Here is a 57,671-nt window from a genome sequence, read left to right as displayed (position 1 = left end):
TAGAATTTATTTTCTACGGTATTAGGAATGTATCTTCCGTCATATAACGTCATATCTCTGTGAATGATCGTTGCATCTCTTCTTTCTGTATCTCCTTCTGCTGTGTAAGCATCATACAAGCCTTGTGTAGGGGTTGCAAATCCCCAGCCCCAGCCTCCGGAACCACGAACTCCCTGTACTTTACTGTACTGCTGGATGGCTCTTCCGGCATCACTTCCTGACCCCTGGATTTCAAAGATAGATTCTGCATTATTCTCTCCTGAAACTTTATAAATATCAATAAAATTAGGAGTCAATGAATATCCGGTCACCAAATCGCACTGTTCTGCTGCCAGCTGCCATTTCTTCTGGTAAAGATATACTTTAGCCAATAATGCGTGAGCTGCCCCTATTGAAGCTCTTCCAACATCAGTAGCTCCATATGCAGACTTATTAGGAAGCGCTTCTACAGCATCTTTTAAGTCTTTTTCAATAAATGCATAGATCTCTTCTTTGCTTACTCTTGTAAGCTGCATTTTTTTATCTTCTTCATTTCCAAGAACCGGAACACGGTCTACTAAAGGAACTCCTCCAAAAGATTTTACCAGGGTAAAGTACATAAAAGCTCTCAGGAACTTAGCTTCTCCCATTAATCTTTTACGTAATTCAGGATTAGCCTTATCCAGTTTTGGAATATACTGTAAGGCTTGGTTACATCTGTTTATTCCCTGATAATTAGAAGCAAAAAGCTCTTTAAAAGAAGGGGTGGTTGCGGTAATATTGATGGCATCCAGAAGATTTTTATCTGATCCTGTATCTCCTTCCGATGATCCTTTATCAGCATCATCAGAGATAATGGACGTTACTCCTATCCAGGCAAACGTACTCATATTCCAATCTAAGAATTTGGCATAGATAGAATTTACAAAATAAGTGGCCCCATTGTCATTATTAAATTTTTCAAGATCATCAATTGTCATTGACTCTGATGGTTTCACATCGATAAATTCATCGCTACAGCTTTGTACAGCAGCTACTGAACCCAATAACATTAAAGAGACTAATATGATTTTATTTCTTTTCATTTTTTCTAAAAGTTTATGTTTACACCAAATACAAAAGATCTTAACGTAGGGTATGCATTCAATTCTACCCCTGCCATTTTATAAGGATCTCCTTCTGTTTTCGCATCCGTAGGGTTATATCCTGACAATTCTGTGGAATATCCCGTATATTTCTGCCATACTACCGGGTTGATAGCACTTACATAAAACTTCACAGATCTTACATAGTCTACAATATCTTTTACGGTATATCCGATTGATATATTATTAATTCTGAAATAATCTCCGTCTTCTAAGAAATAGGTAGAAGCAATAGGATTATCTGTATAAGGTTTAGGATTGTATGAATTAGAGTTAGATGGGCTCCAGTAATCCTGTGCTACTGAAGATTCAATATTAATACTGTTTCCTCGCTGTGCTTTCTTACCGTTATATACTTTAAATCCAAACGCTCCATATCCATTGGCTGCAAAATCCCAGTTTTTATAGCTTAAGGATACGTTGATCCCCAGTGTAGATTTCGGAATATAAGAATCGAAATATTTTCTGTCTCCGGCATCAGCACTTCCTGTAACACCATTTCCGTTAAGGTCTTTGTATTTCATATTTCCACTCGCATCTACTCCATCATACTCCCATAAATAGAAGCTTCCCAATGCATGTCCTACTGTAGAACCGTTGAATAGTTTTACCCATTGTCCATTCCCCAGATCTCCACCACTCAACTGAGCAATATTCTTTTGCGTATCCACTCTGGTAAGCTCATTTTGATTGAAGGAGTAATTGGCTCCTAAAGAGTATGACCAGTCATCTCCTACTTTATCAGCCCAGTTCAGTGAGAATTCCATCCCTCTGTTTCTTACAGCCCCTACGTGAGAGTAATAGGTTTCTGACTGACCGGAAGTCGTGTAATTGGTAATTCCTAAAATAAGGTTATTGGTTTCTCTGTTATAAGCATCAATGCTACCCGTTAATCTTTTGTTGAATAATCCAAAATCCAATCCGGCAGAAGATTCTTCGGTAACCTCCCATCCTAAAACAGGGTCAAAACCTTTGTTTACCGTGATACCATTACTTACAGGATTTGCATTTCCATATCCATAGTTATAAGACGTACCTGAGTTTAGCGGAAGATAGTTCAGAGGAACTCTCTGGTTACCTAATTTACCCCAGCCTCCTCTTAGTTTTAAAAGATCAAAGAAGCTGTCTTTCATGAAATCTTCTTCAGAAATGATCCAACCTGCTCCGAATGACGGGAAAGTTCCCCATTTTTGTCCGGCTGCAAACTGTGAAGATCCGTCACGTCTTACCGTAGCACTCAATAAATAACGATTCATAAGTTTATACTGTGCTCTGGCAAAATAGGAAACGGTAGTATTTCTATCGTATTTTACAGCATTAAGGGTCTGAACATTATTTACATAGTTCGTATCCTTAATGTTCCAGTAATTCTGATCATTTAAAAGCAGGTTCTTTCTTTTTACAATCAGCTGATCGATACCGTTTCTTACGGTTGTTTCCGTACCAATGGTTGCTTCAAGATCATGAACCCCGAATTTTTTATTATAAGTTAAATAGTTCGTTAAAGACCAGTTGTAGTAATCTTCTCTTGTATTCTCCAGGGTATTGTAAGGATTGGTATTGGAGAACCCTGCTGCTGTTCTTGTAGGGTCTTCGGCAAGCCATATCGCCACTTCATCTCTGAAATTATAGGCTTTATAATTAGAATATTCGCCATTAAACTGAGAGGTAAACTTCAGTCCCTTAAGGATATCAATATCCAATTTCAATCCTCCCTGTAATAATGTATTTTTGTTTTGTTCATTATTCAGCAATAGCTGGCTTACCGGGTTGGTGACATCATTAAATTTATTCCCTGTATAATCTACAAGACCTGTGGAAGTGTTTACGTAAGGCATTCCAAACTGTCCTGACGGATAGTAAACAGGAACCATTGGAGATTGTTTATAGGCTGTTGTAAAAGCATTAAACGGTTTCGGAGTCGTTTTTGTAAAAGCTACACTGAAATTTTGCTGTAACGTAATCCCTTTAGCAATTTTAAACTCGTTATTGGATCTGATGGTGGCACGGTTATAATCTGTACCTCTCAGAATAGACTGTTCGTCATAATTACTTAAACTGAAGAAATATTTTACGGCTTCTGAGGAACCTGAAACAGAAAGATTATGCTGATTATAAACTCCTGTCCTTGTAATTTCTTTAAACCAATCTGTATTTACCGGTTGGTCTGTAGAAAATCTGTTGATTCCCAACGCTGCGTTATTATAGGTGGCAAACTCTGAAGAATTAGCCATTTTCACAGTTTTCAATGGAGTTCTTATTCCTATTAACCCATCATAAGAAACACTTAGTTTTCCTTTTCCGGTTTTTGTGGTAATAATGATTACCCCATTAGCGGCTCTGTTACCATAGATGGCTAAGGCTGCTGCATCTTTCAGGATATCATAGGTAAGGATATCATTAGAGTTAATATTATTGATATTCTCTAAAAACATTCCATCAACTACATAAAGCGGTGATCTTCCTCCGGTTACCGTTCCCAGACCTCTGATCAATACAGAAGGTGTAGATCCCGGCATATCGGAAGCTGTAATCTGTACCCCCGCAGCTTTACCCTGAATAGCTTGGGAGGCATTTAAAACTTTAGTCTTTGTTACTTCTTCGGCACTGATGGAACTGATGGATGTTGTATTATCTACCTTTTTACGGCTACCATATCCAATCATTACGACCTCATCAATTTTCTGGACTTTAGCAGAATCCTTTGTAACCTGCGCATCCACGTTCATACCAAAGTACAGAACTGCGATAAGGCATGAATACTTTAAATTACCTTGTTTCATATAGTTTCAATTTTATTCGTACAATCAAATTTTGTGAATGTCCCTATTTGACAGCAATTCAATTTCTCAAAAAAAGACATTAGCCAAAAATATAAAAAAAAACGAACAATGTTAATTTATCTTAAAAATTGAAAAAAAATTACATAATTTTACACAAAAACAGATAAACGGTTTAATTTTATGAATTTAAGATCAGAATATTTGTCAATACATCATCATATTATTAATTGCAAAAACATGGTTTTTAAGATATAATTCACCAAATGCAGTCCTGAATTTAATATTTTGTTAATATGATAATAGTATCTACCTTTGGTGCAGTTTTTGAAAAACCAACAAAAAGGATCAATGAAAAAATATATTGTTGCTGCCGCTCTCATTATTGGAACCGGAGCAGTTATTAGCACTACCGTACAATCCTGTACAACGCTGGCGACCTCTGATATGGGACTTTCTATTATCAAAAGAATGCTTCTCAACGGAATAGACAAAGGAATGGGTGTTTATGCCAATAAAGAAGCTTTCCTACAGAATAATATGGTGGATAAAGCTCTTCCTAAGGAGCTGAGGGACATCAATTCTATGCTTGAAAAGGTAGCACCGTCATTGGTGGCTAAAGAAAGAGATTTCATTGCCCAGGCTGCCGCTTATACGGTAAACACCTCCAAACCGATCTTACAGGGTGCTGTCAATAGTTTGAATGCACAGGATGTAACCAGAATCATTCAGGGAACAACCGCTACACAAATCCTGAAGGAAAAAACATCTCAGCAGCTTATTGCTGCTATTGCTCCAAAAGTAGATGAAAAACTGAACGAATACGGAATCGTTAAAACCATCAATACGGCTCTATCGGGCAGTAACTTTCTGGGGAATCTTTTAGGAGGTAACAACAACACAGTTAATGCAGGGGGACTGAGCCAGCTTGCTTCTGAGCAGCTTGTCAATGGAATATTCAACATTATCGAAGACTACGAGAACCAGAACTCCAAAGCCCTGCTGGGACCATTTGGGAAATAAGGGAAATTTCGTTATATTTATATTATATTAATACTTGCAGATGGATATATTACAAGGAAATCAACACGCAAATCCTGAGGATTTTTACAAATCTTTAAAGGAAAAACTGGAGGATCATCATGATTTTCCGGAGGATTATTTATTTAAATTTATTATCCCTACAGACCAGGCAAAGCTTACCGAAATATACAAGGTTTTTGATGGTATTAAATTTACTCTGGGAAACCGTGAAAGTAAAAATGGAAAATACACAGCCTGTAATATCAGTGCATTTGTTTTGGATGCAAATCAGGTGGTGACTATTTATCAGGAAGTAGCCAAAATAGAAGGGGTTATCCTGCTATAAAAAACTTTAGTCACAAAATACATTTGTGGTTATAAACCCGGCTGGCCTATGAATAGGCCAGCCGGGTTTTTTATACGCCATTCACAGCTACTTTTCAGTAAGCAAATTATCCCGGAATATTTTACTCTATCTGACAAAACTTCATCCATACGGATCTCAATACATCATCTTAAAAATAAAGCCTAGGATCCTTACAGAATACTGAACGGAGCATTTAAAATTGCCTATTACTTATTATTTGAAGAGCACCCCTTGAACGTCAGGGAACATAAAAAAAGAGGCTGTTTCATATGGAAACAGCCTCTTTTTATTGGGTCTTTATTTATTATTTTTCAATAAAAAATTTCACGTTGTCAATAGGTCTCCCCAGCATGGCTACAGAACCTTTCACAAGAATAGGTCTCTGTATCAGAGATGGGTTTTCAGATAAAATTTTGATCCATTCTTCTTCAGAAAGGTTTTTATCTGCATAATTTTCGATATAAAGTTTTTCTGTTTTACGGATAATATGAAAAACACTTTGATTAAGTTTTTTCAATACTGTTTTTATTTCCAGAACACTCAGCGGATCTTCAACAATATTGATAATTTCAAAAGCTACCCCATTTTCATCAAGATACTCTAATACAGCATTTGATTTCGAACAGTTCCCGTTATGTAAAACCTTAACTAACATCTTCTATTTTATTTAAAATTAAACTTGCTTTCTTACAAATTTAGTAAGAATCTGACGGATCTTCTCTTAATGGTCTGGTAAATATTTGTTAAAACAGCCCGTGTAATTCAGCTTCAATTTTCTCAAGAATAAGTCCAAAATCTTCCGGTTTCTCTACAAAATCAAGGTCATCAACTTCAATGATCAGCAGTTTCCCTTCTGTATAATTGGAGATCCATTTTTCATACTTCTGATTAAGCTTTGAAAGATATTCTATGCTGATGGATGCTTCATATTCACGTCCTCTTTTATAGATTTTCTTGACAAGATTGGGTACATCAGATTTTAAATAAATTAACAGGTCCGGTGCAGATACAAAACTCTTCATTAAATCAAAAACCGACGAATAGTTATTGAAATCCCTATCAGAAAGAAGTTTCATATCATTCAGGTTTTCCGCAAAAATGTGAGCATCTTCATAGATGGTACGGTCCTGAATAATATTCTTTCCACTTTCTCTGATCTCCTTTACCTGGCGGAATCTGCTTCCCAGGAAGTATACCTGAAGGGCAAAACTCCATTTGCTCATATCCGAATAAAAATCTTCCAGATAAGGGTTATGATCTACGTCTTCAAATTGTGCATCCCATCCGTAATGCTTGGAAAGCATTGTAGTGAGGGTTGTTTTTCCTGCTCCAATGTTTCCTGTAACTGCAATATGCATATTTTTTCCTTTTGTATTTGCTGATTAATTGGTAAGTCTTTCTACCCCTTCAGTCTGAATCTCCCGGACATCTTCTACCAATTGCTCTAAAGTATGGTCCGATTTCCCTTCCGGCTGGGTCTCATCTGGCTTTTTTTCAGAATTCTCTGTTGGTTTCCCTGTAGATTCCTGAATAATTTCCGGCTGAGATTCCGGTTGTTTTTCCTGTTTGGGTTTCTTTACTTTTTCAAGGCTGTAAAGATAAAGTTTGTTCCCATTGATTTCAAAATAAGAGAGGATGTTTTTATCCACAATTTGTGCTTCCGGATCTTCAAAAACAGTCGTCATCCCTTTTTCGGGACTATATTTTAAAATAGAATTATTGGTGATCACCAAAATAGTATCATTCTCTCTCCTGAATCTTTTTCCGTTCACCAGGGGAGCTTCAAAAATTTTCTCAAATTTTGGCGTATAAATTCTAATGTGATTCCTGGTTAAAATATAGATTTTATTTTCATAGACCAGCATATCTGTAAGATCCTCAAAACTGATATCAAAAGGATAAGAATTGATAGTCGTATCATTTCTGAAATTATATTGTATCAGCCGTTTTGTGCTGTCATCCAGAAGCCATAGCTGCTGTAAATCTTCAGCGTAGGCCATTCTTATAAATCCGAATTTCTGCTTAAAATCTATCCGCTGGATCTCATTCATATTCTGATCGACAAATTTCATTTCCTGAGCATTTTCTGAAAACAGAGGAACATTCAGTGGATTTTGAACGTTTTGTACTTTATAGGGAACGGTAAGCATCATTTTTCCAAGTTGCTTCCCTAATGAATCATATTTGGTAAAGCTGAAATCCTTGCTTTTGTAGATGTACAGGTTTCCGTAATCATCAGCAAGCATATCTTTAGCTTCCTTCAGTTTCAGGGTATCCAAAGGAAGAACTTTCTGCGCTGCGGATGAGCAGAAAACGAAAATCAATAATAAATATACTGGCTTCAAATTTTATGGCATTAAAGATAATCTTCCTTGTCGGAATATCGGCAATTTACATACTTTTTCTGTAACCTGAAATTAAGTTTTCAATGGTCATTTATTTTATGGCAACCTCATAGATTTTAGGCCAGTTTTTCCCTGTCACCAGCATATTTTCACCTTTAAAAGCAATCCCATTTAAAACATTTTCTTCATTACCCTGATTATTTTCTTTGGTGATTTGGGTGAAATCAAACTTTCCGACAACTTCTCCGGTTTCCGGATTTATTTTCAGAATAACAGGTTTAAACCAGACATTGGCATAGATAAAACCATGATGATATTCCAGTTCATTTAATTTGTCATACGTCTCCGTATTTCCTGCTACGGAAACTGTTTTCACCACTTTGGAAGGATTATCGGTATCTAAAAAGTAAAGATTCTTTGAACCATCGGTAGCAATAAGGTTTTTCCCATCATAAGTTAATCCCCAGCCTTCTCCGATCACATTGGGTAAAGGAAATTCTGAGAGTTTCTCTAATGTATTTTTATGGTAAACAAAACCAATTTTATTCTGATAGGTCAACTGATAAATTTTATCACCCACAATTGCACAGCCTTCAGAGAAAATATCGGCGGGTTGCTTTTTCACCATTGCCGGTGTTGTGGAGCCCAGTGTATATTTTATCAGCTGGGAAGCTCCCTTTAATCCGTCACTTTCATAAATAGTATTACCTTCTGCAAGAAATCCTTCCACAAAGAAAGTAGGATCATGCGGATAGTCTGCGAGTATTGTATATGAAAGATTTTGTTCGGGATTTTTGGCAAAAACATTAATGGTTGCATCCTGGTTCAGGGTTTCTCCATTTTTAGTCTTAATCACAAAAACCACTTCATTATCTCCTAATCCGAAAAACTGAGGGTCTACTACAAGGTTGGCTGTTTCTTTATCTCCAAAGCTGATGCTGATGCTTTCTGCATGATCTGTCACTTCCTTTGGAAGATCCAGCTTATCGCCAAAATGATACCCTTTTGCCTCCTTTGCATTATTATAATCAGCCAGGGAATCAAGCATTTTTTCATTATTATTACAAGATACCAGCAAAAGAACTGCTGCCAGGCCGGTTAATATATTTCGTCTTATCATTTTTCAAAAATACTAAATTTTAGTCCTTACATAAAAATAGCGCTCCATGGGAACGCTATTTTTTATACTTTATCTGTGAAATTATTTCACCTGAACTTCATAAATTTTTGGCCAGTTTTTACCGGTTACCAGCATATTATCTCCTTTAAAAGCAATTCCGTTCAATACGTCATCACTTCCTTTGGTATTCTGTTTTGCAATATCTGTAAAATCAAATGTTCCTACCACTTCTCCGGTAGCCGGGTTGATCTTTAGAATGATTGGTTTTTGCCATACATTGGCATAGATAAATCCATTGTGATATTCCAGCTCATTAAGCTGATCATATGCCTGAGAGCTTCCCGCTACAGCAATATACTTAATCAATTTTGAAGGATTAGCCGGATCAAGGAAATATAAAAGCTTGCTTCCGTCTGATGCGATCAGGTTTTTCCCATCATAGGTTAATCCCCATCCTTCCCCGAACAAATTAGGGTACGCAAATTCTGAAAGCAGTTTTAAAGAACTCTTATCATAGATATATCCTTTTTTGCTCTGCCATGTCAGCTGATATACTTTATCTCCCACAATAGTACTTCCTTCAGAGAAATCTTCCGGAGCCTGTTTTGTAGAAGCAAGCGGTGTAGTGGTTCCCAGGGTATATTTTAGAATCTGTGAAGATCCGTTCTGCCCGTCACTTTCATAAATTGTATTTCCTTCGATCTGAAAGCCCTGAACAAAATTCTTGGGATCGTGAGGGTATTCCGCGATAATCTGGTAGGAAATATTTTTTTCAGGAGTTTTTGCAAATACATTGATGGTAGCATCCTGGTTGAGTACTTCTCCTCCTTTTGTTTTAATATTGAAAGTAACCGCATTATCTCCCAATGTGAAAAATTTCGGGTCCACAACAAGATTTGTGGTTTCTTTATCTCCAAAGCTTATAGTAACACTTTCTGCATTCTCCGTCACCTCTTTTGGAAGTTCAAGTTTATCACCGAAATGATATCCCTTTGCTTCCATTGAATTATTATAGTTGCTTAGTGTATTAAGGATCTCCTTATCCTTATTACAAGATGCCAATAATAAAATCGCTGCGAAACCTGCTATTATATTTTTTTTCATTGATATTCTAAATATTTCTCCAAAAATAGCAAATTTTATTCCGTATTGCCAACATTATCCACAGGTTCGCCAAATTGTAATATATAACCGTTATTGTCATAGATTGCAAATTCTCTCATTCCCCAACCAAAAGTTTCTATTTCGTAGCAGATTTCTGCATTTACATTAAGTTCTTCCCAAAGTTCATCCACATTATTTACATTAAAATAAAATGAGCCTGTAAAGCCTATTCCATGGTTTTTCTCATGCTTATTCGGTTGGGAAATCATAATATACACCTCATCTTTACGAAGAGAAGCCCATTGCCATTCATCATTTCTGCCCATTAATGTAAAACCCAGAATATTCATATAAAACCCGATGGTATCATCCATATTTTCTGTCCAAAGGATCGGACGCAGTGCTGTAAATTCTGTCATGATTCCTGTAATTCAAAATTTGTCTTATTGATTTTCATATTAATAGACAGCCATGTTTCACCATCTATATTCACTTCACTTTGGGTTTCCGGATCAATCCCGAAACCTACTTTCCTGTAACATTCAATAGCTCCATTATTCCAGTCATATACATTAAGTTCAGCGGTTTCTTTATCAAAATGGCTAAACCCGTATTCCAGCAGTTTTTGTACTACTTTTTTGCCATAGCCTTTTCCTCTGTTATTTTCATCCCAAATTAAAATTCTTCCCAACAGAAAAGTATTTTCTTTTATGCAGATCTGTGCATGACCAATGGTATGATGATCCCCATCCATTATTTTAAATAAGGTTCTGTTTTCATCCAAAAGATCAGCTTCCAACTGTTTTTCAGTTAAAGGAAAATGGTAGGCAGGACCGGCAAACTGAAGAAGCATTCTTTCATCTTTTACTTTTGAAATTAATTCTGAAGCATCTTCAATGGTAAATGGAAACAAGTCAATCATCGTTTTAATTTTCTAAAAATCCTTTTAAACTTTCTCCAATAATCACATTCCAGCCTTCCGTAAAACTTTCTCTTGAAAAACCTTCTCCCAAATCTTTGAAATTGTCAATACCATCATGAACCAATGTAACCACAGTTCCGTTCTGTTCAGAAAACAATTCCCATGTTACCACGGTTTTCAGTGGCGAAAAATCAGGATACGCCCAGGTGTATTTCAATATTTGAGAAGGAATAATCTCTAAGATCTCACACTGATGGTGATATTTTCTAGCTTCACCGGGTTCGTAAAAATTAAAAACCTTTCCTGCTTCCGGCTCAAAATCTGAGATATTGAAATACCAGGATTTCATTTCGTCTTGATCGGTCAATGCACGCCAGACCTTTTCTGCCGGAGCATTTATTTTGTATTGGACAACGATGGGTGTACTCATATTAGATAAGGTTAAAGTTAAGATTTATGTCAGCTTCAAAGGTTATACAATGATTAGTGTGAAAATCCGGTAATCTTTGCTTCATCAAAATCCAGCTGCATTTCAATAGCTCTCATCACATGGTCATCAAATATTTTTTCCTTCTTCATCCTGTGAAGTTCATTTCTCTGCGCCTGGATCACCTGGCGCAATACATCTTTATTTTCGTTGATTGCCGTCACATAATCACCTGTAGAAGCCATACACTGAGCTTTATCAGCCATCAGCATCATTTCATTTTCAAGCTTATGTTTTTGGTGTCTTACCAAACTGTTTCTCTCCGCAAGATCAGAAAAATCATTATCCAGGGTATGCAGTGCGGTTTCCTTTAGTTTTCGCATCAAAATCACTTCCTGCTTTTCTTCAGGCAATTCACTTCCTGCATCTTTTATATTCAGCAGTTTCAGAATAGGTGATAATAATAATCCCTGTCCCACCAACGTAATTAATATAATAACGAAAGTTACGAATAAAATAATATTCCGGTGTGGGAATGCCTCTCCATTGGGAAGAAAGGCCGGAATAGAAAGTGCTGCAGCCAATGAAACCACCCCTCTCATGGCGGCAAAACTGATGATAAAAGGTTCCCGCCAGTCCGGCTTAGGAGCTTTTAATCTCAATTCTTTTGAACAAAGCCTTGGGAAATACATCAGGGCATAGCTGTAAAGTATTCTTGTTCCGATAATCGCTCCACCAATGACAACGCTATAGAAAATTCCTTCTGAAAAAGTATAATCTGTCAACCCTTCCACAACAATCGGCAGCTCAAGGCCAATCAGGATGAAGATGATCGTATTCATTAAAAATATCAGGACACTCCAGACATTTCCGGACTGGATCCGGGAGGTATGGCTCAGGTAGCAATGTGAATTATAGGACATTAACAGTCCTCCGGCAACCACCGAAAGGACTCCTGAAAAATGGAAATGCTCCGCTCCTACATACATAATGTAAGGAACAATCAGAGTAATAACGGTATCTATATTAGAATTGGTAGGTATGATCCTCAGTAAGGCTCCAAACAGAAAACCTATAGCAACTCCCATAGCAATCCCACCGATGGCCATGGTAAAGAAATCCTGCACGGCATCTCTCCAGATAAACTGTCCTGAAATAACTGCTGCTAAGGCAAATTTAAATACAATTAAACTGGAGGCATCATTGATAAGGCTCTCCCCTTCCAGGATACTGGTTATCTTTTTGGGGATTTTCATGTGCTTCAATACGGAAGTAGCCGCCACTGCATCAGGTGGTGAATTTACTCCTCCCAACAGGAATCCCATAGCGACTGTAAGCCCCGGGATAATGGAGGATGAAAGATAAGCAACCACTATGGATGTTAAAAATACAAGCCCGAAAGCCATAGAAAAGATCTGTTTCCTCCATTTATGAAAATCCTGCCATGAGGTAAACCATGCAGCTTCAAATAAAATAGGAGGCAGAAATATAAGAAAAACAAGATCGGGCTCTATTTCGATACGCGGCATTCCCGGAACAAGGCTTATTAGAAGCCCTGCAATCACAAGAAAAATCGGATAAGCCACTTTCAGCTTTTGCCCAATCATTACTAATATCATTACAGATAACAGTACTGCAATAGATATAATAACATAACTGTGAATCATTTTGATTTAGTTTTTTTAAGTGTTATTTTTTTATTCAGTGGAAAGTTTTCTACCCATCTATCGGAGTTCTTTACTCCATAAAAAGTGGAAAAACCTTTTACTCTTTTAAACATCTACCTGAATATAATTAATCCGGAGATTCGCTAGAGTACAATATTATTCTTCGGAAGAATTGCGGGTGGAAGGTCAGATTCATCCAGCATATCTCTCATATCAATTTCAATGGTACGGCTGATCTGAGTAATGGGTACATCATTCGGACTTCCTTCAAAAGGGTTTACAGAGGCTTCCCCTACACTGTCCAAAGTATGGAAACACCAAGTCACCAATAATGAAAATGGAATATTAAACCAGACTGTCCATCCTTCCAGTGTTGTTCCTTCTCCCAATTTATCAAACTCTTTCAGCAATCCGAAAGGAACAAAAACAATGAACAACAGCAAAAGATAGGTGGTAATGGATGAAAAATTCCGTGGATAAGGAAAGTTTTTAATTCTTTCTGCTTTTCCCTGGCTATCTGTAAACTTCACCAGCTGTTGGTTGATCTGCGTCCATTGAAAGTCATTGAGTTCTCCTTTTTCATAAGCTTCAGAAAGTTCTCTGCTTTGGCTGGCCATCAATTGTGTTGCCCTATTCTTTTTGCTTAGAATGTATTGAAGTTCCGTTTCCGAAAGATAGTTTTTCAGTTCATCCTCCAGTTTGGAAAGTTTTTCAGGGACATCATATTTCCTTGAATATTCATCAAACTGTACGGTATTCATATTTTCCCAGGCTCTCGGTTCACGAAGCTGAAACCTTAAAGCGGTAAGCCAGGCATAATGACGAAGAAACATCTCTTTTACTTTATGAGGATCTTTTGAAGAGAGTGCATCTCTTAGAATATATCCAAAACTGCGGCTGTCATTAATGATAGCTCCATAAATCTGTCTGGCTTCCCAAAGCCTGCTATAACTTGCATTATTTTTGAATCCTACAATAAAAGCAACTGCCGTTCCCATGATGGCAATAGGTTGCCATGGAACATACAGAAATTTCCATCCCAAAAAATACAATAAGGTGGGAATGGCTGATAATAGGGTTAAAACGTAAATACTGCGCCTTGTCCAAATAATGAACTCAAGTGTTCCAAATCTTTTTCCTGAATGCATATATGTTTTTTTTGTGTTAATTAATCTACTTACAATAATGACTTTTTTTCATCGGGCATTCAGCATCATCGGGTCATTGCTAATTTTTCGTAAACGGGATATTATTATAAAAACCGATCTGAATCTGTCCACGGTTTCTGTTTTCCTGAAGCTGGTTCATATACCCTGCTTCTATCCTCATATTCTTATTGATGACATATCCTAAGGCTCCGTAGACTCTGTTTCTATCGAAGACAGGACTGTTGAAGTGGAGGAATATTTCATTATATACAGAGGCATAAAGGGTTTTCGGCAGCATTTCTTTTTGAGTAATCGGTATCGTTACTCCCAGCATATAACGAAATCTCATTCTAAAATCTTCTTCCAGAAAACGTTCTTCCAAACGGTAACGGTGCTGAAGATTAAAACGTCCAAACTTCTGTTTCGTAATGAACTGCTGAAAAATCCTGTGTTCTATATTTTCTTTTTTCTCTCCGTTTACGTAAGGCTGGCTTAGGATAAAACCATATCCCAATAAAACATTATTGTTATTCTCAGTAAGGTCATATCCAATTCCCGTACGGATTAAAAGCTGCTCCAGATCTCCTATTCCATCAAAGTTTCTGTATTGGATCTCATTATGGAAGTTCAGTTTTTTGCTGATCTTATTATTTCCGAAATACATATACCAGGCTCCAAGGTCACTTTTCTGTGCAAATGTAAATACCGATCCTAATCCTAATATAGTGAATGCCAACTTCGTAAAAACCTTTCTCATATTTATTAATTACTATTATCTATCGTTTTAACAAAATTAATAATTTAAATCAATAATAGCAAACAATATTTACATCCGATTTATATTAAACCCCTTTAAATCTGACACTTTCAAATAAGCGGTAGCTTTAGCCCGGAATTCGTTCTACCAGGACTTCATCATTATTTTCACTGAAATAAGTACAGGTCATGGCGTTCAGGTCCATTTTCCAGCCTTCCACTCCATACTCTGCACAGTCATTACAAAACGTCATATAATCAGTTCCTCCCTGCTGATGAAGTTGTAATCTCCTTTTAAAATTTTCAAGGTTTATATTTTCTGAAACGGTGATGTTCTGATATTGGCTTCCGGTTTGTATCGACTGGTGGTCTGTATCGAAATATTCGGTATTCCCATCGGATACGTAAGTGATATAATGGGAAACGCCTAACCTTTTTATGGCTTGGATATAGGGAGGAAAATCGGCACCGCTCTTTACCTTTTGATGCTCTGTTTTAATGTCTTCAAGTCTGAATTTCATCTATTTAATTTTTAACGAACAGATCGTAAGTCTCTGTCTGTTCAAATTTAAAAATTTTTGGAATGCCAATTATTATCCAATAAAAAACCGGCAGTATGACTGCCGGTATATTGTTGTATTCAAATACAGAATATCATGTTTATGGATGCTGCTGCATTTTAGCAGGATCGTCATAGTTGACCATCCAGTTGATCCCGAACTGATCACTAAACATTCCAAAATAAGCGCCCCAGAAAGTATCAGCCATTGCCATTGTTACCTGACCGCCTGTAGAAAGACCGGCGAATAGCTTATCAGCTTCTTCTTTAGATTCAGCATTGATAGAAATGGAAAAATTGTTTCCTGCTTTAAAGTTTGAAGCCCAGTCTCCACCGGTATCACTTCCCATCAATACAGTTTCTTTAGAAATAGGAAGGGTCACATGCATGATTTTATCTCTATCTTCCTCAGAGGTTTCTTTTCCCTCCATCGGAGGCATTTCTCCAAAAGTTCCGATATAAGGATATTCTCCTCCGAAAACTGATTTATAGAAATCAAATGCTTCTCTGCAGTTCCCATTGAATGTTAAATAAACGTTTACTGTTGCCATGATTGTTTTTTTATAAGTTAAGTTTTAATGAGTTTTTGATTCAGGCTTTTATATTTTCAGTCACAAAAACTACCTGTGCTGATCTATCAGGATCATATTTCCATCGGGATCTTTAAGGTAGATATGTTCCGGACCTGAAGTGGTTTCATCCGCTGGTCTTTCAATCTCTATTCCGTTTTCTTTTAAATGTTTCTGTATGGTTCGTACATCATCAAAAGAATCGAGATTCTGGGCATTTTGGTCCCATCCCGGATTGAAGGTAAGCATATTACCGTCAAACATAGCCTGAAAAAGGCCTATCAGTGTAGATCCGTTTTTCAGAATCAGGTAATTCTGTTCTGTACCTCCCGCCATTGTTGTAAAACCCAGTTTTTCATAAAAATCTTTAGACTTTTGAAGGTCTTTTACACTTAAGCTGATTGAGAACGCTCCTAATTTCATATTTTTTTTGTTTTTAAAGCTAATTGGCTCCCTGCCATTACCAGTATCCAGACCAGTATTCCTAAAACCCAGAACCAGATTGGAGTAGGTAAAGATGCCATCATATAAATGGTGATCAGTAAAAAAATGATTCCGCAGATTATTGCTGCAGTATGTTTTCCGTTGTTAGAAATTTTTGTGGTTGTAAATCCTGAAACAAAGGCAGCTAAAGCATATGCCATAATAATAAAGAACAGAGCCATGAAGGGTGCTTCCCCTACATATTCCTTTAAAGCTTCCATATCATTGGGATCTGTACCTACAGGAGGTGGATATAGCTGATGTCCTATATTCTCAACAATGGCAATGCCGATAGAGCCCACGATAAGTCCTACGACAACAGCCAGTATTTGTCTCAGGATACTCATTGATTTTTCAGATTGGTTTTAAAATCAAGGCTCCCATCATAGCTTTTCCAATCCCCCACAAATTCAATATACTGCCCTTCTACCTTTTCTGTTTTCTTATTCCATTTGAAAGTATAAATAAATTTACCTTTAAACACCCCCGAATGTTTTCCTTTATTTTCTTCTACCCATTCATATTCCCCGAATACCGTTCCTTTTCTCTTGGCATCTTTGTATTTTGTTATGGTAATTTTCCCTTCAAATTTCGCATAGCTGGTATCTACAAGAGAATACCCGGATACAAAATATTCCTGATCATTCTTTTTATTCTGTTCAGAAATATTAATTTTCAGTTTCAGCTCTTTTGCTTTACTTCCTATAACTCCAATGTAAGGTTTACTGTTGTTTAACCAGACATTCGAAATATCAGGCATCTGCCCCAATACAAAATTGGCAGCAAAAATGAAGATTAATAAAAGTTTTTTCATAGCGTATTTTTAAACACCAAACTGTGCTAAGTGGTGATTCAAATGTTTTGCAAACATATTATTCCACTCCTGCGCATTGAGTTTTCCAAAAGAAAAAGATTCTTTACCGTCAAAAGCAGCAGCTCCCAACTGTTGTGTTTTTTGAATAAAACCGATTAATCTGGTTTTTTCCTCTTCGAAGTTTTTTCTTCCTGTAATCAAAAATTGAGGAGCGGTTGGGGAGTCTCTTGGGTAAGCTTTCTCTCCAACAATCTTAGGTTTTAAAAAAGTTTTCAGAATAAATTTTGCAATAGCGCCCGGTTTTTTATGTTTTTCGGGCTCATACACCATCTCATAAGTTACGCTACAGTGAGCCAGCATCTGGTCAACTGTCATTTTCCCCCATAATCCGTGGGTATCTTCAACAAGCTTATGAATTCTATCAATATAGTTCTGAGCATCTTTTGCGTCAAACACGTTTTCCATATTTTCTCTAATTAACTAAAGACAAATATATCAGTTTTTTTGTTTGATTTTTATGATGGAAGAATTTTTTGTTGTGAGATACAGGGTACAGGTTTCAAGTTGCGAGGAGTGGATACAACGTGCGTGTTGATGAGTATGAAAATTGGAGGGTCGGGAAATTTTACGGTATATATATGTGAATACAGGCTAAGCCTTATCTCTAATTCCATTATACTGTGTACATATCCTCTATTGATGAAGTTTTGGCTAAAGCCAATGGAATTTTTTATATAAACCAAAACGGGCTAAAGCCCGTTCCTATTGAATTTTTATATCCGTTGTACCAACGACAGCAGGTTGATTATCATTAATACATTATACATTGTACATCACCCTTTCCCTCACAGATCGCTTTTACTTTTTGCCCCTATTATTCATTTTCTTCCTCAGCAATACTTTCTCCTGCTATTTCCTGAGGTGCTGCTTTTTTAAAAATAAACCAAAGTTTAATCTTTAAAGCAATCCATCCTATAACCGCATATACCACTACAAGAATGCTCAAATGTTCCAGATAGGGGAAAGTAAGTTCTACTGATCCTTTTTGAATCAATAAGATTTTAAATGCCTGTAAGAAGGGGGTTAGCGGAATGATATTAGCAATCATCTGTACAAAGGCAGGCATTGCACTTAAAGGCCATGTAAATCCACTAATGATAAAGGCAGGTGAAGCAATGACCATCAGAATCTGTGTCGCTTTTAAAGCATTAGGAATCAATATACTTATAAATACGCCCAAAAATGATGCAGAACCCACAAATACCGCAGTAAGGAGGATAAAATTGAGTATTCCCTCCGGCATAGGAACTCTAAAAATCATATGCATAAAGTAATAGATTCCCACAATAAGAATGGATGACACCCATATTGGAATCACTTTGATAAGCATTGTTGGGAATGCCCATTTTTTCATTCTGAGATATTCTTTTACAAAAGACCCTCTTTCAAATTCTGCAGCAAAACTTACCGCCATTGCCAGCAGTATGACCTGTTGCAGTACCACCGCCAGCATAGCCGGCCACATGAAGATAAGATAGTTCCCGGTAGTATTGAAGAGTGTAATATAATTTGCTTTGAAAGGCTCATATTGCGTGGCGGCCTTTGCCGCAGGCATTCCCGCTTTCTGTAATGCCTTGATGGATGCTCCCGCAGAGAAAGTTCCTATGGTCAGCTGAAGAGCCTTGGAGGCAAAATTAGCGGTAAGCACGTTTCCCGTATTGATATAAACATTCAGTTCCGGGTATTTTTTCTGAAGCATATCGCCTTCAAATCTTGACGGAATAATGACTACCGCTGCTGCTTCATGTCTGATTACCTCATCTTTAATACTCAGCGGTTCCTGAAGGTATTTGATAATTTTAATGCTCTTATTATCATCCAGCATTTCCGTCAATTGGTTAGACAAAGGAGTATTATCCCTATCCACCACCAGAACGGGAGTATTTTCAACTTTTCCGCTTTTGTAAACAAACCCCAGCAAGGTTGCATAAAAGACAGGTGCCAAAAAGAACACTGTCCTTAAGGTAGAATTGCCGATAAAAAGTTTGAACTCACGTTTTAAAAGACGGAAAAATTCTTTCATCTATTTATATTTTAAATGACCAGATGGTAACGCTCCAGGAGATTTATCCATCATGCTCCGTTTCATATTATTTATTTCAGGATAACATTTGCATTGACCAAGATACTTTTAGCCTTATTCATATCTTTAGGTTTTACTTTGATCTCGTAAATGGCGTCCTGCAGCTGGTAGTCAGGATAAGCGGTGGTAATATCGGCATACTTTGTCAGCTGTTTGATGTATACAATACTCCCCTGCAGTTTTTCTTTGTTATAAACTACCTGCATATTAACATCCTGCCCTTTTTTATATTTTGAAATGGCACTTTCCGGAATCGTAAACCTGAAAAAAGTACTTTCCGGAATATATCCGTTGAATAATGCAAAACCGGCTGTCGCCAATTCTCCTGTATTCAGGCTTATGGTTTCAATCTCCATATTATTGGTCGCGATGATGTATCTTTCCGAATAGGCTACATTAGCTTCCTGCAATGCTCCTTTAGCCTGGGAAGCCTGCCCTGCGGCCATTTCTACTTTTTCAAAACGGGTTCCTCTTGTCACATCGTCCAGTTCTGCTACCACGGCATCATACTGGGCTTTTGCTCCCTGAAGTTTTGCATATACTTCATCATGAGCCTGTGGAGACATCAGACTGTCACGGAACATATTATTGGCTCTTCGGTAAGACTTTTGAGCAAAATCATACTGCTCTTTAAGTCCTTTGTATTTTGCCTGAAGCTGTCTCAGCTGGTCTGCTGTAGCTCCATTTTTGGCCATCTGCTCCTGGGCTGTTGCGGCGCTTACCGCTCCCTGAGCCTGAGCTATTTTTGCAGAAACTTCCGGAACATCAAGCTGCGCAAGGGTATCTCCCTTTTTCACAGTCTGTCCTTCGGAAACATATATTTTTACAATTCTTCCGGTCACTTTCGGAGCAAAAGAGATGACATCCTTTTTAGTTTTTCCTTCCGGATCTTTTATTTCATTTTTTTTACCGCAGCTTCCTAACAGAAAGAGGGCAACAAAAAGTACAGCTATATTTTTATGCATCATTTTAATTTTTACGGGATTAAATAAAATTTGGTAATATCCAGCTCCTGGGTAGACCTCATCAGCTCTATCCCCGCTCTTCTCTGGTTGAAAATTGCATTCTGATATTCAAGCTCCACAGATTCCAGATCATTTTCAGCTTCAATAAGTTGTGAAGATTTACTCATCCCATAGCGGAATTCTTTTTCAGCCTGTACCAAAGCATTTTTTGCCAATTCTTTTTCTTTCGCCTTCAAAGTAATCTGTGCGGTAGCAATATCATAGTTGGTTTGGTTATTGGCAAGGTTGAGCGTTAATTTTTTCAGTGCATCTTCTTTTTGATTCTGCAGTACTTCTTTTCCCACTTTAGCTGTTTCTTCAGCATGCTTTCCTTCTTTCCCATCAAAAATTTCCCATTTAAAGCCTACTCCAGCCGTAATTAAAGGAAATACATTGATATTATTCGGGCTCCAGTCCAGTTTTCGTCCTTCATATCCTAATAATGGGACAGCAGGCACTACATTTTCAGAAGATTTAATCCGGTTTCCATACAGTCCGATATAATAAGCAGAAGCCATTAGCTGTACTTTAGGAATCATCCAGGTTCTTTCAGATTTTATCTTATAGTCTGCCGCCGTAATTCCATGTTCCAAAGCACGAATTTCTGCTCTTTGGTCTATCCCCTTTTCCGGAGAAAGCAAATCTACGGGAGTCAGGACGGGTTCAATCATTCTTAGTCTTTCTCTATTGATTCCTGTGAAAATATAAAGCTGAGTAAGAAGTAATTCCTTTTTTCCTTCATACTCTACCATTTTTGCATTCAGAGTGGCCTGGGCAAGTTCTATTTTCTTATGATCATAAGGAGTGATCAGTCCGTATCCTAACGCTTTATCTGCTGTTTTTTTATTGATATCAAGCCTTTTTTTGCTTTCATCCAGTACTTTTTTAGACTGATGGATCAATGCCAGCTGGTCATAGGCTCTCGAAATACTGGCTGCCACTTCATCTTTTGTTTTCTCCAGGAGAATATCTTCAGACTTTTTCTTTTCTTCTACCGCTTTCTTCAGGTACTTCACTTTCCCTCCGGAATACAATAGCATTTTAGCTTCCGCTTTAGCTACTCCCGAAAATCCGGATACATTAAAATTATTGTTGAAGCTTCCCTCAGGAATACTGATAAAGGGGCCCAAATTAATCTCAGGGGACGTCAGTCTTGCTGTTCCATTCAGATAGCCCACCTTTCCGCTTAGTTCCAAAGTAGGAAGAAAGATATCTTTCAGCTTATGCTCGTCAAGATCGGTAAGTTTATTTTGGGTAATCTGCATTTTCAGGTTCGAGTCCCGAACCATTGCACTGTCTAAAAGTTCTTTAAAATCCGGCGCAGACTGTGCCCAGCCAAAAGCAGGAAAAGCAAAAAAACCAAACGTAAAAATCAATAAATTGTTTTTCATGGTTTATGTTTATAACAAATATAATGCAAAAAATGTTAAGAGTCTCACAAATAAGTTAAAGAAAATAACAAATTTAAACTCAGTTTAAAATAAGTTTAACCTCAATCATTTATTTATCAAAGACCTGTAAAAATCGTTTAATTTGAATTTGAATTATGTTTTATTTTAAAAAATTATAATTTAATTATTATTAAAATAACAGACTGGTAAAAAACATAGCTCCTTCTATAATGGAAATGCTCCGATGCAATATCGAAGCACTTCCTTCCTTGATTATAAAAAAAAGTAAACAAAATTAGTCTACTACCCCATTTTCTGTTTGATACTAGAATACCTCAGCGGCTAATGAATACATTTCATCACTTCCGTCCTTTAGAGGACCGGCTGCAATAGAGTTTCCGTATCCGCAGATCCCATATAAGTTCATTGCAAAGTTTTTAGGGCTTTTATCTGCTCTTATTTCACTTGAATAAAGCAGGTAATAGTACCCCCATTGATTATTCCAGGCTGCAGCATCTGTATTCTGCCACTGATCAAAATTAGCTGGAGTAAATGATAGATTTACCCCCGTACTATTGTGAGTAACCGGACCATGCCAATGCGAGTAACTTGTTATAGTCACATTATTATCCGGTTTATTAATCAGTCTCACTTGAAGTCGGTTATTCCCCTTTCTGGCATTGGTTCCAATATCCGGATCTGTAGCCATGTTATCCACAATTGCAAATCGAATCATCAGGTTCAACTCAGGAACAAGAAGATTCGGTTTCGAATACCCCCCTGCTGAATTGGCGGCATTCCTGCCACGATATTTAGATTTATAGACATTACTTCCGTTAGTCTCATTATTATCTTGTCCTCCAGCTGATTTTGTCCACTGAGGGGCTGAAGGAGTTCCTATATTTACATAAATTCCAGCCCCCATAGATGCACTTCCTTTATGATAGACTACTAATCCGGTTGCAGGATTAGGAATGGTTACTCCATCTGTAGCCGATGTAAGCGTAAGCCTGGTTGGTAAAAACCCTTTATTAGGTGACTCCAGGTGCAATATTGCCGAGAGATCCGGTGTACTGGTATTTATTCCCACTTGTGCATTCACAAGACTTAAGCCGCAGATTCCAATCATTGCTAGTATTTCTTTCCCTTTCATTTGATAATTGTGTTTTAAAAATTCTTTTTTCCGTTATGTGTTTGTTTAATAATTTTAATAAAAATAAGAGGGGCTCATCGTTGTGTTTTTAGAATTGTTTTTTTTCATTTTTTTATACCCCTCTTTTCTGTATATATGGTACACTTTTTTAATTTGTGTTCATTTTATTGATATATCTTTTTTAAAGGTTGAGGTTTAAAAAGAGTGAGAAAATTGTTACAAAATAATTTTGAATAATTACTCACCCTAAAAAGCATCAAATCAAATAAAAAAAATAATGTTTCATTTATAACTTTTATAATTCAAATAATAGTTGTGCCTTCTTTTCTACTTCCCAATCTTTATTTTTTAAGAATATTTTATTTCATAAAAAAGAAATCATTTACATCAAAAAATCACTTTATGTGTAATTTATTTGTTAGATAAGCTATGTTGAAAAAAAACATATGAAATCATGTAAAAAATTCATTTTTCATATCAATAAGTCATTCAACTATCGTGTTTTTTTATAATTTTACATTGCAAACTTAACGGTACAGCAAGTAAAATGATAAGCAAAACAAAAAAAGATGAACACATAACAAAAAAAATAACAAAACACTGAAAATGAATGAATTAAATTTAAATTTTATATTTTCATACATGAAAATAATCTCCATAATCGCATATGAGTTTATAAAAAACAACTTCTAACTATAATGATATTGTATTATGGAAAACATTAAAGAGAAATTACAGGGGTTAGAATATTCATTTGCCAAAAAGCTCATATTTTTACTCTTACTGAAACAGATTATCATTGTATTTTCTGATCTTTATTTTGTGGGTACCCGCTACTTATTTTATGATGTGGTTTTAATATTAACCGTTACTCCTTGCTATGTATTCACATTGGTTTCGGAAAATTATAATTTTCAAAAAGTGGGTAAGTTCGCAGTGGGCTATTTAATGCTTTTAAATATCATTTTCAGTATATTATACTACAAGGACTTTCCAAGTGTCATTTCGTATATTTTTATGTTCCCTATAGCCCTGACATTTTATTATAGCATCCGGAAGTCTATTTACATCTCAACACTTTTCTTTCTAACGATCCCTTTCAGCCTGTTATACAACTATTATTTTGTTGATAACGTGGACAAAAGTGATTCTTTGTACTATACCTTCTCAAATACGTACACAGTCGTCTGTGCATTTATCTTATTCTGTGTTTGCTTCTACTATCTTATACAGATTCAAAAACTAAAAGCCGTTTTAGTTTTTTTGGAAGAAAATTCTGTCACGATCGATCCGTTCCCTGTCTTAGAGAAGAAAGAAAAAATCAGGCTTGTTCAGGAAAGTTTTTTGGAAGACATCGATTTTCCTATTCCGTTTTATGAAGATTTATTTTCAAAAATTGAAGACTATATGAAATCTCAAAAACCCTGGAGAAACCCTGAGTATAACCTGAAACAACTCGCTAAGGATGTAAATTCCAATACCCAATATGTTTCCTCAGCGATCAACAGCTGCAGCAGGAATAACTTCAAATCTTATTTGAATGATTTCAGACTGAATGCATTTATCAGCCTTATCAATAATAAAAATGAAGAATTCTCATTAGAAGACGTATATCTGACGATTGGTTTCTATAACAGATCAACTTTTAACAGGGTTTTTAAGTCTAAATTTCAAATGACCCCTCAAGAGTATCTCAGCAGTCAATCCATCTAATTGTATGAGAGTACTGCCTTGATAAAATCAGATTAAGAATATGCAGCATTCCAGACATCTTACAACAAAAAAACTCCCCACATTGCTGTGAGGAGTTTTTATTTATAATAAGCTAGCTGATTTAGTTCTGAACTGCTTTTTTCATCGCAGCATCCGGACGTAAAACTCGGTAACGCACTTCAAAATCTTTAGGAACATAGAATACAATTGGTAATTTACTGTTGTATCTCATTGTTTCCGGCTTAAGCGTTACAAACTTCTTGGTAAGCTTCTGCCCCGGACAAGCCATTAATGTCCCTCCGGTCTCTCCTTTGGATTCTACTTCATAATAGTTGTATCCCCATCCCTGAAGATCCTGGTCTTTCATTTCTCCCATCATGAAGTACTTATTACAGTCCAACATTTTTTCAGCCCCCACAAAAACCTCAACTTTTAAGTCGCTTTCATTTTTTGCTACCGGCAACTGAATATATACTTGTTTATATCCTTCTTTAGCTTTTGGGAACATTTCAATCTGTAGTTTTTCAAACTTTTCAGCTTTCTTTTGTGCGAAAGCATTTACCCCAGCCATCAATATCAATCCTGTAATTAAAGTTTTTGAAAATTTCATTTTATTTGGTTTTAAAATTCTAATTACTTCCCTATAGCCAAAAATCATTCCAAAATCTGAACAGCCGTTCCTTTTGTATGGGCATTCATCTGTGGAGCATAGTAATTCTGCATGGTAGTAATCCCGTTAGAGAATTTTCCGGATGCATTAGCCACTACGTCATATTCAAAAACATACTTCCCTTTCGGCATGTACTGGATATAAAAATTGGTAGAGGCATCTTTTGCTGACTGGTAATAGCCCAGATTATTTTTCCATTGATATCCTGACAGCGCATCGATAGGCTCAAAGCCTGCAGCACGCATATCTTTAATATGAATAAATTCCATAGCTCTGTCCGTATTCAGAATCATTCTTACCGTCACTTTATCTCCTACTTTTAAAGGAGTTTCAGGTGAGATTTTCTGAAGCTCTTCTCCGTTTACTGTCTTTACTTTTTTATACAGCTCTTTGGTTACGGAAATATAGTTTTCTGAAGATTTAATTTTATCAAGATCTTCATAATATTGCCAGAATAACCCTCCCTGAACAATTCCAGGACCAGGTTTGGTAACCGTCACACTAGCCAGGTTTTTATCTATTGCATCTGTTTTTACCGTTGATTTCACGTAGCCTGTTGCCTGAGTTTGCGGAATCAGTTCTTTTCCACCCCAAACAATGGTTGCTTTATCGCTTTCTGCACCGGTCCATGATTTCCCTGAATTTAACAGGGTAAAGATCACTTCTGAGGTTCCTCTTGAACTTCCCCATGAATTCACTTCTTTTTGGGTCACCAGCCAGATCTTCATTTCTTCAATCAATTTCTGGTCATTAGGTTTCAGCTTATTGAAAGCCTCCAGTGCTCCTGCATGGTTCACTACTTTTGAACTGAACCAGCCCCAGTCGTTTAGGTTTTGTTTCCAGTATACCCCTTGTGTTTTTGTATCTGTAGAGGTTTCTTTAAGGTAAGTCATTAATTTATCCGATACATCTTTCAAACCGTAATCGTTCATCAATAATGCTGCACGGTGAAGTCCGAAGAATGTAAAGTCTGTAATTTTTGCTGTCTTTGCTTTCTGTTTTACCAGTGATTTCAATGCAGCTCCTTTACCTTTCAAAGGATATTGTTTTTCCCAGTAGTTTCGGGTATCAAGATAATCCAGAGCCCAGTTATTCCAGATATCTCCGTTCTTCAGATCATAATACTTGCTGATCTCATTATCAACATACTGAATCAGGTTAGCCACCAGATCCTTCTGTTCTGAAGTTTGATAATCTTTCACATTATCTTTTACCCATGCATTGATTTTTCCTAAGTTTTTAAGAATGTATAATGAAGTTCCGTACGAACTTGGATATCCTGCGTACCATGAGAATCCACCATCAGGATTCTGTAGTTTTTTGAAATCATCCCAGTCCTGGTTAATAGAGTTTTTCATGGTATTGGCATCAAACAATAATGCCAGCTTCTGCATTTGCTCCCCTTCATTTTTACTTTCCAATACCCAAGGCGTTTCTTCCAATAACAATTGTTTCAGCTCCTGATTTTTTTCAAGATTGGAGTTTAATAATCCTTTGTTCTGATATTCTTCAAAAATAGTTTTCATTTTCGGATTGGCCTTGAAGATTTCAGAAGCCACTACATCTGCAAACCACTTATTGAAGATTACATCTGCAGAGCTGTTTGAGTCATTTTTCAGGCTTGGAAGAGCAAACATAATTTCCCAGATCGGATTGGTAGTCAGTTCCAGTGTATTGGAAACATTAGACGCCGTTGCGGACGTATTATTTTTAAGGTTATCCAGTACAAATGTTTTTGTTTCGCCTTCTTTTACAAAAACCGGAACAGCATCTGTCACCAGCATTCTGTTTGGCAATATTGCTATAGCCTGCTGTTCTCCGTCAGAATACGCTCCTGCTTTTGCCACGACCTTCAAAATAACAGAAGATACATTATCCGGAATTTTTAATTTCCATGTCAATGCCCCATTTCCGTTTTCAGCCAGATCAAAATTCTGTGTTCCTGATACCACTCCAAATTTTGAAGAGATATTTTCATTGGTAAACGCATCTAAAATCTGCAGCTCCGCGGAACCATTCAGTTTTTTATCCGTTAGGTTAGATAATTTTGACTGTAAATTCAACTCATCCCCTTCTCTTAAAAATCTAGGATAATTTGGAGTAACAGAAAATTCTTTCTGTGTGACTACTTCTTTTTCCAGGGTAGCAGTTCTGGCATCTTTGGTATGTGCCAGGAACATCAGTTTCCATTTCGTAAGGGCTTCCGGAGAAGTAAACTCAAAGTTTACATTTCCTTCGGCATCAGTTTTAAGATCAGGATAGAAAAATGCGGTTTCGTTCAGGTTCTGACGAACAGGAACTTTATCCAAGCTTTCTTCTTTAGTCAAGTCGGGTGGAGAAGCATCTACTTTCGGAGCTTTTACCGGTTCCGGAACCACATTTTGAATGACTTCTAATCGTTCTTCCGCACTTGCCTTTCTCATCACGACACTACTTATAGCACCGGCAGCTCTTGGTGGTGGCGGTGGTGAATAAGCGCCTCCCACAGCATCTGAAGCTTCCATTTCAACCATACTGTTATAATATGCTTCCTGATCAAACCAATTAAACTGTGGAACTTCCACATATTTTCCATTGAAATATCTCAGCCTATTCTGATAACTTTTCTGTTGCAGGTAGTTTCTGACATCATAAGACGTAAGAACGCTAAAAGGTACATACAGTTTATTCCAGCTAAAAGCATTAGCCGCAAACTGATCCAGAGACATATCATACATATTGGCTAAGACCTCAGCATTTACTTTCTCTTTATCATTTCCGGTTACTTTTACCGTCCATTTTTCTTTTGCATTAGGTTCCAGCTTATCTCTGAAAGTTACGGTCTCAATTTTTAAAGGCTGTTCGGAATCTTTTATTTTCAAAGCTACAGCCTGGGTATTTACATCATTGAATGCAACCACCTGGAACTGGATATTCAACTGTGAAACTCCTTTATCTTTTGGTATATCAGCAGTATACTCTAATACTCCTTTTTTAAGCTGGTGAGTTTCTGAAACTGTTTTTCCTGATCCATCCTGAACAAAGACATTGACCCATACATCAGGAACTGCAGAATATACATATATCTTCACTTTCTCACCTCTTGATACTTCATCTTTCGGAGCTATAACGGTCAGAAATGTTTTTTGTACCGGCTTCAAGGAAGTTTTGTCCCAAACACTGAAATATTGAGAAGATTTTATGGTGTCTTTTCCTTCGATATTGAAGAGTTCCAACTGATAATCTCCTGCCTCAAGCTTTCCTAAATCTAACTGAGTTGAAAGCTGAGCATTATCAGTTGATGCAGGCTGTTGTTTTTCAATCAGTACTTTTTCGGTTTTCCAGTTTTTAATTTCATCGTTTTTATCAAACAGATCATGGGGGAATTTGCTGATAAATTCTTCTTTTGAATATTTCGGAAGATTCTGTATTTCAGCTTTAAAATTGTCCCTGAAAATCCTGTCCGGTGTGCTAAGTTTAGCTAACTTAACCTGGTATGATTTTTTAAGATTCTGTTCGTTATAATTCTTTGTTTCTACTTTCAGGCTTACATTTTCACCAGTGAATGTATTTTGAATATTATCGGCTTTAATGTAATGAGAAACTGAAGCTACTTTCAGCTGGGTATTGGCAGACTGCGTTTCCCCATTGATGTCTGTCACTGAAGCATTGATCTCGTAATTATCAATCTGTATGCCTTCCAGTTTTTCATCTTTTTTAAGATCCAAACGAATGACAAATTCTCCCTTTTCATTCGTTTTAGCCTCTCCAAGGATAGAATTTTCATTGGTATCATTCTGTGGGTACCATGAGAAATACCTCCATCTGATATTATGTTTTTTGATTTCGTAATGCACCGTGGTATTGCTTAAAGCAACTCCCGAAAACATCAGTGCTTTTCCTTTCAGGTCTATGATCTGTCCGTATTTGTACTCATCTTTTACAGGATCGAAGGTAACTTCAAACTTAGGTCTTTTGTACTCTTCAACCCTGATATCTTTATATCCCTGGGTTTCTCCGTCTGTTCTCAGGTAAAAAGTACCGTTCAGTTTACCTTTTGGAAGAATAAAGCTTCCATGATAAGATCCAAATTCGTTGGTGGTAAAGTCTTGTGAGGAAACATCCTGGCTATTGGTATCCACCAGCGTTATTTTCTGTTTCAATCCTGAAAGTACAGATTCCACTTCTTTTTCCAGCTTCGTATTGACTACTTTGAAATACACCGTCTGACCGGGTCTGTATATCGCTCTGTCTGTAAAGATCTGCGCCGTAGTACGGGATTGTTTATTTGGATTATAGTCTTCCACATTTCCTCTGTTTCCATATACCTGCATGATCTGGAAATCATTAGTCTTAGGCTGTTGGATCAGGAAGGTTCTGTAATATTCATTGCTTGCTGTAGAAGGAAATTTAAAAACCCCTTTTTCATTGGTTTTCCCCTCTACTTTATTTAATGTTTTATTCGCTATAAATTCATAAAACACAAGATTTTCATTAGCAGCAGGCTGTCCGTTTCCAGTATTCACCAATTTCAATTCGTTGGAAAGCGGATTTCGGTCTGTTTTATTCTGATAGATAATTTTGTTCCCGGACACCAGGAAGTAAAGATTCTGTTTAGCATCTATATTTTTTAAGTCTGCTCCAGCTACGGAATACTCTACGACATACACCCCTGATGGAAGAGGCTTAATCTCCAGTGAAGTTTTGTGAAGCTGATAATCTTTAGGATCCGGAAGCTGATATGTTTCTTTTCTTACCAGATTCTTTTTAACCTTCTCAAATGCATTGCCGTATGAGTTCTGAATATACTGAAGCAGTGAAGTGAAGTTATCTTTTACTTCATAAATGTTCAAAGAAAACTCATCTACATTTTTATACTCTGCCACAAAGTGAATCGGCAGGTTGTTTTGGGTCTGCTGCTCATATTTAATGTTCAGCAATGGGTTGACAATTTGATTTTCCTTATTCTTAATATTCTCCAGAAACGGAGATTTTGGATATTCGCTTTTAGCCTGTGCAGCAACGGCTATGGCTTCTTTCGATTTTTTCTTGGCGATCAGTTCACTCATGATATCTTCCATGATAATCACTTTATAATCTCCTTCTACATTGGACTTCATAAGTCCCTGAAGCTGTTCCAGTTTATCTTTGCATTGATTGAAATTACAGTTTTCAACCAATTTTTCTTTCATAAAGTATAACTTTGAGTTCCCTTCATTCTGTGCAATCAGTTCATCAAAGACTGCATTGATTGATGTACGGTTTTCTGCAAGTTCATTCTTTGTGAATATATTGTTTTCAGACAGAAAAGAGATCTTCTTCAACGCATACCAATCAAATAACGTAGGAAAATAAGCTATATTTTTAACCCCTGAAAAAACCTCTTTGTACTTTACTAAAGAGATCTTTTTCATTTCTGCCTTCTGCTGATCGAGTTCCTGATAAGCTTTGGTTAAATAATTTTTAAAATCCAGCTTACTCCAGGTCTCAATTTGTAAAAGATCCTGGGAATTGATATTGGTTCTTCCGTCTATTTTCCAGGAGTTTTGATTATAATAATCCAGAAAAAAACTATTTAACAGAACTTTGTACACCAACTTCTCTTCACCCTTCAGTTTTTCCTCTGTTTTCTGAAGTTTTCCAAAGAATTTTGAAGCGGCATCATTCTGATCGTCATCTACCGTTTGGTTTACAATACTGAATTCCGCCTTTAAAGAACGGATCAGCTGGAGTGCATTATTTTCTTTCATTGCCTGGTTTTGTATGTCTAAAATAATGGGAAGATTAGATTTGTAAGCTCCCTTCTTGCTGTTTTCAACAATTTTTTTCCACTGGGCATCATAATATTTTTGCGCAAAAGCCGGTGAAAAGCACAGCATTAGAAGCAAAAGCATAAATATCTTGGAAAATCTTTTCATAAATATTAATTTTGATAAATGAACATTTTAAAAATACTGAAAAAAACCGTCATAGACAGTCAAATTTATGTCTCTTTAATGGGAACTCTTTTTGCAGTATTTTTCATGAAAGAGCAAAACACATTCCGTTTACCTACAATTCTGTTAATTTTCATCACGTATTTCAGTGGATATCTGTACACTAAATATCAATATACTAAGCATTTTCTCAAAATACTGGTTTTAAATGCTGTAGCCGGGGTAGTCTGTGCTTTTTTAATCATTCATAATCACAATGAAGTAAGACTTCTGAAATGGTTTATTATCGTCGTACTTGGATTGCTCTACAACAGCTTTTTTCTGGATGTATATATCCGGAAAATTCCGTTACTGAAAGTTTTTTATGTAGGATTAGTCTGGGCATTGGTCAACTGCTGGCTTACCCTTCCTGAATTTGATATTCCTATTTTCCTGATCAGTTTTTTCTTTATCACGGCATTGGTTCTTCCTTTCGATATCCGGGATATGAACAGTGACACAGTAAAAACATTTCCAATGCTGATAGGGGTCCAGAATACAAAATATATTGCTTACGCTCTGGTATTTATCAGCACCCTTCTTGGAGTTTTTTATCTTAAGCCTCTATACGCTGCCGCATTTTTCTTATCCGGCATCTTTACTTATATCTTCATCTATTTCGCTGATAATAAAAGAGATGACGCTTATTTTTCATTTGGAGTGGAAACCTGCTCTGCACTTCCTTTTTTATTTTTACTAATAATGGAGTATTTTTGACGAATGATTATCAAGAAACTCTCTCTTTACAATTTCAAAAACCATTCAGAAAAGAAGTTTGAATTTTCTCCACAGATTAACTGTTTCGTTGGAAATAACGGTGCGGGAAAGACTAATATTCTGGATGCCCTGCACTATTTATCGGTAGGTAAAAGTTTTTTGGGAAACACCGACCTCAATAATATTAAAAGAGAAGAAGATTTTTTCACCATTGACGCTGAAGTGCTGAATGAAGACAGCGAAGATATCATTAGAATCACCCAGCCTAAAGAATCTAAAAAGGTGATCAAAAAAAATGATAAAAGCTACGACAGAATGGCCGATCATATCGGGTATCTTCCGAGTGTAATGATCTCTCCTTATGACTCCAACCTTATCTCGGATTCAGGGGAAAGCAGACGGAAGTTTCTGGATTCTATGATCTCTCAAACGGATTCCGAATACCTTTTTGATCTGATCCAATATCAGAAAACCATCCAGCAAAGAAATGCATTGCTAAAATATTTTGCTAAAAACAGAGTATGGGACAAGGATTCACTCGAAATTTATGATGCCCCTATTACCCAGTTCGGAACCAAGATTTTTAAGAAAAGAAAAGAGTTTGTAGAACAGTTGAATCCTATTGTACAGAATTTTTATCAGATTATTTCAGGAGGAAAAGAAACTGTATCGGTGATCTATGAATCTCATTTATTAGAAAAGTCTTTTGAAGAACTGCTAAAAGAGAGTATCGAAAGAGACCGGATGCTTACCTACACTTCAAAAGGTATTCATAAAGATGATCTTCTTTTTGAAATGGACCATGTTTTAATCAAAAAAATTGGTTCCCAGGGTCAGCAGAAGTCTTTTCTGATCTCTTTAAAACTAGCGCAGATGAGTCTGGTAAAAGAGCTCACCCATAAGACACCCATCCTTCTTTTGGATGATATTTTTGATAAGCTTGATGACACCAGGGTTTCCCAGTTGATTGAACTTGTCAATAAGGAAAGTTTCGGACAGATCTTTATTACCGATACCCACAGGGAACGTACGGAAAGTGTAGTAAAGAAAATTAACGAAGAAAGTATAATTTTTGAGATATAGTGGGATACGAGATGCGAGATATGGGTGCCAGGGTGAATTGCAGGGTTAAAAAATGAGATATGAAGTATTCGGTATATTTTTTTGTCTTAACTTATTAGGCAAATGACACAGATGATATGAGCTACAGGAACCTGGACATTTACAAAATTGCAATGGATTTATTTTTATTTCCTCAGAGTTTGAAAAATTAAAAAATGAATATAATATACTAGGTGGAAAAATTAATGTATATAAAAAATGGCGTCAAAGACAACTGGAATGAAAATAAATGAGGGAAACAACTTTAAACACGGCTATTAATCTAAACCAAAAAGCTCGAAACACGAAACCCGCATCCCGACTATGAAAAATAAGAAAAAACGTGAATATCAATCGTCTGAACTTGTAAAATCTTTTGCCAGAATCTATGGTTTTGAGGACAAACTGGTGGCATTTGAAATCAAAGATTTTCTGGAAGATTATCTTGATGCCAGCCTCTTCAATGAAATCAGAAGTGTGAATATTGAAAAAGGATGCATCATTATTAAAATTGACTCTCCTTTATTGAAAAACGATTTTAAAATGCGTAAAAGCTTTTATCTGAAAAAATTTCAGGACAAATTCGGAGCAGATAAATTGAATGACCTTCAGATCCTATAATTCTTTTTAAGAAGAGAAGATAAACTCATAAAAAATGCTACCTGAGGTAGCATTTTTTATGAGTACTATATCCTGACACAGTTTAGTGTTCTTCAGATTTATTAGAGATTGTATTACTCATAAGGTCATCTGCTTTTTTATCTAACCCTGAGCTTAATGGCAGGAAGAATTTCAGCGGATGTTTAGCAAAATACCTGAATATTTCTTTATAGATCTCACTAACTTGTCCAAAGTTCATTTTTCTTGATCTGAAAGCCAGGAACATCGATAAACTAAAACTCACCAGGAAGTTAAAGAATCCGATCAGGAATACGGTAAAGAAAGACATCCAGAAAGTATAAGAATCTACTGAAAAATCTTTCCCGTAAAGTCCTAACGCAAAGTTTCCGGCAGCAAAGGTAATGTGTCTGATATCAAGATCCAGTCCGAAGAACATTCCTACCGGAGCGGTTGCCCCAAGGAATACACCAAACCAGAAATTGGAGACAATTCCGGGCCAGTTTTTAGCATAATATTTTGATAGTCCTTTCGCGAATTTCTTTCCAAAAAAACTTCTGATAGACAAATTCTTGGCAATTCTTTCGGGGATCTGATAAAATACAGAGTTGTTTCCTATATTCCCTGAGATGATTCCTGAAATAAAAAGATAGAAACCGGCAATACTTGCATGCAGAATTGCTTTCGATTTGAAAGGATCGAGGTCTTTTAACAGCTTATCAGATCTGTCAACAGCAAGATTTTGGGAGAAAAAGACATCCAACCCATAAATAATGGCAAGGGCAATTGGAAAAGCCAACAGTACATTTCCTACGAAGGCAATAAACTGGCTTCTGAATAATTTTGATACCAGATGGGCAAATTCCGCATTGTGTCTTTTACTGTTTCCTTCTTCAGACAGTACTTTCGTCATGGTAGCTGCCGTCATTGCAGGCTGTTTGGTAGCCAACGTAAATCCCATCAGGTAAATCATTACAAACCCCATCGCGTAGTTCATAGAGTACAGGAAAGCGTGCGAAAAGTCACTTCCCGGGATATACCCGTATAGCATTTTCAATACGCAAAGTGCTCCTACAATGATTCCACCACCACTCGCTTTATAGAACATCGTCATATATTCTTTACGGGTAGAGGTAATATAATGGGTTCCAGCTTCCGCTGTGTGGTTGGTAATAAGATGGGAAATCAGCCTGGTACTGTCGTTGATCAGGTCTGCTATATTATTTTTATGGGATTTATAGTTCAGGATATTAAAGATCAGCTGCTTGGATTTGATCATCACATCTTCGTCTGTGTCGATAACAAGCAATTGTACAATTTCATAAATCCTTTCCGTCTGCTGACGGATCTTCAGCAATGATTGATTGATCTTTCCTGAAATACCATATTTAGCCGAATTTTTAAAAGCAATGTTTACAAACTCCAGGCATTGTTCTGTATAGATCTTGATCTGTTTATAGCGGCTGTCCTTAGAATGCAGCTGTAAATCAGGATCTGTTGTAAGGTCTTCCGCTAACGCTTCCAGCTCATTCTGAAGGGCAAGAAACGGATTATCCAGATTTCTGTACTGTGGGGCCATTCTTACCACTTCCACTTCCATAGCCATCCCTGTAACCCTCCAGGAAAGGATATTCATAGAGAAAATAAGTTCCTTTTTAATGTTGGGTTTGATTATAAAATCAGAGGCGCCTAACATTACCAAAAACTCATCCATCTCATTTTCAGGAAGGTTGTGCATGTATCTCAGATCAGTTTTAGGCCTCAGACTTACATTATCAATCATATACCACACCGTTTTTTCATTTTCTACGGGAGGTAAAACCTTATTCAGGATCCTTTTTTTAAGCTCCGGAAAGAAAGCGTTTTCAGAAAGAATATTGGCTTCCGTCAGGGACAAATTGAAAGGCCTGCCTTTAAAAATATTGTGTATATAATTTTTAAAATTTTCAGCAAAATGGGGATTGCTTCTGAGAAAGTTGAGCACATCAGTAAAGTCCGCCTTTTTAATACTCTCTAAAAACTCTGCAAACGGTTCTAAAGAAAGGGTTTCATTCTTAAAAGAAAAGTATTTTTTAAGAACTGACTCAAAATTTGTGCTGGAATTAAAGAATTTCATTAGTACAAAGATACTGATACTATTTCAAACTCACATTCCTCATCTGTCTCATGATCCAATTATGTTTCTTTCTTAAATAAGGGGACGGGTTTTTAGGATCATATTTTTTGGGATTTGGCAATACCGCAGCAATCCAGGCTGCATCTGAAGCGCTTAAATCTTTGGATGGTTTTCCAAAATAATACTGAGCGGCAGCTTCTACCCCAAATACTCCCTGTCCCATTTCAATAGAGTTCAGGTATCTTTCAAGGATAATATCTTTGCTCCATACTTTTTCAATGATAAAAGTATACACGGCTTCCAATCCTTTTCTCACCCAGCTTCTGCCCTGCCAAAGAAAAACATTTTTTGCCGTCTGCTGGGAAATGGTGCTCCCTCCTCTTATTTTTTTGCCCTGTTCATTATGCTTCATTGCTTTTTCAATTGCGGTATAATCGAATCCGTTATGATCAAAGAATTTCTGATCTTCGGAGGCTATTACGGCTTTTTTCACATTATTTCCCATTTCATCATAGGAAATATAATCTCTGTGTAACTTTCCGTACTCAAAAATCCCTCCTATCTGGGTAATGGTAATAGGCGGATTGAAAAATCTACCCCAAATGATAAAAACCACATTCAGAACAAGAACGATGAAAATCAGCTGTTTAATTTTTTTCCACATAAGTTATCGTAAAAGGAAGTGCAAAAATAAGCAAATAGTCTGAGTTAGTGCAACTCTTTCATATAGGTTAGCTGATAATCCGGCAGAAGTTCAGGATGGAAGATTTTAATGCAATCTTTAAGGATAAGGTCTGCTCTTACTACTCCACTTTCAAAGAAATCATTGGCTTTCTGTTTTTCCTTTCCGGCAATGGTATATACTTTTCCTTTATTGAATACATCCAGTTTTCCATAGAAAGCATTCATTTTCAGCATTTCTTTTTTGGAAGCATGGCTTCCGGCATTCACCCAGTACTGTACGCCGTCTGTTTTTGCATATACTTCCTCAAAGCTCATCGTTAAAGCCTTTTCATCCTTATTATCTTTTAAGATATAGGAAGCATTGGCATCAGCAATATAATGGGCAACAGAAGTATTCCCCCCGGGAAGGTACCAAACATTGCCATACATTTCATTGGCTAGGACCACAGGTTTTTCTTTTGCCTTTAATGCCAGTTGTTTCAGCTCATTATAGTTTTTTTCAACTTCCTGGTATTTGGCTTCCGCTTCTTTTTCTTTTCCTAGAAATTCTCCGAAAAGTTTTATATAGGCTGTTTTTTCCAGGGGCTGCTGTTCCATATATTCATCCAGAAATATCACCTGAATTCCGTTACTTTTCAGCAGTTCATAGGTATTATCAAAACTTGCGATATGATTGGTAAAAATAGCATCCGGTTTCATGGAAATAATCTTCTCCACATCATATTTCTGCTCACTTCCCACATTTTGGATCTTTCCTTCTTTAAGCAGGTTCAGAATCTTTTCCGAATAAATATACTCCGGGCTCGACACTCCAATGATTAAATTTTCTGCTCCAAGTGCTGAAATATAGCCCGCCATACTTGCATTCAGCAGGATTATTTTCTTAAAAGGAGTTTGATTTTTATTAAAATTATAGGTAAAATTTCCCGATTTCAGCTCCAGAGCCCCATCATGTTCCTTAAATTGGGTACGACTGGAGATAGAAGTCCAATCTGAGGACGAAATTTTTGGTTCTCTTTTACAGGCAATTAGCGAAAAAACCGTGAATAGGAGTAAAATTCTTTGTTTCATCTTTCAAAGAAAAGAAAAAAGTGCTATATTTGCAAACCCTTAAACAACAAGGTAACAACGGCCTCGTGGCGCAACTGAATAGCGCATCTGATTACGGCTCAGAAGGTTACAGGTTTGAATCCTGTCGAGGTCACAAACGGCCAAAAGGCGCCAACTAAAAACAGTTGGCGCCTTTTATTTTACTTACTATAAGTATTTCCTATATTACGAATTCCAATAAGCCCAACATACAGAGAAGCTATTACTATCGAAAGTAAATTCTTAAGCAAGTAGAAACGCAGTCTTTGGCTCTGGGTTGTTGTAAAATGGGAAATTTTTTTTCAATGGTTGTGTATTATTATATCTTTACCAAATCTTGCATTTCGTAATAATTGATTGCTTTTTCTTTAAGTGGATTGGTACTCCATTCTTCCCATTCACCTGTGTATGGATTATATCCACATTTTAAAGGTTTTGAAGTATCTAAACCTTCAGAATGAGTATGAGTTCTTTCTGTATAAGCTCTACAATCTGTACAGATATACCGAAATTCACAATCTTTGCAAACTTCTATACTGTCTTTTGTTAGGTTCCAGTATTTTTTGAAATCAGGATGGGATAATGCTTCTTCTAAGGTAATATCTTTAATATTCCCGAAACTTTGAGGCATGGAAGGGCAGTTTCTAATGTTACCTTCAGAATCTATGGAAATTTTTTTGTAGAGACAGGAGTTGTGGCTGTTGGATAAAGTATATGTTTCGAGATTAGAATTAAAATATTTTGAAGAAATCAATCCGCAACTTTTTTGATTTATAATTTTATCCTCAACATAAGTTATGATTCTATTCAAATACTTTTCTTGTTTATATTTATCACATCCAAAATAAATCAATCTATTAATTTTATCATTTGACTTAATAATGTTTTTATTTAGCAATCTATTTCCTAATTTTATCTCATAAGGTAGGATGATTTCAATACCTTTTAGAGTAGTTCTGGATAGATTATTCAAAAATTTAAAAAACATATTTACATCAATTACATCATAACATCTGATTTGTAAATGTTTTATTCTCTTGGTATCAATAAATTGTGCAATGTGAACTGAATCTTCAAGAAAAAAAGATTCTTTACTTAAATCAATTATTATACTAGAAATTGGTTCAGCAACCTTATAATTTAAATTTAAAGGAATGAGTTCTTTTATGATTTGGGTATCTATGAACCCTATTTCATTGACTAATAAAAAATTTAAATAATCTTTTAAGTATTTTTCATTTTCTTTTCCATAGCTGTCATAAATTTCTTCAATGGAAAAATTTGGAAATTCTTCAGTGAGTAAAGTATAGAGAGAATTTGGAATCAGGTAATAATTATTTCTTTGTACATCGCAAATTATACTTCTTGTATGCCCATAAGTTACCAGGCAACAAGCAAATCTATTAAAATAAGTCATCTTAGTATTATCATCTAAAGGATAGGAGTCTGGTTTTGAAACATATTCCAATATTTCTTTTCTAAAATTAATTTCTATACAAGAGGTTAGAAATAAAACAAATCATATTATCTTTCACAATTAGCTGATAATTTTAGATATAACTATTCTAGAACCTTCAACAATATACCCTCTCGTTTGATACAAATCTGAATTAGAATACATCATTGCCGGAATATCACCCAATTTTTTATCTGATAATTCCTTTTGTATATTCCAGTAAGGAAGAGGAAGTTTTTTATTTTTTAATTTTGTTGTTATTTTCTTCATAATTTTTCAATATATATAATGCCATTTGTTCTTCTAAATGATAATTACATGGTTTGGAAACCATTCCAAACTGCCCTACAGGGTTTATTTCAAGAAAATAGTACTCTTCATCTTTTGAGACTATCATATCTATCGAGCAAGTTTTCAGATTTAATTCTTTAACTAATTCTTTTAACCTTGATTCTATCTTTACCGGTAATTTATAGGGTACATTTCTGTTGCTTTTCTTATAATTATAATTTCTAAAATCCACCTTGGTTTTCTTATCATTTTGAGAAAATATAGCCATAGAATAAAAAACATCGTCTATATAGAATATTCTAAGTTCAAATTTTTTATCTATTTTACTTTGAAGTTTGGTAGGAAAAATATGGCCCTCTTTTTTAATTTCACTTACTTCGCTTGTATACATCATATAATGAGAATCATTATCAAAAAGCGTTACAGCATCGCTTATAGGCTTTGTAATCAGACTTTTATCTGCTGCTAATTTGTTAATAATCTCTATTTTGTTAGCTATATAGGTGTCTGGAATTTTTAAACCATGTTTTTCAGCAAGTTTAAGAGTTTTCAGTTTGTTTAAACTTTCACTGTATGTATTGATCCAGACTGAATTGTCTAAAAACGATTCTAAAAACCTGTATATTGTTCTTAATTCGGAGAATAAATGATTTTCCAGGGTTTTGTTATTATGAAATTCATTAAAAATTTTAGGCTCAATATTTAGAAAGTCTTCATCAAAAGTGCGTCTAAACCAAATAGTATTTACAATTTGATTATCTATTTTTTGATTATTAAAATTAAATTCGGAATTGGAAATATCAATATAAAAGTCTTTACTTAGTAAATCATCACCATTTATTCTAACTATTACCTCATCGTCTTTTTTATGATGATACAACCAGTTTAAAACATTATCTGTTGTATTCTCACCGTAATTTTTACTAAAAATAATTATCATAATGTCAATCTTAAAATTAGGCTATTTGTAATAAATACAAATAGCCTATTTTAGTTTTTACCTTAGATTCTAATCATATTTAACGGTGTCATTAACATAATAGGTTCCGTTATAGGTATGGTCAGCTTTATAACTATCTTCTCCAACACCTGTTTCTGGGTCTAATGCCTTTCCTCCTTTTACTGTTTGCATTTTAAATTTTTTCAGCTTTAAGCTTTCTAACTTCTTTTTCATAAAATAATTTTAAAAATTTAATAATAATTTTTGCCATACAAACCCTGACATGGGTTGATGCTGATCAGCATTTTATATTTCTGTACTGTACACATACAAAAAGACACTTTCTGGTGTCATATTTTTCAAATGTATCAAACATAATTCACACAAAAAAGTAAAAATTATAGCTTTTTATAGCCTATTATTTTGTGTTAAAAAAAATATTCTATACTTTCGTTTCACTAATTTTTTTTCACAAAACCATGAACAACAAGTTAATTGCTGCACGAAAAGCAAGAAAAATTACGCAGGCAGATATTGCAACTTACCTTAAAATAAGCCAGACCCAGTATCAAAAAAGAGAAACAGGAAAAATTAAAATTTCGGATCAGGAATGGAAAGATATTGCCAGGCTGCTGGATGTTTCTGTAGAAGAAATTTTTGAAGAATATCCCAGTCAATATCTTGTATTACAAAAAAAAATAGAAATCTTAAAACTACAACTCAAAGCACTAAGTTTGGGGAAGAATATTTAGAATTTAATTGGGCTCAAATGAATCAAATCATCAATAAAAGTGTTGGAAGATACGATCGTCTTGGTCACACTTGGTCACAAAAAGCCAGAAGGCACCAAGTAAAGACAGTTGGCAATTTTTTTTATTTACTTATTACAAGTTTGAGATCCTGAATCAAACACAAAATTTGAGAAGATTTTTTAGTATTTCTTTTTGTATATTCTGTCTCTCTTGTCTACTTTACTCATTCAATAATCGCTTTAACTATTTCAAAATAAGCCGAAAGTATGGCTGTATTGGTAGGTACAACAATACAACTTTTAGGATTGGGTGCAAATATTTTAGTATAAAATCATCGATACTTTTTTAAGCTTTCCTATTTAAATATTAAATTGCACCTACGTTAAAAAACCATGGACAAATACAGCTTTTTGGAAATAGCAGCATTTATAGGAATATTTTTGGTGCTGTTTCTCGCCTTATTTTTATTGACTGTAAAAACTAAGCACAAACTTGCAAATTGGCTTCTTGCTTTTTTTCTTTTTACAAATGCCGTAGATGCTTGTAAATTTTTGATGCGTGATTTTCCTGTTAATTTCATCAACCTCGAGGCTTTTCGCTGGAGCATTAACTATTTGGTTCCGGCATCATTCTACCTTTATGTATTGTCCGTTTGTTTTTCCAACTTTCGATTAAAACCGAAACACTTATGGCATACCATTCCGTTTATTGCGTTCAATTTGTATATGGCGTATGGGATTTATTTTGAAGATAGAGCTTCGAAAGTGAGTTTCATCAATGCTTTGAGCGAATCACCTATCATGCAATTTTTCTATTTTCTTTTTGAATTTCTATTTCAGGTTTATTTTATTGCTTCATTTCTGGTTATCAGAAAGTCTAAAACCGTCTATCTAGAAAACTATACGAATCCAAATATTTCTATCCTAAATGCACTTTACAAAATAACAATTCTCTATTATGTCTTACATTTCTTAGTACTTATCAGATGGTTGGTTACTTTTATCTTTGGTTTGGGAGAAATCAGACAATGGATCGTAACCCTTGATGGATTTGCGTTTTTGTTTTGTACGTGTTGGTATCTATTTGTTGCATTAGACAAACCTGAATTTTTCAGAGGTGTTAATTCTCTATTAAAGCCGATCTCAGATGTTGCCCCGAAACAAAAATCTTCTCCTATCATTGATGACGAAAAAAATAAGCAAATCGAATTCTTAAAAGATTTTATGGTGGAAAAAGAGCCCTACCTGGATTCTTCGTTAACGATTCAGGATTTGGCAGAACAATTAAAAATGCCCGTAAAAGACTTATCGACTTTGATTAACCTGTATATGGACAAACACTTTTTTGATTTTGTAAATGAATATCGAATTGAAAAAGCCAAAGAAATACTAAAAGATCCCTTGCAAAAAGAACTCACAATTCTGGAAATTTTATATCAAGTTGGGTTCAATTCCAAATCGTCGTTCAGTACTTCTTTTAAAAAATATACCGGAACAACTCCGACAGATTTTAGAAAAAATCCAAATTAATCCATTTTTTTCTAAGAAATGGGTTCGACTTTTTTTAATCGGTCGCGTACTGAGGCCTTTTAAAGCATCTTTGCAGCAAATTATAAAATCAGAATCGATTATGAAAAATTTCCTGCTTGCATTTCTCGTGCTTTTATCTTCAAATACTTTTGCACAAAAATTCACATCCAGTTCAAATAAAGAAAAAGCAAAAAAAATCGATTTGATTATTGGTAAATATCACGACTACAATCTTTTTAACGGAAGTGCTTTGGTTGTTCAAAACGGCGAAATTATCTTGCAAAAAAATTATGGAAAAGCCGATATGAACTGGAGTATCGAGGCAACTTCTGACACCAAATTCAGAATTGGCTCCGTAACAAAACAATTTACTGCAATGCTGATTATGCAGTTAAAACAAGAAGGAAAAATCAAGTTGGATGACAAAATAAGTGATTATCTTCCTTGGTTTAACAAAACGGCAGGAAGCAAAATTACCATTCATCAATTGTTAACACATACTTCTGGCTTGCCAAATTACACGGATTTCCCTGATTTTAAAACTAAAATGGTTTTCGAAAATTTGTCTGGGAAAGATTTTGCCATCAAATATTTCAAAGATAATTTAGGATTTGAACCAGGAACAAAGCATAATTACTGCAATACAGGCTATTATCTATTAGGATTAATTATTGAGGAAATTACCAGAAAACCTTATGAAAAAGTTCTCGAGGAAAAAATATTTGATGTCATTGGAATGAAAAATACAGGAATTGAAGATCCAAAAGAAATCATTTCAAAGTATGCTCAAGGCTATGATTTTGATTACGATGGTTATCAAAAAACAGATTACATTAATATCAAAACTGCGGTGTTTTCTGCTGGCGGAATGTACAGCACAGCAAATGATATGCGAAAATGGGATGATGCTTTATACACGAATACTTTGCTGAATGACGAGAACAAAAAAATATATTTCACGCCCAATTTAAGTGATTACGCTTACGGTTTGGTTGTTCAGAAACATCAGAATTTTTTAGGTTCGGGAAAAGATATTACAACAATGGCACATAGCGGCGGGATCAATGGTTTTTCCTGCAATATTGCCAGAATTCCGGAGGAAAAAATATACGTAATCTTGCTTGATAACACTAGAGCAGGTAAAAGAGGCGGACAATTGGAAGCTGTCATCGATGATGTCTTCGGAGTTCTATACAATACCAAAGTTGATTTGCCTAAACCATTAATTATCTTCGAAGTTTATAAAAAAATGAAAGCAGAATCAGTAGAAAAAGGAATTGTTTATTTGAAAGAACTGAAGAAAAACAAATTCGATTCTTATAATTTTAATGGTTTTGAAAATGAATTGAATAGATTAACATACAAGTTTTTGGGTGAAGGAAAACCTGATGATGCATTAAAAATTATTGATTATGCCGTTTCAGAATTTCCAAACTCGTCCAATATTTATGATACACGTGGCGAGATTTATTTTAATAAAAAAGATTATAACGCTTCGAAAAAGGATTATTTGAAAACATTGGAACTGAATCCTAATAACGATAATGCCAAAGAAATGCTTTCAAAAATCAATCAAATTCTATCTCCAAAAAACTAATTAAAATGAAGAACCGATTTTTCTTATTATTAGCAGCTGTTTTATTTACAAATAATCTTTCTGCCCAGACGTTAAATCATTCCAAAGAAACAAAGAAGAAACCTCAAAATTCGACTGAACAAAAATCAGAAATCAATCAAATTGATTCCTTGATGACAAAATCCTATGAAAGAGGTTTATTCAATGGAAACGTCCTTGTCGTTAAAAACAATACGATTGTATATCAGAAATCATTTGGATTTACCGATGAAACGAGGCAAACTCCATTAAACAATAAGTCAATATTCAATATTGGCTCTATTGCAAAGGAATTTAATGCTGTTGCCATCATGATTTTAGTTGAACGTGGTCTTCTTAATCTTGATGACAAGGTATCCAAATTTAATTTAGGATTACCAAAATGGGCAGAGAAAGTTTCTATACGCCATCTGATTAATTATGCCAGTGGTATTCCCCCAATTGAACAATTAAAACCCGAAAATGATGCGGAGGCTTGGAATATTTTGAGAAGTAATGATAGTCTCCTCTTTGAACCGGGAACTAGCTACAGATATGATAATGGCAATGTATTTTTGCAAAGAAGAATAATTGAAAAGGTAAGCGGAATGTCCTTCCAGCAATTTGTCATTAACAATATAGTTAAACCATTGAAAATGACCAATTCGGTATTTGAACCAACATTTGGTTATAAAAACAGAACCTCTTGTTATGATATGGACCATGTGAAATGCCCGGAATTGAAATTTATTAGCGGCTGGCTTTGGGTAGACATCAATGATCTGTATAAATGGATTGAAGCGCTGAATTCTAATCGGTTAATATCCAAAGAATCCTATCATACTCTGTTGAATAATCCATATGCAAAAGATGAAGGGGGATCACTTGGCAGATACTTTGAAAAAGAAGACCTACAAAGACATAATGGGGTTTCTTATAAATTTGAATCTATCTTTTTAAACGATTTAAAAAATAATATAACGATAATTCTATTGTCCAATAATCTAAATAAAGTTTGGGATTTAGGGCATATTATTCACAATGTGATGCTAGGAAAAGAATATGAAATTCCTAAAAAATCTGTTTATCAAGCGATAAGAAAGGAGTCTCTCGACAACGTAAATAAGGCGATAGAGACCTACTATTTACTCAAGAAAAATGCTAAAAATGAATATAGTTTTGAGAACCCGGGAGAACTTAATAAGTTAGGATATGAATTATTAAGACTCGGAAAAAACAGTGAATCCATAACAGTATTTAAATTGGCTACCACTGAGTTTCCTAAAGATGCTAATCTTTTCGATAGTTTAGGAGAAGCTTATTTTACAGATAAGCAATACAACTTAGCATTAGAGAGTTATAAAAAAGCAATCAGTCTTGGTGGAACTAACGGTAATGCTGAAAAAATGATCGATAAAATCGAAAAAGAAATAGGAAAGTAAATTTTCAAATCAAATTTAAAACAAAAAAAATCCCGTTAATACGGGATTTTAATTTCTGATATTCAAATTTATTTGATCTCTACAGGAACTGAGATTTTATCCCAATCCATTGTGAATCCATTATTGTTTATCTTATACACTAAAGCTTCCTGGGTTGCTGGTAAAGCTTTTGTTTTAACATCAACACGTAAAGCATCTTTAGATTCTTCATATTTATAAGCGCCCCACTGTTTGGGTTCTTTGTTAAAAATCGCAGTCCAGGTTCCGTTTTCTTTAGGGATTAAGAAAAAACTGTATTTACCTGCAGGCAGCGGTTTACCCTGAACGGTAATATTTTTATCCGTTTCGAAAGTAGTTGCTTCATTGGCACCCGCACGCCAAACTTTATTATAAGCTTCCAAACCACCCCAGATTGTACGCCCTTTTACAGAAGGACTGCTATAGGCTATGGTAATGTTTGCATCTTTAATTTTTCCCGTAGCAGTAGCCGGAGGGCTGGCCGGTTTTTTAGTGTCCTGTGCAAATGCATTCATGGAGATTGTCATTGTCGCAACAAGGACGGCAGCAGATTTAATGATGGTTTTCATAATATTTTTGTTTATTTGTATGTTTACTTTGTTTTGTTTACGAATTTACTGCTTTCGGCTTATAAAACAATAAACCAATTGCCGAAAATATAATTACCGCCGCAGCACCGATTACATTAAGCCAAAGGAAAGAAACGATATCGAATTTATAAACGGCAATAACCACAATTTCTGATAATATTGCAGCAATAAATACATTGGAACCGCCGATTTTTTTATAGTAAAAGGCGACCAGAAAAATCCCCAATATCGGACCGTAGAAAAGAGAACCCAATACATTAACCGCTTCAATAAGAGACCCCATTTGAGTGGCAAACATGGCAACGCCGATTGAGAAGATCCCCCAGGCCAAAGTATGCAGGCGACTGTACTTCAATTCGGTGGCATCATCAGGAATTTCTTTTTTAAATATCAAATGAACATCTTTTAATGAGCAGGCGGCAAGGGAATTCAGCGCTGCAGAAATTGAACCCCAGCTGGCCAGAAAAATGACGGCAAACAGTAAACCGATCATTCCTACAGGTAAGGTATTTTTTACGAAATACAGGAAAATGTAATTGGTATCCGTTTTCTCGGCATTATAGTTTGAATGATTGATAGCTTCCTCTACCCTGCCGTGAAGGGCTTTTACCTGGGATTGTGTGTTTTTAAAATCCTGAATTGTTTTTTTGAGTTCGGGAGAATGAGTTTCTTTCAGTTTTAAAATCTCTTTCGATTCTGTATTAAATTTTATTTGTAGATCCTGATGTTCTTTTTCAAAAACCGCGGCCTGTTCAGGTTGTGTTTCCTTTAAATGTTGATAAGAGCGTTCGTTAAAATAAATAGGAGCCGGTTTTAGAGAAAAGAAAGCAAAAAGTAAGGCACCGATCAGGAGAATCGCAAATTGCATCGGAATTTTCACCAATCCGTTCAACAGCAAGCCCATTTTTGCATTGGTATTGTCCTTCGCAGTAATATACCTCCCGACCTGACTCTGATCCGTACCGAAGTAAGAAAGTGCCAGAAAAAACCCACCAATTAAGCCGCTCCAAATATTGTATTTATCTTTCCAATCGAATTCTGTGGTGATTACATTGAGCTTTCCGGATTTCCCCGCCAGATACAGCGCATCGTTAAAACCAATTCCATTCGGCATATTCTGAATAAGCAGGTAACCTGCAAAAGCCATGGTTCCCAGAATAATGAGAAACTGTAATTTTTGGGTGTGAGCGATCGCTTTTGCACCGCCAACATAGGTATAAATCAACAGAATACCCCCTGTTAAAACATTGGTTAAGTAAATATTCCAGTTTAAAACGCTTGATAAGATGATACTCGGAGCGTAAATGCTGATTCCTGTTGATAAACCTCTGGAAAAAAGAAAAAGCAGTGAAGTGAGCACCCTTGTTTTTTTATCAAAACGGTTTTCTAAATATTCATAAGCCGTATAAACATTTAAACGCTGAAAAATCGGAATGAAAGTGATACAGATCACAATCATCGCCAAAGGCAGACCAAAATAATACTGAACGAAACGCATGCCGTCTGTATAAGCCTGGCCCGGTGCCGACAAAAATGTAATGGCACTTGCCTGTGTAGCCATAATCCCTATCAGCACAATGTACCAAGGCATTTTATTATCTGCTTTCAGGTATGATTCGTTGCTTTTTTGGCCACGACCGATGAATACGCCGTAGACCACCACTGCAACAAGTGTAAAAATGAGAACTGTCCAATCTATATTACTCATGCCCAGGATTTAGTAAACCAATAATAAAATGCGATCTGCAATACTAATGCAACAGCTAATAGTATATACCAGATATTCCAATTTTTAAGTTCCTTGTTCATCAGTTTTTCTGTGCAGATAAAAAGTTAAAAAATAAACGTGCCGCTCCCACATTTCCTGCAGGCAGCTGTCTGAAAAATGCCAACGGTGTATAAATAAAATTACCCTTCCCGTATTGGGCATATAAAGTTGATCCCTGCTGTGGCTCTTCATCCGTATCATGCATTTCAAAAAGCGGTTCATACGCGGCATCCCATTGGGTAGGGAAATAGGCGCCACGCTCCTGTACCCAGCCTTTAAAATCATCAGCCGTAATTTTGTTCGGAAAGCTCAGTAATTTATGTGTTGGATTTAAAAACCTAACCGCAGCATTTTCTTCGGTAACCCGCTTATTGGCAATACTGAATTTGTACATTCCCAATTGGTCAACGGTGGTATCCTGGTTCGTGTTATACTGCATCACCAAATTACCTCCGGATTTTACATAAGACCACAAAAAAGGCATCCAGCGGCCCAGTTTTTTCTCTGTATTATTGGCACGAACACCCAATACGATAGCATCGTATTGTGATAGCTTGTTTTGACTAGCATTTCCAGCAGTCTCGTCTAATTTGCCATAAAAATCTTCGTCTTTCAAAACATCTACCTGAATCCCTGCAATGCGCAGGAACTCAGGAATGAAATCGCCAGCTCCTTCTATATACCCCACTTTTTTAACCTTCGCCTGAATATCACCTTTCATTACAGTTGCCGTTGCAGGCGAAAAATATTGTAAGGAGGGTAAATGCGGGTACTGAATTAATACTTGTTTTTTATTATAAGTGACTCCATCTGCCACAAAATTGGCATCCAATTGCAAGCGGGATGAATGTATTGTGGCAAGCTTAGTTTTTGGAATAACGTAATCGATGGTCGTATCTTTTCCATTAAGCGAGCTTACATCAGCGCCACCTAATCGCTCTCCGTTATACATCAGGTTGAGAGTACCTTTAGCATACGCTCTGTTAGAATTAACCTTAACATTTAAACTCAAATGTACATCTTCATTTTCTTTGGCCCAATACAATGGTTGTGTAAATTTCAGTTCCAATGCAGGAACAATGCGCAAGGCTTCTACCACATCACCACGCACCGGATCTAATTTCTTGAAAGATAAAGGAAGTTTAACCTGAAAATCTTCCGAACCTATTTTTAAACCAAGCAACACATTCAGTGGTGATTCTGCCTCAGGCAAACCGATTAAAGTATCATTCGGAACAGAGAAAGTTGCGGCATTCGTGGGAGATTTTGCCAACCAGTAAGGTTCTGTGAGTGCGGCATCTGCAGGAATCTGAATATCATGCTGAATGGTAATTAAAGAATCTTTTGATAGTTTTCTATTGAAGCTTTCTGATTGATTTAACCATTGTACATTTTCCAAAACCACAGGGTTTGCAGCTCTTGAAATCAGATTTAACCTGAAATTGTAATGATCCCCGGCAACAGCTTCAGCCTGATTCGTTACCACCTCGCCCATAAACCCGACACAGCTTAAAATAATATTGTCAAGAGATTTAATTTTATCCTTTTTCAGATCTGCATCTTTTAGCGCCATGACCTTTTTTCGCAAAGCAAGCAAAGCAGGCAAGCTGCGGTCTGGATTATTGAAATTGAACGCGGAAATAATTTCATCTAACGATTGGTCAATATCAGCATTTCCTTTTGAAGTCCAGGTTTTAGCTACTCCGTCAAAAAGTGTTGCTTTTGCGGGCTCACCAACAACATGGGCAAAATATTCAGTTCTGATGCCGGCTACAGACTGTGTTCCTGCACCCTGGCTTTTATGTAAACTTCTGCTTAATCCTGCCAATTCACCGTAGCCCATACCCAATTGCGCATCATATTGCCCAACGGTAACTTTCAGTTGGTTTTCGGCTGTCGTATTGACCCCACCAAATCGGAAAGTATTCCACAGTACACGTTTTGGCTGCCATGTATTAACATATTTTAGTTGATCCGGGAAAGCCGTTTTATCACCTGCCAGCTTAAAAGCTTTTTCCGCCACCACAGCCGAAGCCGCATGCTGTCCATGACCTGCCGCAGCAGTAGGAGGAAAACGACAAATGATAACATCCGGACGGAATTGACGGATGACCCAAACTACATCCGCTATAATACTCTTTTCATCCCATTGTTTAAAGGTATCGGTCGTATTTTTAGAGAACCCGAAATCAATCGCCCTGGTAAAAAACTGCTGGGCGCCGTCTAACTTTCTTGCCTCTAAAAGCTCATGGGTTCTGATTAAACCCAATGCAGCACCCTGCTCTGTGCCTAATAAATTCTGCCCACCATCACCTCTGGTTAAAGACAGATAGCCTGTTTCTACATTTTGGTCGTTGATTAACCAGGAAAGTAATCCTGTATTTTCATCATCGGGATGAGCCGCAAGGTATAAAACTTTAGGCAGCTGTTTAAGTGTTTTGAGTTCACGGTAAATTTCAGATGATTTTGAGGGTCGAACCTGTTGGGCCGAACAAAAAACCGTATAAAATCCTAGGATAAATACAGTGCTTACTTTTTTGAACATTTAATTTTACTTTGCAGAGCAAATATAAGTAAATCATCTTTCTTTCAACCTTAAAAGAATTAAACTGTGAATTTCACAAAAAAAACTGTTTATTTTTTTATTATTAAACCACAAAAGGCACAAAAGTTCTTATTTTTTTAGACACTTTAGTACACTTTAGAAAGTTTAAAAAAATACCGCATAATTAAGTTCACATAAGATGAAAATCTTTGATTTTCAAAAAAACTTACATGTACTTCTTATACACAAAGTATATACCTTAAAATAGCTTACGTGTTCAAAAATCTTTTGTGACTTTTGTGGTTACGTTTATTTACCCGTAAGAATTCTGAGATCTTTTGGAATTATCTGATCAAACCTTATAGGTTTTTAATATGCATAAGCTCTAAAACCTATAAGGTTTAGTCCATAAACTTTTTTATTAAACCACAAAAGGCACAAAAGTTCTTATTTTTTTATACACTTTAGTACACTTTAGAAAGTTTAAAGGAATACCTCACAATTAAGTTCACATAAGATGAAAATCTTTTATTTTCAACAAAACTTTAGTGTACTTCTTATACACAAAGTATATAACTTAAAATAGCTTACGTGTTTAAAAATATTGTGTGACTTTTGTGGTTAAATTCAAACACACTTATTTATTAATCAGAGTTTCAAAGAAAATAAAAACTCCTTATGTTTTTCTAATTGTATTCCGCGTAAGATAGATATAATTAAACATACAAAATGTTGCTATCGCCCCGAAAGTATGCCATAAAAAGTGGGTTCCGAAACTCAACCATTCCCATTTATCAACGATACGGAAAGTGAGCGCGAGAGCAAACGACAATAAAGCAAAACCTACCCATTTGCCAGCTTTCCATTGGGTATAAATCAAATAACTTAGTACCGAAAAAAGCACAAATGAAGCCATAATTGCATAATTTACGTTGATAAAAAGAGAAGTCTTATCTACCAAAATCCAATTTCTCAAAGCAAACATGAACATTATATATACGAGAACCATTACAACGGCATAGTACCATCTGATGCTCTGCGCTAAAAAATAAAATCCGGCAGACAAACAGAGCAACATAATGGGCATCCAATCCATCATGATAAATACCGGCCATTGTCTGAATGAATGATAAACAGTTCCCCCTATAGCACCAATATATAATAACACCAGGCAGTAGGTTAAAAAAGGATATGCTTTAAAATCACCCTTTATTTTAAGGGTCCAAAAAATGGCTATGGCTAAAAATAATATAGCAGTTACTGCATTTAATGGCTCGGGGAAAAACTGAGCCATATCTGTTTCTTTATATAACATGCCTCCGTCCGGAGGTAGTGGATTTATTGGCATTGTCTTTTTTTATATTATATTTATATACTTGTTCTAAATATAGAAAAATTATGGTATTAAATGATTGACAAAACGTTATATAATGGACGCTCAAAAAACAGGCACGAAAATTTCGTATTAGACTTTTGGATTACAATATAAACTGAAATATGAGAATTGCAATAATCGGTGCTCACAAAGTCGGTAAAACCACATTGGCAGAAGAACTTCTGGAGAACCTTCCCGGGTACACACTTGAAATAGAACCCTATTACCAGATGGAGTCTTCAGGGTATGAATTTTCAGAAGAACCTCATCCTGACGATTTTCTTGAACAATTTAATTATTCAGCCCAACTGGTCTTCAAAAGCGGAGATGATGCCATATTTGATAGATGTGTCATTGATATCTTAGCTTATCTTCATGTTCTTGATTCTGGTCGAAATATCCAGTTTCTCTTTGAAAAAGTTCAAACCATCATCGATGAAATTGATGTTTTTGTTTTTGTCCCTATTGAAGAACCCGATCTGATATCCAACCATCAGATAGAGCTGCCAAAACTCAGGCATAAGGTTAATGAGTTACTTTATGACTGGATTGAGGATCTTGGAATAAAGGTCATTAAAGTAAGCGGAACTTTATCGAACCGAAAAGATCAGGTGCTGACCGGAATTTTATCCTAGGATCTGAGGGGAGTAACTTCTGTAAGGCTTAAAAAAGATTACAGGTTTGAATCCTGTCGAGGTTAGTTTAAGAGACCATCATTGACAGTTGTTACCCCTTAAAAAAACCAGAGCAGAAATAATCTACTCTGATTAATATTTGAATAACAAGTATTGAATGCTCTTCATCGTCTCCGCTCTCCGAAGTCTCCTGACTTTGGAGCAAGTGTAAAGGAAATAATCTTATTTACTAGCTCAAACTCGGGGGACCTTGCGCAACAGAGACAATAAAACACAATATTTGAAAAATGATTATTGACAATCATTTCTCGTTGATTCGTCGAAGAGCATGGAGAAGCGTACAGCTTCATCAGCGACGAAGTTGCATCACTTTGCCCACTTACCATAAAGCGGAATTATCCATCAATTTTGCGTTAATCTTTCTAATCAAAAAATAATGTAATGATGGTATGTTTTTCTAACGCAAAGCTTTAGCTTCATTATGCCTATTTTTTAGGGAGCAAAGAATAAAATCAACGAAGTTGATTCGTCGAAGCGCATGGAAAAGCATAATGCTTCATCAGCGACGAAGTTGCATCACTTTGCCCACTTACAATAAAGCGGAATTATTCATCAACTTTGCGTTAATCTTTCAAATCAAAAAATCATGTACTGATAAGGTGTTTTTATAGCGCAAAGCTTTAGCTACATTATGCCTATTTTTTAGGGAGCAAAGCATAGAATCAACTTCGTTGATTCGTCGAAGCGCATGGAAAAGCATAATGCTTCATCAGCGACAAAGTTGCATCACTTTGCCCACTTACAATAAAACGGAATTATTCATCAACTTTGCGTTAATCTTTGTAATCAAAAATAATGTAATGATGGTATGTTTTTCTAACGCAAAGCTTTAGCTACATTATGCATATTTTCAGAAAGCAAAGCATAGAATCAACTTCGTTGATTCGTCGAAGCGCATGGAAAAGCATAATGCTTCATCAGCGACGAAGTTTCATCACTTTGCCCACTTACAATAAAGCGGAATTATTCATCAACTTTGCGTTAATCTTTGTAATCAAAAATAGTGTGCTGATGGCGTGTTTTTCTAACGCAAAACTTTAGCTACATTATGCCTATTTTTAGGGAGCAAAGAATAGAATCAACTTCATTGATTCGTCGAAGCGCATGGAAAAGCATAATGCTTCATCAGCGACAAAGTCGCATCACTTTGCCCAACTTACAATAAAACGGAATTATTCATCAACTTTGCGTTAATTTTTCAAATCAAAAAATCATGTACTGATAAGGTGTTTTCATAGCGCAAAGCTTAGCTTCATTATGCTCAACTTTCTTATCCCGAATGGGTATCCGCCATCTTCTTTTCTCTCCTTCTCTGAAGAATAAGGTGTGCAGCATCCAGCATTTTAACCGTATGAATGTAGGGCATAACGATATTCCTTTCCGGGAGATTCTCATAGACCCCCATTGAAAAATAGACGATTCCGGACATAAAATAATCAAATTCTTTGAGGGTGTATGCTCTGAATGCTGTTTTGAAAACCAGCAGTGGATTCCGGTATTCCTTCTCCGAAAGCAGGCCAAGAACCCACGGAGAAATCTTTTCCGGCCGGGTGTCAACCGTCCATTTTCTTTCCTTCAGCATGATGAGATATCCTGCCCGAATCAACGACCTCATCGACTGGTAAAACTCAAAGATAACCGCCGGATCTTCATTGATCCAGCTATTCCTCTTTACGGCATAATTCATCATATTGCTGAGCCTTTCTTTGGAAATATCCAACTCATTGAACTGAAAGAAAGTTTCCATCAGCTGCAACCCGGAGCGCTTCTTATCTGCCCGAAACCGGGGATCAAAATCTGTTTTTATCTTTTTCATTGTTTGTATTTTTTATAAATGTAATAAAAAATTGCAAACATTCGGATTTGAATCCGAGATTTTTATAAGAATAAGTAATTTATTTGTTTCTATGACAGAAGCAAATAGAAAAATTGTTGAATTTATAAGGGATGAATGGGTTATCCCTATAAACAATAACAGCAAATTTGCAGTAGATCATAATATAGATGAAAAGACCGTCCGAAGAATAAGAGATGATAAAACCTATCAAATTGCTCTTCTTACAATAATGCGAATTTGCCATGCAAGAAATTTGACTCTCGCCAGCTTTTTTAAGATGGTTGGAGTATAGATACGAAAAACAATATAATTGATAAATCCTGACGAGAGTTGGGATTTTCAGTTTTCTGTTATCTATGTTAACTTTTTGAAATTTATATTAGCTACAACTCGTTGTACATTTTCAATAGTCTTGCCCTTTAAGGTAAATTTCAATTCATATCTATCTATATAACTATTAGAACTAACATCTTCATATCTAATTTCTAATATGTATTTACTATTTGTAAAAAAGCGATCGTAACTTTCGCCTTGCTTAATACCAGCCTCCATCCAATTGACTTTAGATAAATCTGTAACAATTTTTTGAGGTAATGCGATATGCAGATAATCATTCAAATTTGCGCATAAATATTCTTCATTTGAGTTTGTTACGGTACCCTCAATAATTGAAATATTAATATTTACAGCTTCATTTTTAAAACATTTAACTTCCAACTTATTATCATACTCCAAATTATCAATCCCGTTCTTTTTAACAATTTTATTTATTGAAATCCTATTAAAATTTGTAACAGAAGGTTGATTATAAGCAATAAATTTTGAGGTTTGTGGAATTAATAAAGGCTTATTGCTTTGAATAAATTGTTCTTGGGTTTTTAATATTTGTGTATATACAAAAAGTAAAGATGACACAGTTCCTATTGCTCCCAAACCTGTAAAAAACTCAATGAAATTTAGATTAAAACACTTACTGAATGCAAAAAATAAAAATGTATAAAGTATAATTACACTTCCAATAAAATAGTAAAGACTATTATTTTTTTTCATAATGCTGTTTCATAAAATTGTTTAACTTAATAAACTTTAATAGTTATTGATATTTATACCAGTTTTGTTTTCTTCCGCATTGGCTCAAAGTTAGGAGACTTTGTGCAACAGACTATTCATATTATTTTGTAATTATTTGATTAACCATTGCTTCAATTCTTTTATTATTTTTAATGTAAATCATTTCAACTAATAATTCTAATATTTCAAAAGCTGTTAGAACGTCATCATTAGTTGTGTCTATGGTATGGCTGCCTTCATTTCCAATAATTTTTAATGCTAGCAAGAGCCTACAAATTTTTGGCTTCTTTTTACTAAAATGTTGAATCCTTTGATGAAGGCTTGAGATTGGCTCTATTTTTCCTCTTCTAGTTTTTCTTTTTATAGGAGCCTTTAAATCATCCAAAATATATTCAATCGTAACCCTAATTTTATTTGCGCAAGAATTATTATCCAAAAAATATAATGAAAATGATTCGTCAATTAATTTTGCTATATTTTTAGGAACCTCATCTGTTAAAGGAAACATCCTCAAATTAGGAAAAAAGAACTTAGGATGATAAATTTTTAATAATGTTTCAACATATTCACCATCTGGTTTTTTATATCCTGTAATTATATCTGTAATTAATAGTCCATTTACCGAAAATATATGTTTACATAAATGATTATTGCAACGCAAAATACCAGAGAAAACATTATCTAATCCATAAGGATAGCCAACTTGTTCATTGTATTTTCCATCTTCTGTCATTTGTTTTAATATTTCGGTGCCTATCAGAACTCCTATGAAACATTTGGGACATGGATAATTATTTGGCTGTTCGAATGTTTTAGATTTCCATAATTCTTTTTTCATATTTAAATTGTTATTGGAAATTTTCCAATTATTTCTAAAAATTCAGAAGTATTTTCTTCTTGTAATAATTTGCTGTCCTGAAAAGAAGAATAATCAATAATATTTATATTACTAAAATTCTCATATTTATCAGCAGAATATTCTTCTCTTTTTAAAGTTGAAGTTAATATAACTTGTTTATCAAGTTTAATAAACTCGGTTATCATTTTTTCTTCTTTACTTGTTGAAAGTTCACCTTCTCTGAAAGAATCTATTATTATTGGAAACTCATGGTTCAAGAGATTATTTAATGCTACTATTTTAGAAAAATAAAACTCCTGTTCTTCACTTCCTGAAAAAGTTTCATTTGCCTTTGTAAATAAACTATTTATCTCTAACGTACCTTTAGGATCAATTGTTTTATACAATCGAGTAATTTCATTAACAATATTTTCAAATGATTTTTTTTGCAAATCTGTATTTATTTCGATTCCTTGATTAATTGCTTTAATTTTATTTTCTACTTCTATTAATTGCAATTTGAGTTGAGATACCAGTTCATCTATTTCATTTGAATCTCTTATTTCATCTTCAAATAAAATATAATTTCTAAGATCAGGGCTAGATGATGTATTTAATATTTTTTTAAGTTCTTTTTGCTCTTTCTCAATTAAAGAATCAAATTCTAATACAATTTCTTCTTTTAATTTTATGTTTTCATCAATTGAAGAAATTATACTATCTCTAACGTATTTATTACTTACATCAAATTCAAAATCAACATTACTGAATATAATATTTGTGCTGTTACAATCTGCGCACTTGACCTTACCTTCTTTTAAGCTCCTATTTAATGAATTAAGTTCACTTTTTAGATATATAAGTTTAGTTCTTCTATTTTCTTCTCTATTCCGTTGCTTACTTAACTCTGTAATTGAATTATGTATTACGTTAAGTCTCATCTTTATAATTTCAAAATTTTCTGTATTAGCTACAGAGCTTACATAATTTGCAATTTGAGGATTCTTTTTTAAAATTGAAATTTTCTTCTTTTCAATTTTAATTTTATTCTCCAATTCATTTTTTTGTTGTTTTAAATCTGAAATGTTTAGGTCTCCATCCGCAATAACCATCGATATTCCTAAAAAGTAATAAAGCATATTGATAAAATCTACCTTATTATTATTCCCTTTAACAATTATATTAGAGGTATTTCTTTTGTCTTGTCCTAGAAAGAAAATCTCATATAATAAACTTAAATCAACAGTCTTTATTTCTCCATCTTTAGGAATTTTAGGTAATTCAAAAATTTCCTTAGAAAAGAAATATTTAAACTCTGTAATACTATTAAATAAATAAAATTGTTCTCCCTGAGAAACAATGATTGAGT

Annotated in this window: 51 protein-coding genes and 1 tRNA gene (2 of these 52 only partly in view); 12 read left to right on the top strand and 40 right to left on the bottom strand. The window is 35.4% G+C overall.

Going from position 1 to position 57,671, the window contains the following annotated elements; all coding sequences use genetic code 11:
• Positions 1-1,064 carry the 5' portion of a RagB/SusD family nutrient uptake outer membrane protein gene (locus B8967_RS20030; protein WP_084087493.1) on the bottom strand. It extends 412 nt beyond the left edge of the window, so 1,064 of the gene's 1,476 nt are visible here — the first part of the coding sequence; it begins with the start codon at positions 1,062-1,064; the stop codon falls past the left edge of the window.
• Positions 1,065-1,069: 5 nt separating this feature from the next.
• Positions 1,070-3,907, bottom strand: a complete 2,838-nt coding sequence (locus B8967_RS20025) for a SusC/RagA family TonB-linked outer membrane protein (RefSeq protein ID WP_084087492.1) — start codon at positions 3,905-3,907, stop codon at positions 1,070-1,072.
• Positions 3,908-4,255: 348 nt separating this feature from the next.
• Between B8967_RS20025 and B8967_RS20020 the strand changes: the two genes are divergently transcribed.
• Together B8967_RS20020 and B8967_RS20015 are read left to right on the top strand one after the other, a co-directional pair.
• Positions 4,256-4,927 carry a DUF4197 family protein gene (locus B8967_RS20020; protein WP_047486195.1) on the top strand — a complete coding sequence of 224 codons (672 nt, stop codon included), beginning with the start codon at positions 4,256-4,258 and terminating at the stop codon, positions 4,925-4,927.
• Between the two features lie 40 nt (positions 4,928-4,967).
• Positions 4,968-5,273, top strand: coding sequence for a DUF493 family protein (locus B8967_RS20015; protein ID WP_047486197.1), 306 nt, complete (start codon positions 4,968-4,970; stop codon positions 5,271-5,273).
• A gap of 325 nt (positions 5,274-5,598) precedes the next feature.
• Here the strand turns inward: B8967_RS20015 and B8967_RS20010 are convergent, their stop codons facing one another.
• From B8967_RS20010 to B8967_RS19910, 21 genes are all read right to left on the bottom strand, one after another.
• A complete protein-coding gene (locus B8967_RS20010) occupies positions 5,599-5,949 on the bottom strand; it encodes an ArsC/Spx/MgsR family protein (RefSeq protein WP_047486199.1) in 351 nt (116 codons plus the stop codon).
• Positions 5,950-6,037: 88 nt separating this feature from the next.
• Complete coding sequence (locus B8967_RS20005) at positions 6,038-6,652, bottom strand: deoxynucleoside kinase (protein WP_047486201.1); 615 nt, start codon at positions 6,650-6,652, stop codon at positions 6,038-6,040.
• A gap of 24 nt (positions 6,653-6,676) precedes the next feature.
• A complete protein-coding gene (locus B8967_RS20000) occupies positions 6,677-7,639 on the bottom strand; it encodes a hypothetical protein (protein WP_228406267.1) in 963 nt (320 codons plus the stop codon).
• A gap of 91 nt (positions 7,640-7,730) precedes the next feature.
• Positions 7,731-8,756 carry a glutaminyl-peptide cyclotransferase gene (locus B8967_RS19995; RefSeq protein ID WP_084087521.1) on the bottom strand — a complete coding sequence of 342 codons (1,026 nt, stop codon included), beginning with the start codon at positions 8,754-8,756 and terminating at the stop codon, positions 7,731-7,733.
• 84 nt (positions 8,757-8,840) lie between these two features.
• Complete coding sequence (locus B8967_RS19990) at positions 8,841-9,863, bottom strand: glutaminyl-peptide cyclotransferase (RefSeq protein ID WP_047486206.1); 1,023 nt, start codon at positions 9,861-9,863, stop codon at positions 8,841-8,843.
• A gap of 35 nt (positions 9,864-9,898) precedes the next feature.
• Positions 9,899-10,282, bottom strand: coding sequence for a VOC family protein (locus B8967_RS19985; protein ID WP_047486208.1), 384 nt, complete (start codon positions 10,280-10,282; stop codon positions 9,899-9,901).
• Positions 10,279-10,785: a GNAT family N-acetyltransferase gene (locus tag B8967_RS19980; RefSeq protein ID WP_084087488.1), complete on the bottom strand. Its 507-nt coding sequence runs from the start codon at positions 10,783-10,785 to the stop codon at positions 10,279-10,281. The genes B8967_RS19985 and B8967_RS19980 overlap by 4 nt, the downstream gene beginning before the upstream one ends.
• Positions 10,786-10,789: 4 nt before the next feature.
• On the bottom strand, positions 10,790-11,215 hold the full coding sequence (locus B8967_RS19975) for an SRPBCC family protein (RefSeq protein ID WP_084087486.1): 426 nt from the start codon (positions 11,213-11,215) through the stop codon (positions 10,790-10,792).
• A 53-nt stretch (positions 11,216-11,268) separates the two neighbouring features.
• Positions 11,269-12,879 (bottom strand): Na+/H+ antiporter, encoded by a 1,611-nt coding sequence (locus tag B8967_RS19970; protein ID WP_084087484.1) that lies wholly within the window; start codon positions 12,877-12,879, stop codon positions 11,269-11,271.
• A gap of 143 nt (positions 12,880-13,022) precedes the next feature.
• Positions 13,023-14,027, bottom strand: coding sequence for a bestrophin family protein (locus B8967_RS19965; RefSeq protein WP_084087482.1), 1,005 nt, complete (start codon positions 14,025-14,027; stop codon positions 13,023-13,025).
• Positions 14,028-14,106: 79 nt separating this feature from the next.
• Positions 14,107-14,784, bottom strand: a complete 678-nt coding sequence (locus B8967_RS19960; protein WP_081988917.1) for a DUF2490 domain-containing protein — start codon at positions 14,782-14,784, stop codon at positions 14,107-14,109.
• Positions 14,785-14,911: 127 nt separating this feature from the next.
• On the bottom strand, positions 14,912-15,304 hold the full coding sequence (locus B8967_RS19955) for a DUF1398 domain-containing protein (protein ID WP_084087481.1): 393 nt from the start codon (positions 15,302-15,304) through the stop codon (positions 14,912-14,914).
• A 139-nt stretch (positions 15,305-15,443) separates the two neighbouring features.
• Complete coding sequence (locus tag B8967_RS19950) at positions 15,444-15,893, bottom strand: VOC family protein (protein ID WP_084087479.1); 450 nt, start codon at positions 15,891-15,893, stop codon at positions 15,444-15,446.
• Positions 15,894-15,962: 69 nt separating this feature from the next.
• The gene (locus B8967_RS19945; protein ID WP_047486220.1) at positions 15,963-16,334 is read right to left on the bottom strand and encodes a VOC family protein; all 372 of its coding nucleotides are present in this window, start codon (positions 16,332-16,334) and stop codon (positions 15,963-15,965) included.
• Positions 16,331-16,741, bottom strand: coding sequence for a hypothetical protein (locus B8967_RS19940; RefSeq protein ID WP_084087477.1), 411 nt, complete (start codon positions 16,739-16,741; stop codon positions 16,331-16,333). Before B8967_RS19940 ends, B8967_RS19945 begins: the two co-directional genes overlap by 4 nt.
• Positions 16,738-17,208 (bottom strand): hypothetical protein, encoded by a 471-nt coding sequence (locus B8967_RS19935; RefSeq protein WP_084087476.1) that lies wholly within the window; start codon positions 17,206-17,208, stop codon positions 16,738-16,740. Before B8967_RS19935 ends, B8967_RS19940 begins: the two co-directional genes overlap by 4 nt.
• A gap of 9 nt (positions 17,209-17,217) precedes the next feature.
• Positions 17,218-17,673 carry a DUF1569 domain-containing protein gene (locus B8967_RS19930; protein WP_047486225.1) on the bottom strand — a complete coding sequence of 152 codons (456 nt, stop codon included), beginning with the start codon at positions 17,671-17,673 and terminating at the stop codon, positions 17,218-17,220.
• 409 nt (positions 17,674-18,082) lie between these two features.
• Positions 18,083-19,291 carry an ABC transporter permease gene (locus B8967_RS19925; RefSeq protein ID WP_084087474.1) on the bottom strand — a complete coding sequence of 403 codons (1,209 nt, stop codon included), beginning with the start codon at positions 19,289-19,291 and terminating at the stop codon, positions 18,083-18,085.
• Positions 19,292-19,362: 71 nt separating this feature from the next.
• Complete coding sequence (locus B8967_RS19920) at positions 19,363-20,316, bottom strand: HlyD family secretion protein (RefSeq protein WP_084087519.1); 954 nt, start codon at positions 20,314-20,316, stop codon at positions 19,363-19,365.
• A gap of 11 nt (positions 20,317-20,327) precedes the next feature.
• Entirely contained in the window at positions 20,328-21,746 is a 1,419-nt protein-coding gene (locus B8967_RS19915; RefSeq protein WP_084087472.1) for a TolC family protein, read from the bottom strand.
• A 325-nt stretch (positions 21,747-22,071) separates the two neighbouring features.
• Positions 22,072-22,899, bottom strand: a complete 828-nt coding sequence (locus B8967_RS19910; protein WP_084087471.1) for a hypothetical protein — start codon at positions 22,897-22,899, stop codon at positions 22,072-22,074.
• Between the two features lie 711 nt (positions 22,900-23,610).
• On the opposite strand from B8967_RS19910, the gene B8967_RS19905 reads away from it, so the two are divergent.
• Positions 23,611-24,612 (top strand): helix-turn-helix domain-containing protein, encoded by a 1,002-nt coding sequence (locus tag B8967_RS19905; RefSeq protein WP_084087469.1) that lies wholly within the window; start codon positions 23,611-23,613, stop codon positions 24,610-24,612.
• A 121-nt stretch (positions 24,613-24,733) separates the two neighbouring features.
• Here the strand turns inward: B8967_RS19905 and eco are convergent, their stop codons facing one another.
• Both eco and B8967_RS19895 read right to left on the bottom strand, forming a co-directional pair.
• Positions 24,734-25,222 (bottom strand): serine protease inhibitor ecotin, encoded by a 489-nt coding sequence (eco, locus tag B8967_RS19900; protein WP_047486390.1) that lies wholly within the window; start codon positions 25,220-25,222, stop codon positions 24,734-24,736.
• A 44-nt stretch (positions 25,223-25,266) separates the two neighbouring features.
• The gene (locus tag B8967_RS19895) at positions 25,267-31,179 is read right to left on the bottom strand and encodes an alpha-2-macroglobulin family protein (RefSeq protein WP_084087468.1); all 5,913 of its coding nucleotides are present in this window, start codon (positions 31,177-31,179) and stop codon (positions 25,267-25,269) included.
• An 18-nt stretch (positions 31,180-31,197) separates the two neighbouring features.
• Between B8967_RS19895 and B8967_RS19890 the strand changes: the two genes are divergently transcribed.
• The 3 genes from B8967_RS19890 (at position 31,198) to B8967_RS19880 (ending at position 33,675) form a co-directional block, all read left to right on the top strand.
• Positions 31,198-31,953 (top strand): UbiA prenyltransferase family protein, encoded by a 756-nt coding sequence (locus B8967_RS19890; protein WP_084087466.1) that lies wholly within the window; start codon positions 31,198-31,200, stop codon positions 31,951-31,953.
• A 3-nt stretch (positions 31,954-31,956) separates the two neighbouring features.
• Positions 31,957-33,036: a DNA replication/repair protein RecF gene (recF, locus tag B8967_RS19885; protein ID WP_047486237.1), complete on the top strand. Its 1,080-nt coding sequence runs from the start codon at positions 31,957-31,959 to the stop codon at positions 33,034-33,036.
• A gap of 342 nt (positions 33,037-33,378) precedes the next feature.
• A complete protein-coding gene (locus B8967_RS19880) occupies positions 33,379-33,675 on the top strand; it encodes a hypothetical protein (protein ID WP_084087464.1) in 297 nt (98 codons plus the stop codon).
• 82 nt (positions 33,676-33,757) lie between these two features.
• Here the strand turns inward: B8967_RS19880 and B8967_RS19875 are convergent, their stop codons facing one another.
• Genes B8967_RS19875 through B8967_RS19865 form a run of 3 tightly spaced genes read right to left on the bottom strand, consistent with a single transcriptional unit; the run spans position 33,758 to position 37,543 of the window.
• On the bottom strand, positions 33,758-35,788 hold the full coding sequence (locus tag B8967_RS19875) for a recombinase (protein ID WP_047486239.1): 2,031 nt from the start codon (positions 35,786-35,788) through the stop codon (positions 33,758-33,760).
• A 19-nt stretch (positions 35,789-35,807) separates the two neighbouring features.
• The gene (gene mtgA / locus B8967_RS19870; RefSeq protein ID WP_047486241.1) at positions 35,808-36,452 is read right to left on the bottom strand and encodes a monofunctional biosynthetic peptidoglycan transglycosylase; all 645 of its coding nucleotides are present in this window, start codon (positions 36,450-36,452) and stop codon (positions 35,808-35,810) included.
• A gap of 44 nt (positions 36,453-36,496) precedes the next feature.
• The gene (locus tag B8967_RS19865; RefSeq protein ID WP_084087462.1) at positions 36,497-37,543 is read right to left on the bottom strand and encodes an ABC transporter substrate-binding protein; all 1,047 of its coding nucleotides are present in this window, start codon (positions 37,541-37,543) and stop codon (positions 36,497-36,499) included.
• Positions 37,544-37,602: 59 nt separating this feature from the next.
• On the opposite strand from B8967_RS19865, the gene B8967_RS19860 reads away from it, so the two are divergent.
• Positions 37,603-37,676, top strand: a tRNA-Arg gene (locus B8967_RS19860).
• A 204-nt stretch (positions 37,677-37,880) separates the two neighbouring features.
• Here B8967_RS19860 and gwsS read toward each other — a convergent pair.
• The 4 genes from gwsS to B8967_RS22595 form a co-directional block, all read right to left on the bottom strand.
• Positions 37,881-39,029, bottom strand: coding sequence for a grasp-with-spasm system SPASM domain peptide maturase (gene gwsS / locus B8967_RS19855; protein WP_084087460.1), 1,149 nt, complete (start codon positions 39,027-39,029; stop codon positions 37,881-37,883).
• Between the two features lie 69 nt (positions 39,030-39,098).
• Positions 39,099-39,287 carry a hypothetical protein gene (locus B8967_RS19850; RefSeq protein ID WP_047486253.1) on the bottom strand — a complete coding sequence of 63 codons (189 nt, stop codon included), beginning with the start codon at positions 39,285-39,287 and terminating at the stop codon, positions 39,099-39,101.
• Positions 39,256-40,248 (bottom strand): grasp-with-spasm system ATP-grasp peptide maturase, encoded by a 993-nt coding sequence (gwsG, locus tag B8967_RS19845; protein WP_084087459.1) that lies wholly within the window; start codon positions 40,246-40,248, stop codon positions 39,256-39,258. Before gwsG ends, B8967_RS19850 begins: the two co-directional genes overlap by 32 nt.
• Before the next feature lie 69 nt (positions 40,249-40,317).
• Positions 40,318-40,482, bottom strand: coding sequence for a hypothetical protein (locus B8967_RS22595; protein ID WP_179140090.1), 165 nt, complete (start codon positions 40,480-40,482; stop codon positions 40,318-40,320).
• A gap of 245 nt (positions 40,483-40,727) precedes the next feature.
• Between B8967_RS22595 and B8967_RS19840 the strand changes: the two genes are divergently transcribed.
• The 4 genes from B8967_RS19840 (at position 40,728) to B8967_RS19825 (ending at position 45,565) form a co-directional block, all read left to right on the top strand.
• A complete protein-coding gene (locus B8967_RS19840; protein ID WP_084087457.1) occupies positions 40,728-41,000 on the top strand; it encodes a helix-turn-helix transcriptional regulator in 273 nt (90 codons plus the stop codon).
• 392 nt (positions 41,001-41,392) lie between these two features.
• Positions 41,393-42,529 (top strand): helix-turn-helix domain-containing protein, encoded by a 1,137-nt coding sequence (locus tag B8967_RS19835; protein WP_084087455.1) that lies wholly within the window; start codon positions 41,393-41,395, stop codon positions 42,527-42,529.
• The gene (locus tag B8967_RS19830) at positions 42,441-44,126 is read left to right on the top strand and encodes a serine hydrolase domain-containing protein (RefSeq protein ID WP_228406266.1); all 1,686 of its coding nucleotides are present in this window, start codon (positions 42,441-42,443) and stop codon (positions 44,124-44,126) included. Before B8967_RS19835 ends, B8967_RS19830 begins: the two co-directional genes overlap by 89 nt.
• Positions 44,127-44,131: 5 nt before the next feature.
• Positions 44,132-45,565, top strand: coding sequence for a serine hydrolase domain-containing protein (locus tag B8967_RS19825; protein ID WP_084087452.1), 1,434 nt, complete (start codon positions 44,132-44,134; stop codon positions 45,563-45,565).
• Positions 45,566-45,633: 68 nt separating this feature from the next.
• Here B8967_RS19825 and B8967_RS19820 read toward each other — a convergent pair whose 3' ends face one another.
• The 4 genes from B8967_RS19820 to B8967_RS19805 all read right to left on the bottom strand — a co-directional run bounded on the left by B8967_RS19820 (position 45,634) and on the right by B8967_RS19805 (position 51,834).
• Positions 45,634-46,152 carry a DUF2911 domain-containing protein gene (locus tag B8967_RS19820; RefSeq protein WP_084087450.1) on the bottom strand — a complete coding sequence of 173 codons (519 nt, stop codon included), beginning with the start codon at positions 46,150-46,152 and terminating at the stop codon, positions 45,634-45,636.
• Positions 46,153-46,189: 37 nt separating this feature from the next.
• Positions 46,190-47,881, bottom strand: a complete 1,692-nt coding sequence (locus tag B8967_RS19815) for a sodium:solute symporter family protein (RefSeq protein WP_084087448.1) — start codon at positions 47,879-47,881, stop codon at positions 46,190-46,192.
• A gap of 100 nt (positions 47,882-47,981) precedes the next feature.
• Positions 47,982-50,486, bottom strand: coding sequence for a PIG-L family deacetylase (locus tag B8967_RS19810; protein WP_084087446.1), 2,505 nt, complete (start codon positions 50,484-50,486; stop codon positions 47,982-47,984).
• 676 nt (positions 50,487-51,162) lie between these two features.
• Positions 51,163-51,834, bottom strand: coding sequence for a hypothetical protein (locus tag B8967_RS19805; RefSeq protein ID WP_084087444.1), 672 nt, complete (start codon positions 51,832-51,834; stop codon positions 51,163-51,165).
• A gap of 149 nt (positions 51,835-51,983) precedes the next feature.
• On the opposite strand from B8967_RS19805, the gene B8967_RS19800 reads away from it, so the two are divergent.
• Positions 51,984-52,496 carry an AAA family ATPase gene (locus B8967_RS19800; RefSeq protein ID WP_084087442.1) on the top strand — a complete coding sequence of 171 codons (513 nt, stop codon included), beginning with the start codon at positions 51,984-51,986 and terminating at the stop codon, positions 52,494-52,496.
• A 1,330-nt stretch (positions 52,497-53,826) separates the two neighbouring features.
• Here the strand turns inward: B8967_RS19800 and B8967_RS19795 are convergent.
• The 4 genes from B8967_RS19795 to B8967_RS19775 form a co-directional block, all read right to left on the bottom strand.
• Positions 53,827-54,372: a hypothetical protein gene (locus B8967_RS19795; protein WP_084087440.1), complete on the bottom strand. Its 546-nt coding sequence runs from the start codon at positions 54,370-54,372 to the stop codon at positions 53,827-53,829.
• Positions 54,373-54,747: 375 nt separating this feature from the next.
• The gene (locus B8967_RS19785) at positions 54,748-55,443 is read right to left on the bottom strand and encodes a hypothetical protein (protein ID WP_084087437.1); all 696 of its coding nucleotides are present in this window, start codon (positions 55,441-55,443) and stop codon (positions 54,748-54,750) included.
• Positions 55,444-55,564: 121 nt separating this feature from the next.
• On the bottom strand, positions 55,565-56,302 hold the full coding sequence (locus B8967_RS19780; RefSeq protein WP_084087435.1) for a DUF4145 domain-containing protein: 738 nt from the start codon (positions 56,300-56,302) through the stop codon (positions 55,565-55,567).
• Positions 56,303-56,304: 2 nt separating this feature from the next.
• Positions 56,305-57,671, bottom strand: the 3' portion of a protein-coding gene (locus tag B8967_RS19775) for a hypothetical protein (protein ID WP_084087433.1). It continues 244 nt past the right edge of the window; 1,367 of the gene's 1,611 nt are visible here — the last part of the coding sequence; the start codon falls outside the window, past its right edge — the gene reads right to left on this strand; its stop codon occupies positions 56,305-56,307.

The sequence above is a fragment of the Chryseobacterium sp. YR221 genome, from assembly GCF_900176315.1.
Lineage (GTDB): Bacteria > Bacteroidota > Bacteroidia > Flavobacteriales > Weeksellaceae > Chryseobacterium > Chryseobacterium rhizosphaerae.
The sequence above is the reverse complement of the archived record's forward strand: the minus strand, read 5'-3'. Positions and strand labels throughout refer to the sequence as shown.

Bases quoted from the DNA above. Each gene is read 5' to 3' on its own strand.
- B8967_RS19940 (WP_084087477.1), bottom strand. From the start codon at position 16,741: ATGAGTATCCTGAGACAAATACTGGCTGTTGTCGTAGGACTTATCGTG.
- B8967_RS19835 (WP_084087455.1), top strand. From the start codon at position 41,393: ATGGACAAATACAGCTTTTTGGAAATAGCAGCATTTATAGGAATATTT.
- B8967_RS19975 (WP_084087486.1), bottom strand. From the start codon at position 11,215: ATGAGTACACCCATCGTTGTCCAATACAAAATAAATGCTCCGGCAGAA.
- B8967_RS20020 (WP_047486195.1), top strand. From the start codon at position 4,256: ATGAAAAAATATATTGTTGCTGCCGCTCTCATTATTGGAACCGGAGCA.
- B8967_RS19890 (WP_084087466.1), top strand. From the start codon at position 31,198: ATGAACATTTTAAAAATACTGAAAAAAACCGTCATAGACAGTCAAATT.
- B8967_RS19960 (WP_081988917.1), bottom strand. From the start codon at position 14,784: ATGAGAAAGGTTTTTACGAAGTTGGCATTCACTATATTAGGATTAGGA.
- B8967_RS19895 (WP_084087468.1), bottom strand. From the start codon at position 31,179: ATGAAAAGATTTTCCAAGATATTTATGCTTTTGCTTCTAATGCTGTGC.
- B8967_RS19780 (WP_084087435.1), bottom strand. From the start codon at position 56,302: ATGAAAAAAGAATTATGGAAATCTAAAACATTCGAACAGCCAAATAAT.
- B8967_RS19850 (WP_047486253.1), bottom strand. From the start codon at position 39,287: ATGAAGAAAATAACAACAAAATTAAAAAATAAAAAACTTCCTCTTCCT.
- gwsG (WP_084087459.1), bottom strand. From the start codon at position 40,248: ATGATAATTATTTTTAGTAAAAATTACGGTGAGAATACAACAGATAAT.
- B8967_RS19880 (WP_084087464.1), top strand. From the start codon at position 33,379: ATGAAAAATAAGAAAAAACGTGAATATCAATCGTCTGAACTTGTAAAA.
- B8967_RS19925 (WP_084087474.1), bottom strand. From the start codon at position 19,291: ATGAAAGAATTTTTCCGTCTTTTAAAACGTGAGTTCAAACTTTTTATC.
- B8967_RS19980 (WP_084087488.1), bottom strand. From the start codon at position 10,785: ATGATTGACTTGTTTCCATTTACCATTGAAGATGCTTCAGAATTAATT.
- B8967_RS19905 (WP_084087469.1), top strand. From the start codon at position 23,611: ATGGAAAACATTAAAGAGAAATTACAGGGGTTAGAATATTCATTTGCC.
- B8967_RS19945 (WP_047486220.1), bottom strand. From the start codon at position 16,334: ATGAAATTAGGAGCGTTCTCAATCAGCTTAAGTGTAAAAGACCTTCAA.
- B8967_RS19915 (WP_084087472.1), bottom strand. From the start codon at position 21,746: ATGAAAAACAATTTATTGATTTTTACGTTTGGTTTTTTTGCTTTTCCT.
- B8967_RS20010 (WP_047486199.1), bottom strand. From the start codon at position 5,949: ATGTTAGTTAAGGTTTTACATAACGGGAACTGTTCGAAATCAAATGCT.
- B8967_RS19955 (WP_084087481.1), bottom strand. From the start codon at position 15,304: ATGAAATTCAGACTTGAAGACATTAAAACAGAGCATCAAAAGGTAAAG.
- mtgA (WP_047486241.1), bottom strand. From the start codon at position 36,452: ATGTGGAAAAAAATTAAACAGCTGATTTTCATCGTTCTTGTTCTGAAT.
- B8967_RS19970 (WP_084087484.1), bottom strand. From the start codon at position 12,879: ATGATTCACAGTTATGTTATTATATCTATTGCAGTACTGTTATCTGTA.
- B8967_RS20025 (WP_084087492.1), bottom strand. From the start codon at position 3,907: ATGAAACAAGGTAATTTAAAGTATTCATGCCTTATCGCAGTTCTGTAC.
- B8967_RS19815 (WP_084087448.1), bottom strand. From the start codon at position 47,881: ATGAGTAATATAGATTGGACAGTTCTCATTTTTACACTTGTTGCAGTG.
- B8967_RS19910 (WP_084087471.1), bottom strand. From the start codon at position 22,899: ATGAAAGGGAAAGAAATACTAGCAATGATTGGAATCTGCGGCTTAAGT.
- eco (WP_047486390.1), bottom strand. From the start codon at position 25,222: ATGAAATTTTCAAAAACTTTAATTACAGGATTGATATTGATGGCTGGG.
- B8967_RS19990 (WP_047486206.1), bottom strand. From the start codon at position 9,863: ATGAAAAAAAATATAATAGCAGGTTTCGCAGCGATTTTATTATTGGCA.
- B8967_RS20015 (WP_047486197.1), top strand. From the start codon at position 4,968: ATGGATATATTACAAGGAAATCAACACGCAAATCCTGAGGATTTTTAC.
- B8967_RS19785 (WP_084087437.1), bottom strand. From the start codon at position 55,443: ATGAAAAAAAATAATAGTCTTTACTATTTTATTGGAAGTGTAATTATA.
- B8967_RS22595 (WP_179140090.1), bottom strand. From the start codon at position 40,482: ATGAAAAAGAAGTTAGAAAGCTTAAAGCTGAAAAAATTTAAAATGCAA.
- B8967_RS19800 (WP_084087442.1), top strand. From the start codon at position 51,984: ATGAGAATTGCAATAATCGGTGCTCACAAAGTCGGTAAAACCACATTG.
- B8967_RS19810 (WP_084087446.1), bottom strand. From the start codon at position 50,486: ATGTTCAAAAAAGTAAGCACTGTATTTATCCTAGGATTTTATACGGTT.
- B8967_RS19985 (WP_047486208.1), bottom strand. From the start codon at position 10,282: ATGACAGAATTTACAGCACTGCGTCCGATCCTTTGGACAGAAAATATG.
- B8967_RS19840 (WP_084087457.1), top strand. From the start codon at position 40,728: ATGAACAACAAGTTAATTGCTGCACGAAAAGCAAGAAAAATTACGCAG.
- B8967_RS20005 (WP_047486201.1), bottom strand. From the start codon at position 6,652: ATGCATATTGCAGTTACAGGAAACATTGGAGCAGGAAAAACAACCCTC.
- B8967_RS19865 (WP_084087462.1), bottom strand. From the start codon at position 37,543: ATGAAACAAAGAATTTTACTCCTATTCACGGTTTTTTCGCTAATTGCC.
- B8967_RS19965 (WP_084087482.1), bottom strand. From the start codon at position 14,027: ATGCATTCAGGAAAAAGATTTGGAACACTTGAGTTCATTATTTGGACA.
- B8967_RS19930 (WP_047486225.1), bottom strand. From the start codon at position 17,673: ATGGAAAACGTGTTTGACGCAAAAGATGCTCAGAACTATATTGATAGA.
- B8967_RS19820 (WP_084087450.1), bottom strand. From the start codon at position 46,152: ATGAAAACCATCATTAAATCTGCTGCCGTCCTTGTTGCGACAATGACA.
- recF (WP_047486237.1), top strand. From the start codon at position 31,957: ATGATTATCAAGAAACTCTCTCTTTACAATTTCAAAAACCATTCAGAA.
- B8967_RS19950 (WP_084087479.1), bottom strand. From the start codon at position 15,893: ATGGCAACAGTAAACGTTTATTTAACATTCAATGGGAACTGCAGAGAA.
- B8967_RS19805 (WP_084087444.1), bottom strand. From the start codon at position 51,834: ATGCCAATAAATCCACTACCTCCGGACGGAGGCATGTTATATAAAGAA.
- B8967_RS19935 (WP_084087476.1), bottom strand. From the start codon at position 17,208: ATGAAAAAACTTTTATTAATCTTCATTTTTGCTGCCAATTTTGTATTG.
- B8967_RS19795 (WP_084087440.1), bottom strand. From the start codon at position 54,372: ATGAAAAAGATAAAAACAGATTTTGATCCCCGGTTTCGGGCAGATAAG.
- B8967_RS19825 (WP_084087452.1), top strand. From the start codon at position 44,132: ATGAAGAACCGATTTTTCTTATTATTAGCAGCTGTTTTATTTACAAAT.
- B8967_RS19920 (WP_084087519.1), bottom strand. From the start codon at position 20,316: ATGCATAAAAATATAGCTGTACTTTTTGTTGCCCTCTTTCTGTTAGGA.
- B8967_RS19875 (WP_047486239.1), bottom strand. From the start codon at position 35,788: ATGAAATTCTTTAATTCCAGCACAAATTTTGAGTCAGTTCTTAAAAAA.